The following is a 51195-nucleotide window of genomic DNA, read 5'->3' on the forward strand; positions in this document are numbered from 1 at the left end:
GACTGAACAAATCTACGTGCACAGTAAACTGATGATTATCGATGACCGCTTTGCACTGATTGGCAGCGCCAATATCAATGACCGTAGTTTGCTCGGTGACCGCGATTCTGAACTGGCAGTGTTGGTGATGGATTTGGAGTCGACACGCAAAGACTTTCTGGGCAATGGCCACCCTCAGCCAACGCGAGCCTTTGCTCATGAATTACGTAAAGGGATTTGGAACAAGTTATTTGGCATCAGTAGTGGTGTACGTCCGGCTGACGAATTGAAGGAGGCTATTGATAAACCTGGGCATCCGGATAGTTGGAGAGCCATACAGGCGGTGGCTAAACGTAACAGTGAACACTATGAGGCGGTGTTTAAGTTTATTCCGAGAAGTATTTATTCCAGTGATAGACATGGCATTTACCCTGCATCAATTTGGCCAACAATAAATACCACCATCAAAGAAGGTGAGCAACGAAACATCGATACAAAAAGAGTAAAAAAAGACCTCATGCCCTTTGAGGCGGAGTTCTGGAGGACACCGCAGTATGAGGCTATCGCCCTCCAACGTTTGAACCAAATATCCGGTTTCATCACTGCCTATCCGATCAGGTGGACAGAAGTTGAGGATAACAATATGAAGTTTCACCATGCGTTAATGACGCAGGCTACTCCTGCGGAGCCTGCAATCAGCGAGTCGCTAAGTGCCCCGCAAACGGAAAAGCAAATCGCAGCTCTGACAAAAAACAACCCGGATCTCCCTGTATGAAACTTTTAAAAAAAACCATTCTGGCCTGCTTTATAGGGGGCTTTTCTTTTGCGCTTCAAGCAAAGACACCTGCAATTCCTGATGACTGGAAGACCGAGTGCGTGGGGTATTTTCAGATTAGTCTCCCTGGGGAGATCGAAGTAGGCGTTGTGCAAAGTGATCCAGATCCGAGCAAAGGCACCCACAACCTTCAAAATCAGGTCAATCACTTCTTTGCAGATTCATTTTATACCGGCGGAATCCGCACGTCCTCAGAGCTTCCTGAAAGGAGCTTTTCAAGAATAAATAATGTGAAACCTAAAGAAATAGAAGAACTCAAGGGAATGGTAGCCGAGGACGCCCCTATAGATACCCCGGAATATAAAACTGATGACAATACACTAATTTACACCCTACAAGATAAGTCCGGAGCTACAGCTTCAACATTTATCTATCAGGCGGGGAGAATCTATTTTTTTCGTACGTCAGAAGATGAGCTACCAGTTGCCGGTGCCGCAGCCAAGGTTAAATCCAGACAAGCTAACTTCCTGCAAAATTTTCGCCCCCGCGCCCTCTACGAAGTTCCGCAGGAAAAAGGGTTTTGCATGCCCTACGGCTTTGTTAAGGACGACAGCCCCCAAAAACGAAGCATGGGCACCATCATGCGACTGAAAGATCACCCTGACGTCAGAATCCTTTTCCGGGATCAAAGTGCATCCTTTATGAAAAGTTACTCAGGAGAAGAAAATCCAACCGTTGAAAAGGAACTTCGTGCGTTTTGGGAGCGTCCCGATTGGGATGGCGTGAACTACCAAGCCCTCGGCTTTCGTAAGTTCCCCTCAGTCCAAATGGGCGGCTACAAAGGCCAATCGACTTTTGTCGAAATAACCCGATCCACACGCTCCAAAGGCCAATGCACTTGGGACGACCAATACTTCTCCAAAGCCGAGAAAAAAGAAGCGGGCTGTTTGCCGCAAACGAAGGACTACGGCTATATCGCCTATGTCAAAGGCGACCCTGATGCCAAGGAAGACACGCCCAACCTACTGCTCTACGTGATGCAAGACTCGGAAGACGCGCCTGACGGCAAGCCAACTATTGGCAAGGACGAGCTTCGCAAGATGGCCGATACCATCGCTGCATCCATCAAGCGCCGTTGAGTTCACAAGAGTGCTGCACACATCAGTCGGCCGCGCATTGGCCAGGCGCTGAAGGTTATCTCGCTCACCAGCGCGCGGCCACGGCGGGCACTTGCGGGTGCGTGGGGAAGTGCGGCAACACCTCACGGGCCAGTTCTTCAATCACGTCGTCAACGGGCCGTTCCGAGAACTGGATGCCCAGCGCGGCATGGTTGACGCCGGCCGCCTGCCACTCTTGCAAAAGGGCAATCAGGCCTTTGCGCCCGGTTCGCAGTACGTAGCCGCCACGCAATGGCGTGCGCGGGTGGTCGGGGTCGTCCACCAGGTCCAGCCATTCGTTGGTCATATGTGGCCGGAAGCCACCTCCGGGAATCCGCGCGCGCCAGGCGCGGATTTTTTCAGCCAGGCGCTGCGGCCCCAAGGGTGTATGCGTGGCATCCGGGTAAGTCAGCCAACCATCCGCCTGCTCCGCGATCCAGTCGAGTGACTGCCCCGACGAACCAGTGACGATCAGCGGAATCGAGCCCGTGACCGGTTTGGGCAGCAACTGCGCCCCGCTCACGTGCCCCAGCGGCGAGTCAATCGCCAGCGTGCCGGGCTGCATAAGCTGGCGAAGGTACGCCACCGACTGCGCAAACCGCTCGCCGCGCGCCCCATGATCAAGCCCATACGCCGGGAATTCGATGGGCCGGTCACCCGAAGCCATGCCCAGTACCAAGCGACCGCCCGACAGTTGGTCAAGGGTGGTGGCCGCTTTGGCCAGGTCGATCGGGTGGCGCAGCGATGCAATGGCGCTCCCCGTCACCAGCGCCACCTTCTGCGTGCGGGCCGCAAGAAAGGCCAGGTAAGTGAAGGGGTCGAACACCTGCCCGGCATCGCCAAACGCGGGGTCGAACAACGGCACATCGCGCACCCACACCGCCGCAAAGTCGTGGCGGTCAATCGTCGCCACCCGCTCCGTTTGCCCGGCCAGCACGCCCATGTCGCCTTCGTAAAAGCGCAACGGCAGGAAAAGACCCAGGGTCAGGCGGTCGGGCGCGAACATGCGCCGATAACCCGGATGAGCCTGGAATGCGGAAAACGATGCCCCGTTGGTGAGCGGGGCGGTAAATGACGTGTTCATCGGGTCAACCTCCTTATGCGCCGGTCGCCGGGGCTGGCAGTGTGATGCCTTTGCGCACGGCGGGCCGCTGCGCTACACGCTCATGCCAGGCGCTCAGGTGGGGGTGGCTGCTGAAATCAAAGCCGATGATGCGGGCGATATGCGTCCAGCCAAAGTGCGCAATGTCGGCAATGGAGTACTCATCCCCGGCCAGGTAGGTTTGCCGGGCAAGGTGAGCATCCAGCACCGCGAACACGTCCTGCGTCAGGCCACGGTAACGTTCGATGGCCGCCGGGAGGTGTGCCTGAGCGAATAACTCGAAATACACCCGCTGCCCGATGATGGGGCCAACGCTGGAGGCATGGAACTGCAGCCACTTGATCGCCTCCCAGCGCGCTACGGGCTCCTGAGGCAGTAACCGGCCGGTTTTTTCAGCCAGGTAGAGCAGGATGGCAGCAGATTCAAACAGCGTAATGCCGGTTTCAGTGTCGCAAATGACCGGGATGCGGCCATGGGGGTTCAAGGCCAGAAAGTCCGGGTGGCGGTGTTCCCCCTCGTCGATGCGCACATGATGCAGGCGGTAAGGCAGCGCCAGTTCTTCCAGGGCAATGGTTGCCTTGAAGCCATTGGGCGAACTGTCGGTGTAGAGGTCAATCATGGTGCGACTCCCAAACATGCGATTTGCCGGTGCCGCCCGCCAGGGCATGGCGACACGCAGTTACTTTAGGTTGACTGCACTGACTCAGTGTTCCTAAACCTGTGCCATGATGGCCATCGCAGCTGGAAATCAGAAACGATCCTTTTTGCTACCCACCTTTAGAAAAACTAAACCCATGACCCTGTCTCTCCCTCTGCAAGCCTTGCGCACTTTCGTCGAAGTCGGTCAGCGCGGCAGCATCAAGGCCGCCGCGCAAGCCTTGCATGTCACCTCCGGGGCCGTCAGCCAGCAGATTCGCTTGCTCGAAGACCGGCTCGGGATGGCGCTCTTCACGCGGCACAGGCAAGGTGTGCGCCTCACCGAAGCGGGGGCTCGCGTTCACCCCCTGTTGCTCGAAGCCTTTGCGCAAATCGACACGGCCGTGAGCACGCTGCACACCCTCAAAGACCGCCAAACCCTCACGGTCAGTACCGTCGCCACGTTTGCCGCCTCTTGGCTGGTACCGCGCCTGGGGCGTTTCAACCAGTTGCACCCGCACATTGAGGTGCGCGTTGAGGCCACGTCTAATCTGGTGGACTTACGCCACGACCGCGTCGATGTGGCGCTGCGGCACGGGCTGGGCAATTACCCCGGCCTGGACGTCACCCCCCTGATGGCCCCGGTGCTGGTGCCGGTAGCCAGCCCGGGCCTGGTTGCAGGCGGTGGCCCGCTCAAGCAGCCGCAAGACTGCCTGGCCTACCCGCTTTTGCACGATAGCGATCGCGCCGACTGGCCGCTGTGGTTCACGGCACAAGGCGCGGCCGAAGACCCGCGGGCCGAGCGCGGCACCGCCTTCGAAGATGATTACCTGTTGATCCGGGCCGCCGTTGCCGGCCAAGGGCTGGCCCTGGTGCCGCAGCAATACGCACGCGAGGAAATGGCCGCAGGGCGCTTGGTGCAGGTGCTCGACCTGCCCTGGCCAGCGCGTTTTGCCTATTACCTGGTGACCCTGCCAGACGCCCGACAACGCCCGCAAGTGCAAGCCTTTGCAGAATGGATCAAGCAAGAGGCGCAGGCGTCGGCCTGACTTGCGTTCTTGCCAGCATCAGCAACAACAGGCACACCAGCAAGGCCGCGATCAGGTTGTAGCGCATGCCCGCCACAAAGGCCGAGGCATAGTGCTCCGCTTGCGCAACGGTGCCATCGGCGGCGGCGAGCGCCGCACTGAACAGGATGCCCACCACCGCCACACCCAGCGCCGCCCCCACCTGCTGCACGGTCGAGATCACCCCGGCGGCCATGCCCGCCCGGCTTTCATCGACAAACCCCAGTACCAGGTTCAGCAACGGGGTCATGATCAAGCCTTGACCGGCACCGACCACGATCAGCACAGGGATCAACTGCGCAGGCAGCAAATGCGCACCCGCCTGTTGAACCTGTGCAATCAGCCCGCCGAGCGAAATGGCATACACCAGCGCGCCCGCGCCAATGGCCCGCGTTCCCCATCGCGCCACCAGCCGGGGAGCAGCCAGTGACGCAAGGATAAAGCCGACGCTGCAAGGCGCGAAAATGCTGCCCGCCACAAAGGGGTCGAGCCCCAGCCCGGTCTGTACGAGCAATGCAAAACACAGAAAGAACGAGCTGGAGGTGGAGTAAATCAGCAAGACCAGCACGGCACCCAGGGCAAAGCGCCGTTGTGCCAATAAACGCATGTCCACCAACGGCAGCTCACCGGCCACCCGCCGCTGCTCCTGCTGGCGATAGAACAGCGCCAGCAGCACCAGCGCGAGCGCAAGCGAAGCAAAACTCCAGAGCGGCCAACCTCGTCCCGGGCCCTCGATCAGCGGCACCAGCAGCAGTGCCAACCCGACGCTGACCAGCGCCACACCCGGCCAGTCCAGAGCCGGGCGCTGCGGCGCACGGGATTCAGGAATACAGCCAGCAGCGGCGATGGCGAACACGCCCACCGGGAGGTTGATCAGAAAGATCGTGCGCCAGCCCAGGCCGAACAGGTCCGCCTGCACCAGCCAGCCGCCCAGCACTTGGCCCGCAATGGCCGCCAGGCCCAGCGTCATGCCCAGCAAGCCAAAGGCACGGCGGCTGTCAGCCCCGGCGAAATTGACGCGAATCGAAGCGTAAACCTGGGGGAACAGCAACGCAGCCGCCAACCCCTGCAGTACCCGTGCAGCGACCAGAAAACCGGCACTGGGTGCCAGCCCGCACAGCGCCGAAGCCAGGGTGAAGGCCGCCATGCCCACCACGAACAGACGGCGCCGCCCGAACAGATCCCCCAGCCGGCCCCCGGTGATCAACAGCACGCCAAACGCCAGCTCATAGCCCGCCACAATAAAGCCAATCTGCGCGAAGCTGGCTGCCAAGCCCGCCTGCATAGCGGGAATGGCGACATTGACCACGAACAGGTCGAAGATCGTGACGAAACCCGCCACAAGCAGCACGCCCAAACCGAGCCAGGGCGGGCTATGGGCCGCTTGCTCCGGAGGGGTTGTGGAAGAGGCGCAAGAGGCGTTCATCGTGTGTATCCAAGGTTGAGTTCGATGCAGTCTCAGCTCCCTCTTAAACAATTACAATTTAACCATTTATGCTATTACTAAAAGTAACGAGATCCCGTCCGCTATCACGGCCGCGCCCATCAGCGCCGCATGACGCGGTACTGATAGGGTATTCGGCAAGAAAGCAGCACACGCCTGCGCGTGCTGCGTGCAGGGGTTAATGCAAGATTTGGCTCAGAAACAGTTGAGTACGGTCGTTCTGCGGGTTGTCGAAGAAGTCATTCGGGGCTGCCTGTTCAACGATTTCGCCCTTGTCCATAAAGATCACCCGGTCGGCCACGGTTCGCGCAAAGCCCATTTCATGGGTCACGCAGAGCATGGTCATGCCGTCTTCGGCCAGGCCGATCATGGTATCCAGCACCTCTTTGACCATTTCCGGGTCAAGCGCCGAGGTGGGCTCGTCGAACAGCATGATTTTGGGTTTCATGCACAGAGCACGGGCAATCGCCACCCGCTGCTGCTGACCGCCGGACAGTTGCCCCGGGTACTTGTAAGCCTGTTCCGGAATACGCACCCGCTCCAGGTAATGCATGGCGATTTCTTCGGCCTGACGCTTGGGCAGGTTGCGCACCCACATGGGTGCCAGCGTGCAGTTTTGCAGGATGGTCAGGTGTGGGAACAGGTTGAAGTGCTGAAACACCATGCCGACTTCACGGCGCACGGTTTCGATCTGCTTGAGGTCGTGGGTCAGCTCAACCCCGTCAACCACAATGCGCCCTTGTTGGTGTTCTTCCAAGCGGTTGAGGCAGCGAATGGTGGTCGATTTGCCCGAGCCCGATGGGCCGCACAATACGATGCGCTCGCCCGCCTGTACATTCAGGTTGATGTCCTTGAGTACATGGAACTGGCTGTACCACTTGTTGACGCCCTGCATCTGAATGATGCCGTCGGGAGTCGCTGTGTGTTGGATAGCTTCACTCATTTCACACTCCTGTTAACGCTTGTGGCCAGTGTCGAGCTTGCGTTCCAAGTGCATGGAATAGCGCGACATACCAAAACAGAACATCCAGAACACCAGGGCGGCGAACACATAGCCTTCGGTGGCCATGCCCAGCCATTTGGGGTCGGCGGCGGCTTGTTTAACGCTGTTGAGCAGGTCAAACAGGCCGATGATGATCACCAGGCTGGTGTCCTTGAACAGCGCAATAAACGTGTTGACGATGCCGGGAATCACCAGCTTCAAGGCTTGCGGCAAAATCACCAGGCCCATGCTGCGCCAATACCCCAGCCCCATTGCGGCGGCAGCTTCGTACTGGCCCTTGGGAATGGCCTGCAAACCACCGCGTACCACTTCAGCCACGTACGCGGACTGGAACAGAATCACCCCGATCAAGGCCCGCAGCAGCTTGTCGAAGTTCATGCCCTCGGGCAGGAACAGCGGCAGCATGACCGAGGACATAAACAGCACGGTGATCAGCGGCACGCCGCGCCAGAACTCGATAAACGTGACGCACACCACACGAATGGCCGGCATGTCCGAGCGCCTGCCCAGCGCCAGCAGGATGCCCAGTGGCAAGGCCCCCGCGATGCCCACCGTGGCAATCACCAAGGTCAGCATCAGGCCGCCCCACTGGCTGGTCGCCACGGTGGCCAGGCCCCAGTAGCCGCCGTGCAACAAGCTGAACGCCAGCACTGGGTACACCAGCACAAAGGCCGCCCCATGGAGTGCCTTGTGCTTGAAGCGCGAGAGAAACAAAGGTGCCGCACCTATCACCGCCAGCCACACCGTGAGGTCTACGCGCCAGCGCAGTTCCTGCGGGTAATAGCCATACATGAACTGGCCCCAGCGCTGCTGGACAAACACCCAACAGGCACCCTCTCGGGTGCAGTCAGCCCGGGTGGTGCCCACCCAGTTGGCGTCCAGAAGTGCCCACTGCAAGAGGGGCGGCACCACAAGGTAGATCAGGTAGAACGCAAACAATGTCAGCAGGGTATTCAGCCAATTGGAGAACAGATTGGCGCGCATCCAGGCCATCGGCCCGAACACGGTCCCCGGCGGCGGCATGTCCGGTTTGAACGTATGCGTAGTCATGGGCATTGGCTCATCGTTCGATCAGCGCAAGGCGCTTGTTGTACAGGTTCATCAGCAAGGAAATGCTGATGCTGATCGTCAGGTACACGCTCATGGTGATCGCAATGACTTCGATCGCCTGGCCGGTCTGGTTGAGCACCGTGCCGGCAAACAACGACACCATTTCCGGGTAACCGATACCGGCAGCCAGCGAGGAGTTTTTCGCCAGGTTCAGGTATTGGCTGGTCAGTGGCGGAATGATCACGCGCAGGGCTTGCGGGATGATCACCTTGCGCAGCACCGGCCCCGGGCGCAGGCCCAACGAACGCGCCGCTTCGGTCTGGCCATGGCTGACAGACTGAATGCCCGAACGCACGATTTCGGCAATAAACGCCGCCGTGTAAACGCTAAGCGCCAAGGTCAGCGCCAGCAGTTCGGGGATCAGCACCCAGCCACCGACAAAGTTGAAGCCGGCCAGTGTCGGCTTCTCCCAATGCACTGGCGCGCCAAACAACAGAAAGCTCAGTGCCGGAATCACGAGCAACAGCGCAAGCCCCGCCCAGAAGGTGTGAAACATCACACCGGTGGCTTCAAAGCGCTGAGTCGCCCAGTGCTTCATCAACACGATGGCCATGATTGCCATCACCAGGCTGATAGCGAACGCCTGTAACCCGTCAGCGGCCGCTGCGGCCGGCAGGTTCAGGCCACGGCTGCTGATAAAAAAAGTGTCCCACAGGTTATGGCTGTTACGCGGCCCCGGCAGGGTCAGGAACACCGCGAAGTACCAGAACAGGATTTGCAGCAACGGCGCAATATTGCGGAACACCTCCACGTACACGGTGGCCAGCTTATTGATGATCCAGTTCGGCGACAGCCGCGCCACGCCGATGATAAAACCCAGAATCGTCGCCAGCACGACCCCGATCACCGTCACCAGCAGGGTATTGAGCAAACCGATCACGAACACCCGGTAATAGCTGTCCGACTCGACATAGGGGATCAGGTGCTGAGCAATACCAAAACCGGCACTTTGCTCAAGAAAGTCAAAACCCGAGGTAATGCCTCGGTGTGCAAGGTTGGCCTGGGTGTTGCTGAACAGATACCCACCCAACGCGACTACCGCCACAATCGTGATGATCTGAAATAACCACGCACGCACTTTAGGGTCGTTGAAGCTGAGCGCCCGCTTGGGTGCGCCTGTTTGAATGTGCATGAAATGCCCCGAAAAAATGAAACAGGACGTCACCCGGCAGATGGCCCACCGGGTGACCGAACAACCCGCGATCAGCGCACGGGCGGTGCGTATTGAATGCCGCCGTTATTCCACAACGCGTTCAGGCCGCGGTCGATTTCCAGCGGGGTACTCTTGCCCAGGTTTTTCTCGAAGATTTCGCCGTAGTTGCCCACTTGCTTGACGATCTGTACGACCCAGTCCTTGCGCAGTTTGAGGTCTTTTCCGTATTCGCCGTCAGTCCCCAGCAAGCGGGCAACGTCAGGGTTTTTGGTGGTCTTGGCTTGCGCTTCAACGTTCGCGGAGGTGATGCCCGCCTCTTCAGCACTGAGCAGCGCGTAGCCCACCCAACGCACGATGGCCAGCCATTCGTCGTCGCCGTTTCGCACCACCGGGCCCAGCGGCTCCTTCGAAATGGTTTCTGGCAACACGACGAAGTCGTTCGGCGAAGCCAGTTTGCTGCGCTGTGCGTAGAGTTGGGATTTGTCAGAGGTCAACACGTCACAACGACCGGACTCCAGCGCCTTGGCGCTTTCATCGGACGTATCGAACGTTATCGGGGTGTACTTCAAGCCGTTGGCGCGAAAATAGTCGGAAACGTTCAGCTCAGTCGTCGTGCCCGCCTGAATGCAGAGGGTGGCACCGTTCAGTCCCTTGGCACTTTTAACCCCCAGCCCAGTGTTCACCAGAAAGCCGACACCATCGTAGTACGTGATGAAGCCCGGAAACTTAAGGCCCATGCCCGCATCGCGGGAACTGGTCATGGTGGTGTTGCGCGACAGGATGTCGATTTCGCCCGACTGAAGCGCCGTGAAACGCTCTTTGGCATTCAACTGGCTGAACTTGACCTGGGTCGCATCACCGAAAACCGCTGCTGCCACAGCGCGGCACACGTCTGCGTCAATCCCGATGATTTTGCCTTTGGCATCCGGAACGGAGAACCCCGGCAACCCATCGGAGACACCACATTGAATAAACCCTTTTTTCTGAATGGTATCCAGTGTGGCACCTGCCAAAGCACCGGTACTCACACTCAATGCGCACGTGAGAGAAAGTGCACCCCAAACACGTTTAGAGAGATTCATTGTTTCACCTCAAGTTGTTTGTTTATCGTTGTTGTTTTTATTGGAATATCGAATGCCTTAATGTTTCGGCGGGCACCCGAACACCTGCCAGTTTTATGCAGCCATCGGCCTCATACCTTCATTGCAAAATGAATCGGTGAATACCTGAACTCAGGCGCTATTTAACTTTAAGTAGTGGCCCGAGACCGCCGGCCCTCGGGCTTTAATTATTTCCTGAACTAAAGAAGCCCACACTAATCCTTGGGTAGTGCCCCCGGCATAAGTACCTCCGGCCACAATCTGGTTGTAGGCCGAACAATGAACAATCGACAGCCCATCCGCCGTACCCGGCCGGGCGCACTCGATCACTTGCAAGTTGCCACACTCAATCGCCCTGCAATAAGACTTCGGGAAGTGCAGGGAAATAGCCCCCAGGCAGGCCGCCAGCGTCTGTTCCTTGAACGCGGGTGTCGAATCGGGTGGAACCTGCCCGCCCGAAACAAGAATGCAGTCGCCGTCCAGGCGGCAATTCATGACACCGACGGGCAGGTCGTAATGCAGCTTGAGCCCGCGCACCCCGGTGCCCTCGTCCTCCACAGCGGGCAGCGTGAAGAACCAGCCGATGATCGCTATCGCCTGCGGCTCATCGACCCCCATGGCCGTAATCACGAAGTGCTCTCTGCTCAGTTCGCCAATGTGAGCCCGGCTCAGAAGCTGGGGCACGAACTGAACACCGGCGCGCTGCAAGAGCACCTTTAGCCCCTCCATGACCTTTAGAAACTCCAGATCGTAACCCGACACCTCGATCGCCTGACACAGCCCGGGCACGCCATACCGCGCCTGAAGTGCCTGCTGGCTGAGGTGCACAAGCGCCCTGCCCGGCTTGCCGCTGGGCCAAGGCCTGTTTTCGATGGCGCGTTGCTCGCGGATCGCGGCCTCTACACCCGGGTCGCCGGCCCGGTAAGCGCGAACAATCGGCCCACGGGCGAAGGGGGCCAACGAGGGATTATCGGCCAAGAGCTTTTCAAACAGCTCGATACCGGCGCGATTGCACTCAACGGCCAACGACTGATTGGCGGGCAGCAGGTATTCGTTATGCAGCCGCTTTGCCGTCGTCTCCGTGGCTGACAGGTGGCGCATATTGACAGGCTTGTGACTGGCTCCATCGCTTTCCTGGTCGCCTCCGTACACCGTGACCTGGTAATTCGCCAGCCGGCACATCACGGCCTGGAGCAGGCCATTGATACCTCTGCCGATGATCGACACCCGGGGCGCACCGGCGCTGACGGGCTCAGAGGGGATCACCAGAGAGCGCCCCAGTGTGCGCCTGACCAGCCCCTGCAAGGCCGCCATGCTCAGTTGAACCGAGACGGCGTAGTCCAGGTCGCCATGGCAGGCGTCGGTGGTGGCGGCTTGGGTCGTCAGCGTCGCGGGCTTGCGCCACGTGGAAGGACTGCAGCCGAGCGCGTGGGTACGCGCCGCAAACGCCTGCAGGGTCGCGGGGCCGTAGTCCAGCACCAACTGAAGACCGTCAGCCCTGGCTAAAAACTGCAACGCATCATCACTGAATACATCCGGTTTTGACACGCAAACCACACGCGCCCGCCGGTGCAGGCACTGAATAAGGCGACGATCAATACGGTACGCGGAATCAGGCTTCAGAGATAAACAGACGGCCACAGCACAGGCCCCTTGCAGGGCTTGCGCCCAGTCCATGACCCATGACACTCGACTGTCGCGACAGGCCCCGGCCAAGTCCGCCTCTCGACCTGGCCGAACCAGCACCTTGATCCGCACGTGCGGGTCCTGATCAAGCAGCAACCGGACCAGTTCCTTGCCCACATGGCCGTCCCCCAGAACCGAAATATCACCTGGCAGCCCGCCATCGGCCTGCGTCAGCCAGTGTGCGATGTACGCCGCCACATGCGGCGCATTGACCCCAGGCGTATTGACCACCCGAATGTGGTTGGACTCGCACAGGTCCAACCGCACTTTATCCAGGCTCGTTCCCCGGCGAACCAGCAAGAGGTCCCCAAACGGGTGGGAGAGACGCCATTGCGCGATCACCTCTGCATCAATGGGCTGGTCGCCGACAATGATTGTGGAGGGGCGCACAAGCCCGATCTGAATCAGCAGCGTTTGCTTGGTCAAGGCCGGAGGAAGAAACACGACGTTATGGGGGGCATCGGTTTTCCAGCCTTTCGACACCGGTGCGATATGCAAAATATTGTCAGCGGTAGCAATCAGTGACGTGGCAACGGGCGGGACGCAAGAGAGGTTCATAGCGTTGTCTCCAACAATTCTGACCTGCCAATACCCCAAAGAGAGAAACGCAACACAATTGGGGCGTTACGAACATAGGTTTGAATGTTTGACGAGAGAAGCGGCCTTACTTGAAGAACGGCACCCTTGAAGCGCCGCACCCACACTTCAAGTGAACGTGAACTTGACGATAACAGCACTCACAACCCAGAGACTATTGAACTTTCGCATCTTCAAATCCTTATTGTTCTTATTAAATACATTCTTTGGCGACACAGACAACGCTATCAGGAACTAGAAGTTAGATCTGTAGGACGCTTCCTAAATTTCTAAAATAATTTGAGTAGCGCTCTCTCCAAACACTGCGTCGACCTGCGTACGCATAAACACATGTTCAAAGCCTTGCGTTTAAAGCCCGATCATTCTCGCCCTTCGCTTAAGCTGTTATAATTTATCCGTTTATACTATTACTCAATGCCTTGAGATAAACCATGCGAACCCTGGAACGAACACGCCCCGACCTTGCCGCCTTTTTGCGGGCGCACCGCGAGCGGCTGTCGCCTGCCGACGCAGGTCTGCCCAGCGGTAACCGCCGCCGAACTCCCGGGCTTCGCCGTGAGGAGGTCGCCGCACTCGCAGGCGTCGGCCTGACCTGGTACACCTGGCTGGAACAGGGCCGTGATATCGGGGTTTCGGCCGCGTTCCTGGACAACCTGGCGCGCGTGCTGAAACTCGATGCCGCCGAGCGGCGGCACCTGTTTCTGCTGGCCCACGAACGGCCACCCGCCGAACCGGGCAAGACCTGGTGCGTGCTGCCGCCACGGGTGCGGCGCTTGATGCATGACCTGCCGCACCCGGCCTTTGTGCTCAACCTGCGCTGGGATGTACTGGGCTTCAATGCCCTCGCGGATACGCTTTTTGCCTTTGGCTCACACGCACCCGAGCGGCGCAACCTGCTCTGGCTGCTCTTCACCGACCCCACCCTGCGCGAGCGCATGGCCGCCTGGGAGGAGCAAGCACCGCTGATGCTGTCGAGCTTTCGCCGCGATTTCGCCCGCGCCACCCAACAAGCCGATATTCACGCACTGGTGGACGAGCTGGAACGCGTGTCGCCGGAGTTCAAGACCTGGTGGCGCAGGCATGACGTTCACGCGCCCTGCAACGGCGTGCGCACACTGATCATCGACGGTAAAGCCGAACCGTATGAGCACACCTCGCTCACCATCGACGAAGACCGCCACCTGCGGCTGGTGGTGTACGCCAGGCCGCCGGTTCAGCCCTTGGTATACAGCGGGGAAAGCCTGTAGATACGAGCTTGCTCGTGATACGAGTGCTTCAATACGAGTGGAGAGAGCGTGCCGGGGCGGGAGCCCCGCAGGTCAATGAACCGTGGGAGGCGTTGGGGTTACCGAACGGTGCGGGAAGATGATTCAGGAAAAATGATTGAACCACCCAATAATTCAAATACGCTGCGAAATTAACTGCATGTTCAAAGTGCGTTGCGTGTTCAATATTTTCCAGCCCCACTGTTCTCTCCAATCGAACGGACCGTAAAGGAGGCCGATGGCGAAAAATAACGCTCGAACGATTCCATTACCGGGATTGTATTGGAAGTTTTCCAAGCATCCAGATATTGAACGAAGGGTTTATTCGACGAATCCAGTAATACAACAGCATTAAAGTCATGCCCAGACTCACCCACCAAAGGCACTGTATAACCTTCTGAACTTACAATGCACGACCTGTCTCCATTCACCTCATATCTTCTAAGAACCTCCTTGCTGACTTCGCCAAGCGTACCAAATGAATAGGAAGGGCCAAGTACCTTACCAAAAATCACCTGATCAACCACCTCCGCCTCCAACCCGATGTGAGGGGAAGCCGTATTTTCGGCCCGAAGAATATTGGCATTGTTTTCTATATTGAAATGAACGCTTGCCGCCAGCAACACACAATTACCCGAATAATGCACATACGTATAATTTACAAAATCGGCAATAGCTTTAAGTTCGCCCATCTTAAGTTCCTTTGGCAAAGGAGCAGGGCGCGAATCAATATGCAGCGAATCTTTAACTCTCTGATAGTCCAACGTTTCATTTTCTAAAATTTTTCGACCCACAAATTGAGCAACCAAATCCCAACTACCACTTCTCGCCTGCTCTCCAAAAACCTTCATACCGGGCCTCTACTTAATGGGCACTTTCGACAGTGAGATAAATTCTAACTTACCGGAAATACGCAACGTCAACGGAGGCCCGTTTCAACATATTACGGAGTAGCCCTAAACATCTGAACACTGAACACCTGTAAAACCCGACAGTGCCATTGCGCATGCGGGGCCTGACGTTACACGCCTTCAACGCTGCCTTTCGCACGCCTGAAACCACCCAGGACACCCATGTACACATGCCCGCCAGCACGATACGCCCGAGGCTGAAAAAACCCATTTGCGAGCACAACACGGGAGATCACCCGCCCGTATTCCCATGGGTGTTCCCATATCACCTTTTTTCAGACGCCAGAAACCACAAACCCCCGACTTTCTCCAGGAAAATCAGGGGTTTGTGTTTACTTAATGTGGCGGTGAAGGAGAGATTCGAACTCTCGATACAATTTCTTGTATACACACTTTCCAGGCGTGCTCCTTAAGCCACTCGGACACTTCACCGTATCTCTTCAAACATGTTCTGTCTGTCGAGGCGCGCTAATGTAGTCGAAAGCTTTCGATATGACAAATGTTTTTTTCAGAATTTTCATGCGCTTACAGGATCCGCTATGGATGGCACGCGCTCCTGGCGGGTATTTCTGCCATTCTCCGGTCACCACGGGGTGTCTGCTGGTGGGGCCCACAGCCCATACGGCGGCCTTCTCTCGATAAGAGCAGGCCAATAGCCCTGACTTACCGGTCAGCCACAGTGCTTTACCTGCGCAGTAGGGCTGGGTAACGTCTGCTCCACTTCAATACAAGGAATTGCGCCATGAGTGACTTGATCTCTTATCACCTGGAAGACGGTATCGCCACCCTGACCTTGAGCAATGGCAAGGTGAACGCTATTTCTCCGGACGTGATTTCGGCGTTTAACGCGGCGCTGGATCAGGCCGAACAGGATCGTGCGGTCGTTATCATTACCGGCCAACCCGGCATTCTGTCGGGCGGCTATGACTTGAAAGTAATGACCGCCGGCCCTGAGCAAGCCATTGAACTGGTTCGTCAGGGCTCTACTCTGGCCCGCCGCCTGTTGGCGCACCCCTTCCCGGTGGTGATTGCTTGCCCCGGTCATGCCGTGGCCAAAGGGGCGTTTCTGCTGTTGTCAGTGGATTACCGTATCGGTACCGAAGGGCCATTCAGCATTGGTTTGAACGAAGTGCAAATCGGCATGACCATGCACCATGCCGGTATTGAGCTGGCCCGTGACCGGTTGCGCAAGTCGGCGTTCCACCGTTCGGTGATCAACGGTGAGATGTTTAATCCTGTCAGTGCGGTCGATGCCGGTTTTCTGGACGTCGTGGTCCCCGCAGAGGCGCTGCAAGCCACCGCGCTCGAAGCCGCCCGCCAACTGAAAAAGATCAATATGAAGGCGCACAAGAACACCAAGCTTAAAGTGCGCCAGGCACTGCTGGAGACGCTGGACAAGGCCATAGCGCTGGACCAGCACCACGCTGTGTAAAATCACCCGCTGACAGCAGTCCCGGCTGTGGCTACAACGGGGCTGCATGCACACAGCCACGTCCCCCCTCCCGATTCACCGCCGGCAATTGCCGCTGCCTTGCGGGTTAGCGCCCTGACCGAAACAAATACTTAAACATCAGCATTCCTTGGTGTTATCGGGCCAATTGCTGAACACAGTGTACAACCGTACACTGCGCGACCTTTCGTTTTCCCGAGCCAGTCAATGCTACTTTCGCTACGCATGGTCTTGTTGTGTCTGCACTTTCTCGTGGCGGGTGTTCTGGGTGTGCTGCTCGGTCTATGCCGCCCATTCAACCCGGATAACAGCCGGCTGTGCGCGCGCCTGTATGCCTGGCCTTCCCGGTGGATCCTGGGCTACACGTTGAAAGCTGAGGTCGACTCTCTGGTCGATAAGCCTCAGAGCTGTGTGATCATCGCCAACCATCAGTCCAACTATGACTTGTTTGTATTTGGCAACGTGGTGCCCCATCGCACTGTCTGCATCGGCAAAAAAAGCTTGAAATGGGTGCCGTTATTCGGCCAATTGTTCTGGCTTGGGGGCAATGTGCTGATTGATCGGGGCAATGCCAGAAAGGCCCGCCAATCCATGCTCACAACCACCCGTACTCTGCAAGAACAAGACACGTCGATCTGGGTTTTCCCGGAAGGCACGCGCAACCTTGGCAGCACGCTGCTGCCGTTCAAGAAGGGCGCGTTCCAAATGGCAATCACCGCGGGGGTCCCGATTGTGCCAGTGTGTGCCAGCACTTATATCCAGCACCTGAAACTCAACCGCCGGCACAACACTGCAATTCTCATTCGCTCTTTACCGGCCATCCCAACCGCTGGCCTGACGCTGGATGACCTGCCTGCCTTGGTAGAGCACTGCCGCGAACAGATGCGCGCCTGTATTGAGGCCATGGATCGTGAACTATCAGCCGCGTAGAACACACCCGTGCACGCGCTGGCAGAGCGTAATACGCGCGAGTCCAACCCGAATCCATGACCTGATCGACTCAAAGGGGGGATTGCAGGCTAAGCTGCATGTTCGTGCCTAACCCTTTGAAGAAGAAGCGATTAGAACTATGGGGAGAGTTGTTGCTGCCGCGGTTTATAGCGCGGGCAAGAAAGTCACCGATATCACACTGGACGAAGGCAGTGACTGGGCCGCAAAGCCCGGTCATTTTGTGTGGATAGGCCTGGAGCAACCCGACGCGCAGGAACTGGGCAACCTGCAACGCCAGTTCAATCTGCATGAGTTGGCCATTGAAGATGCGCTTGAACAACACAGTCGCCCCAAGCTCGAAACATTCGGCGATGCACTGTTTATCGTCATCTACTCACCCGTGCGCCATGACGGCCAACTGGAGTTTGTCGAAACCCATATATTTGCCGGCAATGGCTACATCATCACCAGCCGCAACGGGCATTCTGCTTCGTACAGGTCTGTACGTCAGCGCTGTGAAGCGCGGCCCCTGTTGCTGGATCACGGCGAGGATTTCGTTCTCTATGCCCTGCTCGACTTCGTGACCGAAAGCTACCAGCCGGTCAACGAGGCCATTCATGCTGAAATCGATGCCCTTGAAAAAAACATCATGGGCAAGTCGCTAAAAGAAGCCGACATTATCCACCTGCATGCCTTGCGTCGCGATGTGTTGCGATTGCGGCGCTATGTCGCGCCGATGGTGGAGATCAGTGAAGAGCTGCAACGCCTGACTTTTCCGTTTATCGACAAGAACATGCGCCCCTATTTTCGCGATGTGCAAATTCATGTCACTCGGCAGATGGAAGACCTTTCTACCCTGCGCGATATCGCCAGCCAGACAATCGAAGTAGTTGTGCTGTTGGAGTCTTCGCGGCAAAGCGCGGTGCAACGCAAATTTGCAGCCTGGGCGGCCATTCTGGCTTTTCCTACGGCTGTGGCGGGCATATACGGGATGAACTTTCAGAATATGCCAGAACTGAGCTGGCATTATGGCTACTACGGCGTGCTGGGGTTTATTGCCGTGGGCGTGACCGGCTTATGGGCCAGCTTTAAACGCTCTGGCTGGCTGTAGCTGTACGGGCGTGCGCACCTTGGCATGCACGCCCAGGGCGTTTAAACGGCGTCAGCCTGAGGCTTGTGCGCGACAAAACGCATCATCCATTCGGCAACCGTCTGACCATGATGACCTTTCTCAAGGCTGGCAATGCCTGCGTTGTAGATCTGCTCCCCCAGATGCTCCTGGCGCAGATCCAGCAAAGCTCGCGAGTAATCGTGAATAAACTCGGGGTGCCCCTGGAAGCACAGCACTTGATCATTGATGTGGTACGCCGCAAACGGGCAGAAATCGCTGGATGCAATCACGGTGGCGTTTTCCGGCAGCGCCGTCACCTGATCCTGATGACTGATCAGCAGCGTCAGTTCTTCCACAGCCGGACTCATCCAGGGTGCCTTGGCTGCCAGTTTATAGTGATGGGTACCCACGCCCCACCCCTGGGTCGCGCGCTCAGTTTTGCCGCCCAACAACAACGCCAGCAACTGATGACCAAAGCAAACGCCGATCAACTTGTCGCCCCGCTCATAGCGCGTCAGCAAATAACGCTTGAGGGTTTCGATCCACGGGTCGGTACCAAATGAGTCGGCCTTGCTGCCCGTGACCAAATAAGCATCGTAAACCTGGTCATCAGACGGGTAGTCACCGTTCATCACGTTGAAGACCGTGAACTCAGCAGCAACAGGCTGCTCAGAGAACAGGCGTTTGAACATCTGGCCGTAGCCTTGGTATTGATCAATAAACTCTGGCCGTAAAATATCGGTTTCCAGAATGCAGATGTGTAGCGACATAAAAGTACCTGGCACGATAAAGGCTAAATGAGAGTAGCTGCTCAACAGAGCCTGCCTCGAAACGGTATTTCAAGGCAAGTACTCCACGCGAGGCCGTTTTGTTGATGCGCGTTACCCAGGCTTTCGTCAGACAAATGACGCCTGAATAATGCGCCCTGACGAACGGTAGGGGGCTAAGAATCTACGCGCCTCACCAGCCAATGGCGTCTAGCTATGGCCTGACAGGGCAGGTTTAAAATGCCTAATAACTTTTTAGAAACAAATCCTGCTTTAGTGATTTGAAATGGTTCTAAGCCATGTGTCATGGGGCTCTAAGGTTAAGCCTATCGGTAGGGGGGCGCTTTAAAAGGGGCCATGCCCTCGCCGTAGGTTGCTGTCGTTCAGGAATAACAACAATAGGCAGATCGCCATGTTCAAACAATCGAAAGTACGCCAAGCAGGACTCATCCTCTTTGCCACCACCTTGCTGCTGATCCTGCCTAACTTAACCAAGGTCATTGGTTAAATGCGCAGCCATCCGCACGGGTCGCCACGTCAGGTTTTAACTATCAACGACATAGTCAGAGGCGATTTCACTCTCAGACCTCATCGGCACAGACTTGCCGCTATTGTCGAACTTCCCTTTAGCCACCCACCCGGGTGGTTTTTTTTGCCTGCAAAAAAAGGCCAGCCCGAGGGCCAGCCGTTATCCCTGTAACACTTGGTCAGTTCAGCAGGCCTCGTACCTCCTGCTTCACCCCCCACCCTTCAACAATGCCGCCCAGCGGTGCCACTACGGCTTCAAAGTCCTGCTCAAAATCACCGATGCCGCAGTAGGTGGCATACATCACTTTGCTCAATTCCAGATGGCATGCACCATCGTCGCGCACGTTGATCTGAGCGCTCAGGGACTCGCCGCAAAACTTTCCGGCAGCTCTGCGCGCCCGTTCCTCGTCAGGAAAGATGGCGTAAAACTCAATGGGATGGATACGTGAAAAGTCAAAACCGCCCTCTTTCATGCGGCGCAGCACATAGCTGCTGAGGTCTTCTTGATGGGCTGTGCTCATGAAACGTCCTCCTCGCAATGGATAGACATTCAGCGCTCCCAGTTGGCAACAGACGGCCATGAAAGGGAGTAATAAGCCTGTAGCGAACAAGATCAGAGCCCGTCGAATACTTCGCTGACTCGATTGAAGAGTAGCCTTGGTACGTCACACCTGCCAAGGGGGGATGAAATGAAATGTGAGAAAAATCAGCCTCGTTAAGGCGCTGTACAGGCTGCCTGGCACCCGGGCAGATGCGCTCCCCAGGGCCATGCCAACCCGGCTGACGGGTTACGGCTTCTCAGCACGCTCTTTAAGACCCTTCAGCGTATTGAACGGCGCATCCACCACAAACTTGTTGGCCACCCAGGAAGGAACGCTACCACCCGGTTCGGTGTGAACCTGATACGTCACTTCGGTCTCATTGGCACCCTTGGGCACGAGCGTCCAGAAACCCTCGACTTGAGCGACCCGCACATAGCCATTTTCGTCGGGAATGTAAGTGGGCTGCCCCTCAAGCTTGCGATGAATGCTGCCGTCGGCACCTTTGGTGGTAGTCACCAGCAAAACGGAGTCGCGAGGGGTGACGGGCCACGGCGTTTTGAACTGCGTGTAGGTCCAGCTTTTATCCCCCTCATGCTTGAGTAGTTTTTGCGATTGGCACTCATGAATCCAGGCGCAGGCACCCGCGACATCTTCCTGCAGACCCTGCACCCGGGCGATGGGTGCCTTGATAATCGCCGTGCCCTGATAGGCCTTGTACTGCGAGCCCGGCACATCACTCAACGACACCTTGATGCCGTCTTCATACTTGGCCACTTTCCAGTCTTCAGCGTGAGCGACGCCCGCCAACATCACACTCAAACTGCATGCTACTGCTACTCGATGCAACGAACCCATTGTCTTATTCCTTATTGTTGAAGGTCAGTTAACAGGACATGAACACACTAAGCCGCCGTCACTTGCTCCCACCAACCGATCAGATTAATGGCTTCTTCGCGGTCGCTGCCGCACACCTCGATGTCAGCCTGAAAGGCTGAGCACACAGGAGGCCGCTCAGGCCGGCCGAACAAGCCGCACAAGTAATCGACAGACAGATGCAAACAGCGTTCACCCGCGGGTTTCCCATTGGGCATGCCGGGCAGCGGCGTACTGATGGAGGGGGCTATACAACAAGCGCCACAGCCTTCACGGCAATTCATGACGTTAGCTCCTCATTCGGGGCAAAGTGCGTTAATGACAAGGAATAGTACTCGTTGGAACAGGTGTTTGAAATTGACCGTTCAGCAGAAAAGACCGTGACTGAACAGTCAGTTTTCAGCCTCGGTTTGGTGTCATCGAAAACAGAAGAGCCGCCGCTTATTGCTTGAACTCAAAGTCCAGCGCTGCGCCCTCGACCTCATTGCGCCGCGCCTCATTACGCAACTGCAGGCCCATCTCATTGCTCAGTAAACGCCCGTTCAACTGGAAGGGACTTTCTTCAGGCGTTTTTTCTTCAAACATGTTGGGCAATAACGGTTTGTGCTTGGGCATATCGATGGTGCCCAGCGGCCGCAACTGCCTGACCATTTCCGGGGGCAGGCTCAAGTCCAGCGAGACAGAGGGCAGGTGTTTCTGGGTGATCTGATGGCTCGAGGCCGATTTGGACACCGTGGCTGCACGCTTTTGTTCAGCAGCCTTCTTCGCACTGACGGAAGGCTTTACCGGGGAGCCAGGTGTGTGCGCAGGCGCAACGAGCGTAGCCTCCTGAGGCTGCGCAGCTGTCGCGTTGAACGCGCTGATCGTCGTTAACACACCCGCCAAGACAAGACCCACACAAAATTTAGCGTTCATAACTCCCACAGGGTTAACGGTTAAAGTGTAGATGCTGGCGCTTTAGCCACTTCGTGGCAAGGCTAAATGCATTGCTGTGTGCCACAACCACACAGCGCAAAAAGCATCAGTAAAGGCTCGCGGTCTCCTGGCACAGTTGGCTGGCAAGCATCCCCAGCGTCATCAATGCCCTGTCTGCTTCGCGGTTCCAGGGCGTGCCGCAGTTAAGCCGAATGCAATGATTGAACTGCTCGGTGTTACTGAAAATCAGCCCTGGGGCAATGCTGATCCCCTGCTGCAACGCCCGCACATGCAACTCTTGGGTGTTGACCCGACCTGGCAAACTGACCCACAAAATAAACCCGCCGCTGGGACGGGACATTTGCGTGCCTTCAGGGAAATACTGCTGAACCGCCAATTGAAATGCGCTCAGGTTTTTTCGGTATTCCTGCCGGATAAAACGCAGGTGGCGGTCATAGCCGCCGTTTTCAAGGTAAGCCGCCACCCCCATTTGCGTCACACTGCAGGCCGAGTGCGTAGTGAACGTCTGCAACCGCTGGATTTCCTGTTGGTACTTGCCCGCAATCATCCAGCCAATGCGCACGCCCGGCGACAAGGTTTTGGAAAAGCTTGAACAGTAGATCACCCGGTCCAGGCGGTCATAGGCCTTGAGCGCCTTGGTCCGGCCGACCTCGAACATCAGCTCGCCATAGATATCGTCCTCGACCACCTGAATATCGAAGTCGGATGCCAGGCGCAGCAACTGCTTTTGACGCTCCTCAGGCATGGTGCCGCCCAACGGGTTACTCAGGCGTGTGGTGAGCACCAATGCCTTGATCGACCATTGGTTGGCCGCCAGTTGCAACGCTTCAAGGCTCATGCCGGTGGCCGGATCACTGGGAATTTCAATCACCTTCAGGCCCAGCAGGTCTGCCAGTTGCAGCAGCCCGTAGTACGTTGGGGACTCGGCAGCAATCAAATCGCCAGGGCGCGTCAGCACCCGCAAAGACATTTGCAGCGCATCGACGCAGCCGTGGGTGATGATGACTTCCGACGGGTCAACCACCACACCGGCGTCGCGCATGCGAATGGCGACCTGGCGGCGCAAGGGCTCAAAACCCGGGCTGAACATATAGCTGAACGCCCGCGGGCTGTGGAACCGCGTGACCTTGGCCAATTGTTGATGCAGCGCCCGCACCGGCAAGTAGTCGACACTGGGCACCGCCGCTCCCAGTGGAAACACCCCTTCACGGCGCGACTCAACCAGCACTTGTTGAATGATACTGCTGCGCGTGACCAGCCCTGGCCGTTCGACCCGGGCGATATCCGGGGTGGGCGCAGTCAGTGCCGGTGTTTGGTGCACGTAATAACCGGACTGTGGCCGCGCCCGGATCAAGCCTTGATCCTCGAGGTTGGCGTAGGCCTGCAACACCGTGGCATGACTGACATTGAGCTGCGAACTCATTTTGCGCACCGACGGTACACGCTCACCCGGCTGATAGACGCCTCGGCGAATATCCTCAGCCAGTTGCTGAGCGATACGTTGGTAGAGCAAAAGGTTGGTCATGACGCAGCACTCAATGTTCAGGCATTATTTTTATGAAGAACGATACCGGAACAGTTTAGAAGTGTACGGGCACAGTTGTCACCCATCTGAGCCATACAGGGCGACTGCTGGTTTAACTGTATGGGTGCAGATGAGCACAAAAAAACCGTAGCCGCTGCCACAGGCAGCGACTGAAGACGGGCAACGGCTGTTAGCGAGAAGCGCCGAGCTGGCCTTTTTCGTCTGAAAAAACGATTTCAACGCGACGATTTTGGACACGGCCACGCTCGGTAGCATTCACGTCCACCGGGTACTGATCACCGTAGCCTTGCACCTGAATACGCTTCTCGTCGATCCCCAGATCGACCAGTACATCCGCCACTGCCTGGGCCCGCGCCAGCGACAACTTAAGGTTGTCGTCACGGGTTCCCGTGCTGTCCGTGTAGCCTTCAACCCGCACAACCCGCCCAGGGTTCAATTGCAGGAACTTCACCAGTTTGAGCACTGTACGGTTGGCGGAATTGGTCAAGTTCGCTTCGCCGGTGTCGAATAACACATCACCCAGCGTCATCACCAAGCCACGCTCCGTTTCAGTGGTGGCCAGATTGATGATTTGCTCTTCCAACCATTGACCTTGCTGCTGAACACTTAACAGTTTGGCCTCACGCAGGGCCAATTGCAGACGCTGACGTTCCAGTTCGAGTCGGGCGGCCCGCTCCTGATTAAGCACTTGTTGCGTATGCTCACGGGCGATCTCACTGTAACGCTGGCTCAAATAAGCGTAATGCAGCACATCATCACCGCTCCCCCAATACGACGACAAACGGTCGGCGCGAGCCAGAGACTCTCCGGCGCGAATCACATCCTTGGGCGCAATACGCAGCACGTTGCTGTCTTCTTTGACAGCCTGAAAGTCGGCATTGGCTTGCTGCAAGGCCGGCTCGCTGCCCGGGTGCCCGGCGCACCCGCCCAGGCTGAGCCCGGCACACACTACAACCGTTGTGAGAAATCCGTTCTTGAGGCTCATTGGGCCTCCGTCAATTGCTTGCGCAAGCGCATGATGCGGGTATTGAGCACATTCAGTTGTTCCTGGCTTTTTTGCGTAAGGACGCGAGCTTCAGCCAATCGCGCATCGAGTTCGGCCTGTTCGGCCTGTATACGGGCGTCCTTGTAAGAAGCACCAGCCATGTCTGCCTGAGCCCGGGCCAATTTGCTTTCAGCCAGTTTTAACTCGGCAAAATCATCTGCGTTCGCCCCAACCGCCCTGGCCTGCTCCAAAGCCTGCTCGGTCAAACGCAGTTGTACATTCGGCGCTGGATCGGCTGCACAACCCGCCAAAGCCAGTAAGGCCAGGGCAGCGAAAAGAGGTCGAATTGTCACTAAGCATTCCTACTGTGTTGGGGCGCTGAGCGGTGGTCACTGTTGAGCTTTCCACCGCTCCAGATTGCGTTGCAAGGCAGCCTCGGCCACGCCTGAGGTGGGCAATTCTGTCATCTTTTTGGCGAGCTGTCCGCGCAGCCAGGGCTCATTGCAGGCCGAATCATGCGAAATCGCGAGAAAAAGCCCAGGCTGATCAATAGGTTGCGAATGAGCGACCACGTCATCGGCAATGCCCAGGGTTTGCGCGGTGGCCATACCGGCGTAGCGACCCGCTATAACGTACTCCACCTGGCCGAGCTGCAACTTATGCAAGGCCTGGGTCAGGCCGGGCTGACGCTCAAGCGTCAACTGATGCGTGGCAAAAGCTTCGAACGCTTCCGTCGGGCGGGCTTTGTCCGATAGAGCCCCCTTGTAGCCCTGCAAATCGGCAGGCGTGTCATACACCAGCGCCGAGTCCTTGCGGGTCCACACGACATAATCATTGCGCACCAGCGGCGGGTGGATGTAATCCAGCGAAGTCAGCCCAGCCAGGGTCAACGGCGCATCAATCAGCATGTCCATGCGCCCGCTACGGACTTCTTCCTGAGCCTGGGAGCGCTTACCGCTGTACAGCACTTCAACGGTGATGCCCAATGCTTGCGCAGCCTGCTTCACCAGGTCGGCACTGACACCGATCAAATGGGCCGGGTCGGCCGGGTCACGCCACAAGTACGGCGGCGCATCCGGGCTGCCCGTAACAATCAGGCGCTCACACTTCCCACCGGCCTCTGACAGCATCGGCACAAAGGCAACCCCCAGCAACAGCCTGCTTATTAATTGCCGCACATCCATACTCATCCACTCCGAAACCTGTTTCAGGGCCACAAAAAAGCCCGGTCATGCAGGCCATGAAGAATCAGCGGGAACACACAGTGCTCCGCCCTTCCCCACAGCCCACGTGACCGGGCTTCTTATAAGTGAAGCAACTGGATTAAACCAGCTTCTCCAGCTCAGGTACGGCTTCGAACAAGTCCGCAACCAGACCGTAATCGGCAACCTGGAAGATCGGGGCTTCTTCGTCCTTGTTGATCGCGACGATCACTTTGGAGTCTTTCATACCGGCCAGGTGCTGAATCGCGCCGGAGATACCCACGGCGATGTACAGCTGTGGCGCAACAATTTTGCCGGTCTGGCCGACTTGCATGTCGTTCGGTACAAAACCTGCGTCAACTGCCGCGCGCGATGCGCCAACAGCAGCACCCAGCTTGTCAGCCAGTGCGTACAGGTGTTTGAAGTTGTCACCGTTCTGCATGCCACGACCGCCGGAAACGACGATTTTTGCCGCAGTCAGCTCAGGGCGGTCCGATTTGGCCAGCTCTTCGCCTACGAACGACGAGGTGCCCGCGTCGTGAACCGCCGTCACCGCTTCAACAACTGCCGAACCGCCTTGCGCGGCGACCGGGTCGAAACCGGTGGCACGCACGGTGATCACTTTGACTGGCGCTGTGGACTGTACGGTCGCAATGGCGTTACCGGCGTAGATCGGGCGCTTGAACGTGTCAGCGCTTTCCACCGAAACGATCTCGGAGATCTGGTCAACGTCCAGCTGCGCAGCAACGCGCGGCAGGATGTTTTTGCCGTTGGACGTGGCAGCCGCCAGAATGTGGCTGTAACCCTTGCCCAGCTCTGCAACCAGTGGCGCAACGTTTTCAGGCAACTGATGCGCATAAGCCGCATTGTCGGCGACCAGCACTTTGGCCACGCCAGCGATGGCACCAGCGGCTTCAGCGACAGCGCCAACGCCTTGGCCTGCGACCAGAACGTTGATGTCGCCGCCGATTTTGGCCGCTGCGGCTACGGTGTTCAGAGTGGCCGGAGCCAGCGCTTTACCGTCGTGTTCTGCGATTACCAAGATAGTCATGATCAGATTACCTTCGCTTCGTTTTTCAGTTTCTCGACCAGTTCAGCCACCGACTTGACCTTGATACCCGCGCTGCGTGCAGCCGGTGCTTCAACTTTCAAGGTTTTGTTGGTCGAAGCCGTCGAAACGCCCAACGCGTCTGGCGTCAGCACTTCCAGTGGTTTTTTCTTGGCTTTCATGATGTTTGGCAGGGACGCGTAGCGCGGCTCGTTCAAACGCAGGTCGGTGGTGACGATGGCCGGCAGTTTCAGCGATACCGTTTGCGCGCCGCCGTCGATTTCACGGGTCACCGCTACAGTGTCGCCCGCCACTTCAACCTTGGAAGCGAAGGTGCCCTGACCGTAACCGGTCAATGCAGCCAGCATCTGGCCCGTCTGGTTGTTGTCGCTGTCGATGGCCTGTTTGCCCAGGATCACCAACTGAGGCTGCTCCTTGTCGACCACAGCCTTGAGCAGCTTGGCCACGGCCAGCGAGGTCAGGTCTTCGGTGGATTCGACGAGGATGGCACGGTCAGCGCCCAGCGCCAGCGCGGTGCGCAGTTGCTCCTGAGCGGTGGTCGGGCCAATGGAGACGACGACGATTTCAGTCGCAACGCCTTTCTCTTTCAGGCGAACAGCTTCTTCCACAGCGATTTCGCAGAAAGGGTTCATCGACATCTTGACGTTGGCGAGGTCAACGCCCGAGTTGTCCGCTTTGACGCGCACTTTAACGTTGTAATCGACCACTCGTTTGACAGCTACAAGAACCTTCATGGATTCCTCGTTACTCTCCGGTGAAAAGAAAGTCGCCTAGGCGAGCCTGGCGGTTGATGCTCAACAAGGGCACCTCCAAAGATCGTTGCTTCCCATAAATAGAAAGAGACGAACGCTAAATACTTCCCTTACGACCGTCTATCCGATTTGACTACTGCGTCATTCATCGCAAGGACGTGTAAACTTCGCTCAAAAAGTGGCAGGTCCCTTCAGGCTTGTACCTGTGCCCTGTCTTTAGAGGTGCTCTTGAAACCGACAATCAGCCTACGGCGAGCGCAAAACCGCCCGTATCTTGACCGGAACACCATTTGCGGTCAATACAGCAAATCAGCCACTTCAAGGCCTTGCGTCTTTGATTTATCTGGCTTGCAGCGAATTCAAACAAACGTTTGTATTGGACCCTGTTAGTGGTGTAGATATAATGCGCGCCCATAGAGAGAGCGGCGCCTCATCCATTGCGTCCTTGGCCACCGGTCGAGGGAATAATGGATGAAACGCCAAACCTCCAATTAGAAAAATACCGTTGAGCCTTGAGTAGGAGATAGCCTGTGGAACGCGAATACATGGAATTCGACGTGGTCATCGTCGGCGCCGGCCCTGCCGGTTTGTCCGCCGCCTGCCGTTTGAAGCAGAAGGCCGCCGAAGCCGGTAAAGAAATCAGCGTCTGCGTGGTTGAAAAAGGCTCCGAAGTCGGTGCTCACATCCTGTCCGGTGCGGTGTTCGAGCCCCGTGCACTGAATGAATTATTCCCGGACTGGAAAGCACTCGGCGCACCGCTGAACACGCCGGTGACCCGAGATGACATTTATGTCCTGCGCAGTGACAGCGCGGCGACAAAAGTACCTGACCTTTTTGTGCCCAAAACCATGCACAACGAAGGCAACTATATTATCTCTCTGGGCAACTTGTGCCGCTGGCTGGCGCAGCAGGCCGAAAACCTGGGCGTAGAAATCTACCCGGGCTTTGCTGCACAGGAAGTGCTGTTCGACGACAACAATGTGGTGCGTGGAATCATTACAGGCGACTTGGGTGTCGACCGTGAAGGCCATCCGAAAGAAGGCCTGTACACCCCTGGCATGGAACTGCGCGGTAAATACACCCTGTTCGCAGAAGGCTGCCGCGGCCACCTGGGCAAGCAACTGATCGAGCGCTTCAAGCTCGACAGCGACGCCGACGTGCAGCACTACGGCATCGGTCTGAAAGAAATCTGGGAAATCGACCCGGCCAAACATCAACCGGGCCTGGTGGTTCACACCGCCGGCTGGCCGCTAGACATTATCAGCAGCGAAAACACGGGGGGTTCGTTCCTGTATCACCTGGAGAACAACCAGGTCGTGGTGGGCCTGATTGTCGACCTGTCCTACAGCAACACCTTCCTGTCACCGTTCGATGAGTTTCAGCGCCTCAAGCATCACCCGGTGCTCAAGCAATACCTTGAAGGTGGCAAGCGCATCAGCTACGGCGCACGCGCCTTGGCCAAGGGCGGCCTGAACTCGCTGCCAAAAATGGTGTTCAACGGTGGCGCGCTGATCGGTTGCGACCTCGGCACCATGAACGTGGCCAAGATCAAAGGCAGCCACACCGCGATGAAGTCCGGCATGCTCGCTGCCGATGCCGTGGCGGACGCCTTGATTGCCGACTCCGCAGGCGGAGACGCCCTCGACACCTACGTGGAAGCCTTCAAAGCCAGTTGGCTGTTCGACGAACTGTTCGCCAGCCGCAACTTCGGCCCGGCGATGCACAAGTTCGGCCCGATCTTCGGTGCTGGCTTCAACTGGATGGACCAGAACCTCTTCGGCGGCAAACTGCCGTTTACCCTACATGACACCAAACCCGATTTCGCGTGCCTGAAGCTGGCCAAAGACTGCACCAGAATTGCCTACCCGAAACCCGACGGCAAACTCAGCTTCGACAAACTAAGCTCGGTGTTCCTGTCCAGCACCAACCACGAAGAAGAGCAGCCGTGCCACCTCAAGTTGCGCGACGCCAGCATTCCGATCAACGTCAACCTGCCGTTGTACGACGAACCGGCGCAGCGCTACTGCCCGGCGGGCGTGTATGAAGTGATCACGCAGGAAACCGGCGAGAAACGCTTCCAGATCAACGCGCAGAACTGCGTGCACTGCAAAACCTGCGACATCAAAGACCCGTCGCAAAACATCACCTGGGTGACCCCGGAAGGTGCCGGCGGCCCGACTTACCCGAACATGTAAGTCAAAACGTGAACACCGTGCTTTTGATCTAAGGGCCCCCTTAAACCACGCTGGCCGAGCGCAGGTTTTGCGCAGTGGGTAACCCGGCAGGACGCCGGGTTAGCCGCGACACGGCCAAGGATGGCCGATCGCGGAGGCCCACGGCGTAAGGCCGCAACCTTATGTGGCCGTGATCGCAGCAATGGATAGAATTGCTGAACGACAGCGCGGCGTCATTGAGCTTTTAAAGATCAAAAGATCGCGAGCAAGCTCGCTCCTACAAAAATAGGGGGGTTAACACGCCGCGTTTTCATGCCCCGGGCTGCGTTCAAAGTAGCGTTTGTATTCGCGACTGAACTGCGAAGCACTCTGGTAGCCCACCCGTTCAGCTACTTGCGCCACCCCCAGTCGCTCACTCAATAACAACTGCTGAGCCCGTAACAGGCGCAACCGCTTGAGATACTGCACCGGCGACAGCAGCGTGCTGCGCTTGAAATGCTCATGGAAGGTGGACGCGCTCATGTTGGCGCAACGCGCCAGCGTTTCTACATTCAACGGCTCGGCAAAGTGCGCGTGCAAGTGGTTGAGCGAAGCCGCCACTCGGGCAAATTGGCCTTGCTGCTCGACCAGCGCCCGCAATACGCTTGCCTGCGGCCCCCGCAAGGCAGCAAACAAGACTTCGCGCAAGCGTGCCTTGCCCAATATTCGACATGCCAGCGGGTCATGCAAGCAGCGCAGTAACCGCTCGACCGCCTGGCGCATGTCGTCATCCAGCACGGCCGAGGTCATCGACTCCGGTGTTTGCGCCACCGAGCTGCACGCCGGGTCCAGGCCCATCGCCAGCACCAGTTCGCCCAGCACAGCCCGGTCAATGCTGATCGCCACGCCCAACAGCGGCACCTCTTCGCAGGCGAAGGTTTCACACTCAAAGGGCACGGACAAGGCTTGTACCAAGTAATGCCCCGCGCCGTACTCCAGGGTACGCGGCCCCAAATACGCCAGCTTGCTGCCTTGGGCAATGACCATCAGGCTGGGCTCGTAAATTTGCGGCATACGGGCCACTTGATTACACGCCGACACCACGCGCACTTCGGGCAACAAGGTCGGCACAAAACCGGTTTTTGACGCCAGCGGCCGAATCAACGAAACCAGCGTGGCGTTTTCGTCACGATGACGGGTCAATAACATGAAAACATCTTCACAAGAGGAATAGACAGGTACATCTTCTCAGAAATGAAGGCTAGAGCGACAGCAGGCCCGAGACTTCGGACGAATAGGCATAACAGGCGGAGGAATTGTCATAGTCCCGCAACCTGTACCGGCGCAAAATTGCACCCTGTTCACCGTTAACGCTCCACGAGGCTCACCATGTCCAGCACCACCTATAACGCTATCGGCTATGCCGCCCAAACTGCCAGCGCACCGTTGGCTCCAATGCAATTCAACCGTCGCGCCCCGCGCCCGGATGACGTGGCTATCGAAGTACTGTATTGCGGTGTTTGCCACTCGGACATTCACCAGGCGCGTAACGAGTGGGGGTTTGCCGTTTACCCGGTGATGCCCGGCCACGAAATCGTCGGCAAAGTCACCGCCATTGGCGACAAGGTTACCAAGCACAAGGTCGGCGACCTGGTGGGTGTCGGCTGCATGGTCGACTCCTGCCGCGAGTGTTCGGCCTGTAAAGAAGACCTGGAGCAATACTGCCTCGAAGGTTCAACCATGACCTACTGCACGCCAGACCGGGTCGATGGCACCAACACCATGGGCGGTTACTCCGACAGCATCGTGGTCAGCGAACACTTCGTGCTGAGCATCCCGGACAACCTCGACCCGGCCAGCGCCGCGCCCCTGCTATGCGCCGGCATCACCACTTACTCTCCGCTGCAACACTACGGTGTTGAGCCCGGCGACAAAGTCGGCATTTTGGGCATGGGCGGCCTGGGCCATATGGGCATCAAGTTTGCCAAGGCCATGGGGGCAGAAGTCACGTTGTTCACCCGCTCGGCCGCCAAGGCCGAAGAGGCGTTCAAGCAAGGTGCTGACCACGTGATCGTGTCCACTGACCCTGAGCAGATGAAAGCCGCCGCAGACCGCTTCGACTTCCTGCTGGACACCATTCCGGTCCCGCACGACCTGAACCCCTACCTCGAAACCCTGCGCTATGACGGCGTTCACATTCTGGTAGGCCTGATCGAACCGGTTGACCCGGCCTTGAACGCCTTCAACCTGGTGTTCAAACGCCGCGTGCTGGCGGGCTCGCTGATTGGCGGCATTGCTGAAACCCAGGAAATGCTCGACTTCAGCGCAGCCAACGGCATTACCTGCGATATCGAAATGCTCGACATCAAACACATCAACGAAGCCTTTGAGCGCGTGGTCAAAGGCGATGTGAAATACCGCTTTGTCATCGACATGAAGACGTTGAAGCGTTAAGAGCAGCCGCAAGCTTGAAGCTTACAACTGGCTGCCCGCTGCTGCGCGGTAGCCCAGTTCTGCCGAGATCTGTTGTGCCGCTTGGGTAATGACCGGGATCAACCCGGTCATTTTCTCCAACGACATATAAGGCACCGTACTGGCAATACTGATCGCGGCCACGATGTGCCGGCTCGCATCACGAATGGGGGCCGCCACGCAGCGGATAGACGGTTCGTTATCCTCCAGGTCAAACGCATACCCCCCCGCCACATAGTCGCGCATCCGGGCTTCAAATACCTCCCAGGTCACTTCCTCATGGTCAGGCCATAACGGGTTTTTGCCGTCTGCCGGGTGACAAACCTCATACAAGCGCTGCCACTCTGCCACTGATGCATCCAACAACATGGCCTTGCCAATACCGGTACGCGCCAACGGCATGCGATGGCCTACCCGCGAACGCATTTCCGGGCCGTTACGTCCCGGCGTCTTGTGCAGGTACAGCACTTCACCGCCCTCTCGAATCGCCAAATGAATGGTGTCACCGGTCAGCACCGAAAGCTGGTCAAGGTAAGGCTGCGCCAAGGTCACCAGCGGCAACTCTTCGCGCGCCTGAAACCCCAGTTCAATCAACTTGGGCCCCAGCAAGTAGCCGACTTTGGGCAACACCCGCAGGTAACGCTCATCCACCAGGCAACTGGCCAGGCGATGGGTGGTGCTGCGCGTGGTGCCAATGACCCGGGCAATGTCTTTAAGGTCACGGGCACCGTTGGCCACCGCGTGCACCACTGCCAGCCCGCGTAACAGCGTTTGCGTGCCGGTGGGTGGGGTTTTCGTGGAGTCGTCCTGCATAACCAGCCTTTGCATTGTGGGAGGAGAACCGGGCGGCATTATGGTCGCCCGGCTGGCCGAGTTCTACAGTTCGATCCGTTCCACCTTCCCGACCAGCAGGATGTAGGACAGCGCGCCGAGCAACGCCAGCACCGAAATGTAGGTGATCGCCGGCGCAAATGAGTCACCGCTGGCCAGGAAGCCAATCACAATGGGCGTGGCGATGGCAGACAGGTTGCCGATAAAGTTGAACACGCCGCCTGTCAGCCCCAGCAACCGCGCAGGGGCCAGTGTCGATACCAGTGACCAGGTAATCGAAGCCAGACCGTTGCCGAAGAATGCCAGTGCCAGGAACGCAATGACCAGCGGCGTCGAGTCCACAAAGTTCGCCCCGATGATGGAGGTCGAAATCAGCAAGCCGCCAATGATCGGTAACTTGCGTGCAAAACCGACAGAGTAACCGCGACGGATCAACCAGTCAGAGAAGAACCCCGAGCAGAGCACACCGACGAACGCGGCCAGAAACGGCAGCGAGGCCAGCAACCCGGACTTGATAAAGTCCATGCCCCGGTATTTCACCAGGTACGTCGGGAACCACGTCAGGAAGAACCACAGCGTGGAGTTCAGGCAAAACTGCCCCAAGTAAATGCCCCACAGCTTGCGCTGGGACAAGACAATCCCCAAGTCCATCCAACTGAACGGCGCTTTGTCTTTGGCCGCCTGGTTCTGAATATCCACCAGCCCGCCGCCTTCGCTGATCAGGTCGATTTCAGCCTGGTTGGTGCCCTTGAAATCACGCGGTTCGCGGTACACCGCGTACCAGATCCCGGCCCAGATAATGCCCACCGCACCGGTGCAGATAAACACCATGTGCCAGCCCCAGTGATGCTGTAACCAGGCCAGAACCGGCGTCAGAAATGCCAGCCCGACAAATTGCCCGGAGGTGTAGAAACCGATGGCGGTGGCCCGCTCACGCTCGGGAAACCAGGTGGTCACCACGCGGCTGTTGATCGGATACGCCGGGGCTTCCAGCGCGCCCACAGCCATGCGCAGTACAAACAGCGCAATAAAGCTGGCGGCAAAACCCAGCATAACGGTAGCGACCGACCACAGCAGCAAGGCAACGCTGTAAAGAATGCGCGGAGGCACACGGTCAACCAGCCAGCCACCGGGAATTTGCATGGCAGCGTAAGTCCAGCCGAACGCCGAGAAAATCAGCCCGACATGGATGGGATCGATGCCCAGGTCACTGGTCAACGCGGGGGCGGCGATCGACAGGTTACTGCGGTCCAGATAGTTGATCACAACGGTGATAAACAGCAGGACCATGATGAAAAAACGTTTACGACTGGGCGCCACCAAGGGCGCCTGAGCGGCAGTGTTTACTGATGACATGGGAACATGCCTCTTTTTTATGGTTATTGAGGACGTTAAATCCGTAGTCGTTGCCGAAGGCGACGCCCGATCAGCGAAGCTGATCGCAAGTCCTGAGGTCCCGTTTCAAGAGGCAGGTCCCGCTACCTGAACTTACGACGACTTCGTCGCCGGCCGCCGCTTTCGGCAGTTACTACGTGCGAGGGGGACTTACCACTCGGCAAAGCTACCGTCAGCGTGACGCCAGATCGGGTTGCGCCAGCGGTGACCGACCACGGCACGTTCGCGCACGTACTCTTCGTTGATTTCAATCCCCAAGCCCGGGCCATTCGGGATTTTGACGAAACCTTTGTCGTAATCGAAAACAGCCGGGTCTTTGACGTAATCCAGCAAGTCGTTGCTTTCGTTGTAATGGATGCCCAGGCTTTGCTCCTGGATAAAGGCGTTGTAGCAAACCGCATCCAGTTGCAGGCACGCCGCCAGTGCAATCGGACCCAGCGGGCAATGCAGCGCCAGCGCAACGTCATAGGCCTCAGCCATGTTGGCGATCTTGCGGGTTTCGGTGATGCCGCCGGCGTGGGACGCATCGGGCTGGATGATGTCGACATACCCTTCGCTGAGCACGCGTTTGAAGTCCCAACGTGAGAACAGGCGCTCACCCAGTGCAATCGGGGTACTGGTCAGCGGTGCCAGTTCCTTGAGGGCTTCGTAGTTTTCACTCAACACCGGCTCTTCAATAAACATCAGCTTGTACGGGTCCAGCTCTTTCATCAGCACTTTGGCCATGGGCTTGTGCACACGGCCGTGGAAGTCCACACCGATACCCACGTTCGGGCCAACGGCATCGCGCACAGCCGCCACGTTAGCCAGTGCCAAATCGACTTTTTCAAAACTGTCGACGAACTGCAGCTCTTCGGTACCGTTCATTTTGACCGCGGTAAAACCCCGGCTTACCGCTTCCATGGCCGCTTTGGCCGTGTCGGCCGGGCGGTCGCCGCCGATCCAGGAGTACACGCGAATCTTGTCGCGCACTTGCCCGCCCAGCAGGTCGCTGACCGAAACCCCCAGCGCTTTGCCCTTGATGTCCCACAACGCCTGGTCGATACCGGCCAACGCGCTCATGTGCACCGCGCCGCCCCGGTAGAAACCGCCACGGTACAGCACGGTCCAGATGTCTTCGATGTTGCGCGGGTCTTTGCCGATCAGGTAATCGGACAATTCCTCAACGGCAGCCGCCACGGTGTGAGCGCGGCCTTCTACCACAGGCTCGCCCCAGCCGGTCACGCCCTCGTCCGTCTCAACTTTAAGGAAGAGCCAGCGTGGTGGAACCAGGTACGTTGTGAGTTTGGTAATTTTCATCGTGTTTTCTCTCTTGTTCGATGGGGCGCCGCAGCGCCGGTCAGTCGACTTAGCGCCGGGCGTTCCACGCCTGTACATAGGCCTTGGCACGAATGGCCACGTCTTGAGGGCTCATACCGGGTTTGAACAACCCCGAACCCAAGCCGAAACCGGACACGCCGGCATCCATAAACACCTGCATGTTGTCCGGGGTGATCCCGCCCACCGGGATCAATAAAGTGCCCGCCGGCAATACCGCCAGCCAGGCCTTGACCACCGCCGGGCCCATTTGCTCGGCCGGGAACATTTTCAGCACATCAGCCCCTTCGGCCAGCGCGGAAAACGCTTCGGTCGGCGTGGCCACACCCGGCGACAGGTACAAGCCTGCCGCCTTGGCGGCGCGCAGCACGTTGGGATCGCTGTGGGGCATCACAATGACCTGACCGCCGGCGGCCTTGACCAGGTTCACTTGCTCAGGCGTCAACACCGTGCCCGCACCGACCAGGCAGTCGGCAGGCAGCGCGTCGCGCAAAATACGGATACTTTCGTAAGGTTGCGGCGAGTTCAGGGGCACTTCGAGGGTACGAAAACCCGCGTCATACAACACTGTACCGATGGCCAAAGCCTCTTGCGGATGCAAGCCGCGAAGAATCGCGATCAGTCCGTTTTGTGCCAATGCTTGCTTGAGCATGTCAGCTTTCCCTTTGAGTGTATTGAAGTAACCCGGCGGCATGAGCCAGGTGCCATAAACCCTGCTCAGTGGCCTGTTCTGCCAGGCGCACATGCGCGAACCCACAGAGCGTCAGCGCTCGCTGATAGCGGTCGCAGAGCTGGGCGTTGCCGATAAGGATGATGGTGGGCAAGGGCTGATCACCGCGCCGATCGCGCAACAGGGCACCCAATGCCGACAGTTCGTGACCAATCAGCAGGCCTGACACATAGTCAGGCTGCTGTACGGCATTCAGTTGCCCGGTGAGGCTCAGGGTGCGCGCACTGAACAGTGTCGACAGCAGCCCTGCCCGACCGTCAGGCGACAGGGCCACCCCCACGCCGTGCTCGAACGCCGCAGCGTCGAACTGTGCAGTTGCTTGTTGCGTACGGGCCAGAATGGTGTGTTCAGACACAGCGGCATAGACCTCGCCGGTCATGAACGTATCGAAATGCACCAGCGTGGCATCCTGAACTTGCACCCATTTAGAGTGGCTGCCAGGTAAACCGATCAAGCAATCATTGAGGTCCAGATGGCGGTGCAGCACGCCCAGCACCTGGGTTTCTTCACCGCGCATGACATTGGGCAATGTGGAATGCTGAATCACGCCCGGCACGATATGCACGTCTACGCCCTGAATGCTGCGCACCGTTTGCAGGGCCGAACTCAAGGCATCGAGGCTGGCCGGGGTCTGGCGATAAGGCGCTTCGCGCCAACCCTGAGCGCTGCCCACCATGCCACAGGCAATCACGGCAATGCCGGGGTGTGCCGCCAGCCAGTCACCGCAGGCCTCATCGAACGCCAGTTCAAAACCATCAGCACACACCTGCCCCGCGATTTCACGCGGCGTGCTCGGCAACCGCATGATGCCGCACGCCAACGAGCGCACGCTCAGCACACGCCCAGAAGGGCCGAGTAAATAAGCCCGAAGGGACGTAGTTCCCCAATCGAGCGCGATCAATTGCGCCTGCATGGCTTCACCTGTTCTGTTTTTGATAGTGAATGCTGTAAGTCAGTGCGGGCGACTATAAACCTGAGGCGAGATAAATCTCAATATATAAATACGCAACCCATATATAGGGATTTAAGTCGGAAAATATCATTCTGTAGGCGTGAGTTGGCTTCACGGATGTTCGCAGTCAAAAACGCGTGAGCACGCTCAGGCAGGCCGGCGCTTCAGGGGGTTTCAGTCGGGCTCGGGGCCGATGGGGAAGAATTGGCCGCTGCTCCACACGCCCAGCCAGGGCTGGCCATCGATGGGGCGGGAGACGGCCAGGTCGATCAGTTGGTAGAACACGTTGCGGTGAATCAGCGCTTCGAGGTTGCGGCGAACCCCCAGGTAAGGGGCTGGGGCCTGGGTTACAGGGTCGATCTCAACGCGCAAGGGGTGTTCGCTGCCCGCCATGATCACCTCATCCACGTTCGTGGTGAAGCACAGCACTTGCTGTTCACCCTGCCCTTCGACTGACAGCGTTACTGCAACAAACGGCGCATCATCGACGACGATGCCGACCTTTTCCACCGGCGTGATCAGAAAATAATCATCACCGTCGCGGCGGAGGATGGTTGAAAACAGTTTGACCATCGGTTTGCGACCAATCGGGGTACCCATATAGAACCAGGTACCGTCACGGGCGATGCGCATATCGATATCACCGCAGAACGGCGTATCCCACAGGTGAACCGGCGGCAGGCCTTTGTCGGCTTTGGGGATTTGCGCCAACAGGTTACTGACGTCAACCGGCTCACTCATGCTGCTCTCCTTGAATCATTGATCACTCAAACCTATCAAGCTGCGCGCGTACTTCGCCAACGGCGGGCCGATCAGGTCCGCAGGCTTATTGTCATGGAACGTCAGCAAACCACCGCGGCTGCGGATAGTCGCGGTATCGATCAAATACTGGGTACTGGTCTCGATCAGCATGACCTGGATCACACCACTGTCGATGCCCAGGCGACTGATCTCTTCCTGATCGAGCCATTCATCGCTGTTACCAATGCGGTCATCGGCTTTGGCAAACCGCGTGTACAGCACGTAGTGCGCACCAAAACCACGGGCATCGCTCATGGCCTGATCAAGCCCCACCGGCGCTTTGGCGCGGCGCACCATCGGGAAATACTCGACAAAACCGTTGAAGGCCTCTTCGGCCACCACATTGGGACGCACGTAAGGATCGCCAATCGGTGCAAACGGCCCTTGGGCAATGTAAATAAAGGAGTCAGGCTGGATGCGCAGCGAGTTGCTGCGCCGCGTGCTGCTGTGATCCAGCAGCCCGGCATCGCTCAGTTGATAGCGCGCGCCCTCGCCCAGATCACTGACGGTCATGCAGCCGCCCAACACCAGAACGCCCAGCATGATTAACAGACTACGCATACCGCCCCCCATAACCGGCGACAGAAAGCCGACGAATAACCGCGTAATGCAGTTTGCGCGCCAAGTCGACGGACACCTTACCCGCCGATCACTTTCATGACCGTCGCCCCCCCCGAGAAGGCGACTTCCTGCTTGTCGCCCAAGGCTTTCATCAGCATGCCTTGCAGCGCAGGCAACGCTTCGTGGCGGGGTTTATTCAGCAGATCGCCCACATAATGGCGGTTGCTGGAGGACAAGCAACCGTGCAACCAACCCGTGGAAGACAGGCGCAAGCGCGAACAGGTTCGGCAAAATGGCACGCTTTCGTTGGCAATCACGCCAAAATACCCACGGCCGGGAATCTCATAGCGCACAGCGGTGGCGTCAATCGGCGCATCGGCTTGCAGGTACTCATAACGCTCGCCAATCAGAGCCAACAATTGTTGCAGGCTGACAAATTGCTGCAGGAAGGCGTTGCCGTCATTGGCCAGATGGCCCATGCGCATCAACTCGATAAAGCGCAACTCAAAGCCTCGCTCCAGGCAGTAGTCCAGCAAGGGCATGACCTGATCCAGGTTCTGCCCGCGCAACGGCACCATATTGACCTTAACCTTTATGCCCGCCGCGCTGGCGAGATCCAGACCGGCCAACACCGTGGGCAAATCGCCGCTACGGGCAATGGCACGAAATGCTTCAGGGTTCAGGGTATCGAGGGAGACGTTGAGGCGACGAATGCCCGCCTCGAGCAGCAAGGGCAGCTTGCGCGTGAGCAACTGGCCATTGGTCGTCAGGCTGATATCACTCAAACCCAGTTGGCCGACTGCTCGCATAAAGGTTTCAAGCTTGGGGCTGACCAGCGGTTCGCCGCCGGTGATGCGCAAGCGTTCGATGCCGGCGGCTTCAATCAGGTAGGCCACACCACGCACCATCGCTTCGGCCGACAACTCGTCCTGCGCCGCGACCAGCCGTTTGCCGTTCGGCACGCAATAGGTGCAGGCGTAATTACAAGCTGAGGTCAGACTGATACGCAAATTACGAAAACGTCTGCCTTGGCGGTCAACAATCATGGGCGACTCCGGTGTGAGGGGCAAAGAGCCAGACAGGATTCGATTGGGTCATCCTGCCCTGGCGTGGCTCACGCCTGAAATATAGGCCTCATAGCCTGGTGCCACAACCGCACCCGCCTGTCGTTATTCAGCGGGCGGGGTGTCAGTGTCACGTTTGCGCTTGTTCCCCATGCGCACACCAATGTCCATCAGAAACTGGAAAAAACCTTCCTGATCTTCCAGTACGTTGCTCCAAAACGGTGAGTGGTACAGCGCAACAGCGCCGTGCACCAAGGCCCAGGCGGCGCAGTAATGGAAGTACGGCGGCACGTCTTCGAGCTTGCCTTCACTGATACGCCCCTTGATCAACAAGGTCAGGCGCTCAAAGTTGGAAGCGCGAATCCGGTGCAACTCTTCAACCATTTCCGGGACTTGATTGCCCTTGACGACTTTTTCTTCAAGTCGATCAAACAGCCGGTAGCGCTGGGGATCACGCATGCGAAATTCAAAATAGGCACGGGACAGCGCCTCTTTATCCTTATCAACATCGGCGGAATGCAGCAGCTCATTCAAGTCACGCTCGTAGTCGAGCATCAGGCGCAGGTAAATTTCGGCCTTGGATTTGAAGTGCTTATAGATCGTCCCTTTGCCAATACCCACGGCATCAGCAATCATCTCGACGGTGACGCTGTCTTCACCTTGATCGAGAAACAGCTTGAGCGCGGTATCGAGAATTTCTTGCTCACGGCGACGAAACTCACGGACCTTACGGGGTTCTTTATGCATAAGAAAAGGTCTGTAGGGGTCAAAATAGAAGCGCAGTATTATGCATCAGTCACGCCAAATTGCACGGATCATCCTGATTATCGATGAGCGCCGTTTAATTTCAGCGCACTGCATGAGCACTCAAACGAATAACTGACATTCCAAATCTGTTTAAAAAACGAACAGCCTTGACTGGACGTTCGACAAACCTGGCCAATACTCAAGAAATCGGCACAACACCTCCCCCAAGTGCTGCGCCGGTGACGGCAACAATGGACTGTCGCCCTTTGTTTTACTCCTAATGGTCTTAACCCGGGTTCCCCAGAGTCCGGGTTTTTTTTGCCCAGTGGTTTCGTAGCCGTTGCCGAAGCGACGTTCGCCGGTAAAGCCGACGCAAGCCAGGCAATGGCGATGTAATCGATGCCTTAATGCCTTCACTTGCGTGACCGCTTCGCACTTGAACGTCGTCTGCGGCGACGACTACAGAGTCATCTAACCCGCGCCAGCGTGAACAGGCGCTTGAAATTGTCTGTGGTCTGCTCGGCCAACCGTTCGTAAGGCACACCGCGCAACATGGCCAGATATTCCGCCACTTCGCGCACGTATTGCGGCAGGTTCGGCTTGCCACGGTAAGGAATCGGGGCCAGGTAGGGAGAATCCGTCTCGACCAACAGGCGATCGGCGGGCACTTGCCGGGCCACGTCGCGCAACGCATCGGCATTACGAAACGTCACGATGCCCGACAACGAGATGTAATAGCCCATGTCCAGCGCCGCCTTGGCCATATCCCAATCTTCGGTGAAGCAGTGCAGTACGCCCGCATTGGGTAGCGCCGCATCGCGCAGCAACGCCAACGTATCGGCGCGCGCGCCTCGCGTGTGGATCACCACAGGCTTGCCGGTTTGCTCGGCAGCTTGCAGGTGCACCCGAAACGACAGTTGTTGCAACTCGGCTGCTTCTGGCTCGTAGTGATAATCCAGGCCGGTTTCGCCAATCGCCACCACGTGCGGGTGATTCAGCTCGGTCAGCAGCCAGTCCAGCGCAGGTGCCGCCCCCGGTTGAACGTCAAGCGGGTGCACCCCCACCGAACAATCCACATCGGCGTAACGCGCTGTCAGGCCTTTGACATCGGCGGCGTTGTCGGCGCTTACGCCAATACACAAAAAATGCCCGACACCGCGCAAACGCGCAGCCTCAAGGGCCGCATCCAGCGAACCGTCGTGAGCACTCAGGTCCAGACGGTCGAGGTGGCAATGGGAGTCAACCAACATACAAAAATCACCTGCTTAACAATATCAGTCCAATCAGCGCGGGCCGGGCAGGCTTGCCCATTGCACCAGAAGCGCTTCGAGCAAGAGCACACGGTTGAGGTTGGCCTTGCCCAAGACCTTCTGACGCTGGGCCAAAATCCAGTCCTGAATGCTCATGACCTTGCTCTGCGGGGTTTTCTGCGCCAGGTACTGCAGCACTTTGCGCATGTCTTCAAGCCCCAGCCCGGCGTCATCCTGCGTCAACTGATAACGCAGGATCAGGTTCGACCAGTCGCAAAACCAGTCGAACAACAGCAGCAGCGGGATCGCGTTCCAGCTCTCTGCCAACTGCGTTGCTGAAACCTCACGCTTGAGCAGCTTTTTAACGCCCTCCACCACCGCCGCTCGCTGCTCGCGTACGCCCTGAGTGTGCAGTTTGACCGCGACCAGTGGCGAACCGGCGGCCAGGGTCAACAGTTCTGCACGCTCACTGGCACCGCACTCCGGCAAGGCCTTCGCCAGCCACTCAAGGCTCAGTGCCTCGCTCGGCAACGGGCAGGCTTGCTGCACACAACGGCTGCGAATGGTCGGCAATAAACGGCTCGATTGATGGCTGACCAGCAACAAAATGGTGTTGCCGGACGGCTCCTCAAGGCTTTTAAGCAAGGCGTTGGCCGCGTTGATGTTCATGGCCTCGACCGGCTCGACCAATACCACTTTACGCCCACCCAACTGCGCGGTTTGTACCACGAAGCTGACCAGCTCGCGCACCTGGTCGACCTTGATGGCCTTGTCCGCCTCTTCAGGCTCAAGGATGTAATTGTCCGGGTGACTGCCCGCCGCCAGCAACATGCAGGACTTACACACCCCGCACGCCTCAAGCCCCGCTGGCTGCTTGCACAGCAAACTGGCCATCAGGCGCTCAGCCAGCGCGCGCTTGCCTATGCCGGCGGGGCCATGCAGCAAGTAAGCATGCGCATGGTGGGTACGACCGGCCATTTGCTGCCACAGGCTGTCTTGCCACGGATAAACCTCAGCCACGGTAAAGGCTCAACAATTCGGGCAGCAATGCATCCAACTGCCCCTGCACCTGCTCCAGGGTTAGCGCCGCATCAACCAGGCGATAACGCTCGGGGGCCGCTTGGGCACGGGCCAAGTAGGTGCTGCGCACAGCGTCGAAGAAGGTTCGGCCTTCCTGCTCGAAACGGTCCAGACGGCCACGGGCACTGGCGCGTGCCATGCCCACTTCAATGGGCAAATCAAACACCAGCGTCAGGTCAGGGCGCAACGCGCCTTGCACAAACGATTCCAGGGTAGCGATCCGCGCCTGAGACAACCCACGGCCACCGCCCTGATAGGCGTAAGTGGCATCTGTAAAGCGATCGCACAGCACAACGGCACCTCGGCTCAGCGCCGGGCGAATCACCCCGGCCAAATGCTGTGCACGCGCAGCAAACACCAAGAGCAGCTCGGTGTCGGCACACATGGCCTCATCGCTGGGTGCCAGCAGCAATTCACGTATACGCTCGGCCAGCGGCGTGCCACCCGGCTCGCGGGTCAACACCACATCAATGCCCGCGGCACGCAGGCGCTCGGCCAGGTATTCACGGTTCGTGCTTTTGCCCGCGCCTTCGGGGCCTTCCAGAGTAATAAACAAGCCAGTCACAGGCAGCAATCCTTAATCAGTGTCATTGCGGGCCTTGCGGCAACGCCGGGGACGGTGCCGGGTCAGCAGCAGGTGCTGGCGCGGGACTCGAGCGGTAGTCGGCGCGGCGCTTGAGCTGGAATTGACGCACGGCAGCGTTGTGCGCATCCAGATCATCGGAAAACGTGTGGCTGCCGTCCCCCTTCGCCACAAAATACAAGCTAGTTCCGCTCACCGGATGCAGCGCGGCATGAATGGCTTCACGCCCGACCATCGCAATAGGTGTGGGTGGCAGCCCAGGGATGGTGTAGGTGTTGTAGGGCGTGGGCGCGCGCAAATGGGCCCGGGTCAATTTGCCGGTGTACTGTTCACCCAGGCCATAAATGACTGTCGGATCCGTTTGCAGCGGCATACCGATTTTCATGCGTCGTACAAAAACGCCAGCAATTTCCCCACGCTCCTGAGGCACACCGGTTTCTTTCTCAACCAGAGAGGCCATGATCAGCGCTTGATACGGGGTGGCATAGGGCAGATCTGGCGCGCGTTCTTCCCACTCTTGTGCCAGTACTTTCGCCAGGCGATTGTAGGCCTTGTCCAGTAACTGGGCATCGGTCATACCGCGCACAAAACGGTAGGTATCGGGAAAGAAACGGCCTTCGGGAAACTCGCCCGCATGGCCAAGTTTAGCCATGACTTCACTGTCGCTGAGGCCGTCGAGGGTCTGTTCGATTTTTTCGTGGCGGGCCAGCGCACTGCGCACCTGACGGAAGTTCCAGCCTTCAACCAGGGTCAGGCTGTATTGCACCACTTCGCCCCGCTGCCACAGGCCGATCAGTGATTGGGCGGTCATGCCGGGCGTCATGCGGTATTCGCCGCTGTGCAGGGGCTCGCCGTCGAGGTTGAATCGCCAGTACAGGCGCAGCCAGAAGGCATCATCGAGCGTGCCATCCGCTTCCAGGCGATTGAATGTGCCCGTCGGCGTGGCCCCTGGCGGCACATCGAGCAAGCGCTCTTGCGTCAGGTTAAGCGGTTGCTCCAGCGCTGAGTTGACTTTCCAGGCTCCAGCAGCCAACGCCAAGCCAGCCAGCACCAGGCAGGCCTCCAGCAGCACCAAGAATTTACGTTTCACGAATCAGACATCCAATAAGGTGCGAGCAATGCCTTGCAGTTTACGGGTGAGCGGCCCTACCGGCCAGCTTCGCTCGGTAAATGCACACACGGGCCAGATGCCGTACACGCTGTTACAGAGGAACAGTTCGTCTGCCTGCTGCAACTGCGCCAGGCTGATATCCGTGACCTGACAGGCAATGCCCAGGCGCTCGGCCTCGGCTATCAACGCTGCGCGCATCACACCCGCCACACCACAGCGGCTCAGGTCAGCGGTGCTCAACGCCCCGTCCTTGACCACGAACAGGTTGCTGAACACCCCTTCAATCACTCGGCCCGACATGTCGCGCATCAAGCCCTCGGCGTAAGCCGGGTCTTGCCATTCTGAGCGCGCGATCACTTGCTCCAGTCGATTGAGGTGCTTAAGCCCGGCCAGCAAGGGCTGCTCGGCCAAACGCGTGGCACAGTCAAACAGCCGAACCCCCTGCACGGCGTTAGCCTCTGGGTAGACAACTGGCGGACTGGCCTGAAGAATTCTTCGAGGCTGAGCCTCGGAGGATGGTGCATACCCGCGCTGGCTATCGCCTCGCGTGAGGATGAGCTTGAGCACGCCCTCACCCATCGCTTGCGCATAAGCCAGCAGTTCGCCGCGGATCAACGACTGATCCGCAACGATCGCCAGCCGGGAACAACCAGCTGCCAGACGCCGCAGGTGCAACTCCAGCAGCAACGGCTGGCCGGCCTTGACGGCGATGGTCTCGAACAAACCATCGCCATAGGCCAGCCCACGGTCTTTAAGCGACGACAGGGCGTGCGCCGGCTGACCGTCGACCCAGCTTTGCATCACTCGGCAAACCGGCGGAAAACCAGCGAACCATTCGTGCCACCAAAACCGAACGAGTTGGACAGCACCACATCAATCGGCATTTCTCGCGCCGTGTGGGGCACAAAGTCCAGGTCGCACCCTTCGTCGGGCTCGTCGAGGTTGGTGGTCGGCGGAGCAATCTGGCTGTTGATCGCCAGCACACTGAAGATCGCCTCAACTGCGCCCGCCGCACCCAACAAGTGGCCGGTCATGGATTTGGTCGAGCTCACCGCCAGTTTGTAAGCGTGATCGCCAAACACCGACTTGATCGCGGACACTTCAGCCAGGTCGCCCGCCGGCGTCGAGGTGCCATGAGCATTGATGTACTGCACCTGATCCGGGTTGATCTTCGCATCGCGCAAGGCGTTGGTGATGCAACGGGCAGCCCCGGCACCGTCTGACGGCGGCGAAGTCATGTGGTAAGCATCGCCACTCATGCCAAAACCGATCAACTCAGCGTAGATCGTTGCACCACGCGCTTTGGCGTGTTCAAGCTCTTCAAGCACCAGCGCACCGGCACCATCGGACAGTACGAAACCGTCTCGGCCTTTGTCCCACGGACGGCTGGCACGGGTCGGGTCGTCATTGCGGGTCGACAGTGCGCGAGAAGCGCCAAAGCCGCCCATGCCCAAGCCGCATGCGGCCATTTCCGCACCGCCGGCAATCATCACGTCGGCTTCGCCGTAGGCAATGTTGCGCGCGGCCATGCCAATGCAGTGAGTCCCCGTGGTACAGGCGGTGGCAATGGCGTAGTTGGGGCCCTGCGTACCCAAGTGGATAGACAGAAACCCGGAAATCATATTGATGATCGAGCCCGGCACAAAGAACGGAGAGATCCGTCGAGGCCCTTGCTCGTGCAGGGTACGGCTGGTTTCTTCGATATTGGTCAACCCGCCAATACCCGACCCCATCGCCACACCGATGCGTTCACGGTTGGCATCCGTGACTTCCAGCCCGGCATTGCGAACCGCCTGAAAACCAGCCGCCAGGCCGTACTGAATAAACAGATCAAGCTTGCGGGCCTCTTTGACGGAGAGGTAATCCTCAACATTGAAGCCCTGTACCGAGCCGCCAAAACGGGTGGAATAGGCAGAAAGATCCGTGTGTTCGATCAGACCAATACCACTTCGGCCTGCCAGAATGCCTTGCCAGGTGCTGGGTACATCGGCACCCAGTGGCGACAACATCCCCATACCGGTGACTACGACGCGTCTACGCGACACAGCACTCTCCTTTTTCTATTGACGACACTTTGCATCACACCTAAAGAAAAAACCGCACGCCAGAGCGGCAGTGCGGTTTTTCCAGGACAGCGAGCAACGATTACAAACTATTACGCCTGGTGGGCAGTAACGTAATCGATAGCGGCTTGTACAGTAGTGATCTTTTCAGCTTCTTCGTCAGGAATCTCAGTCTCGAATTCCTCTTCCAGAGCCATCACAAGCTCAACGGTGTCAAGGGAGTCGGCACCCAGGTCTTCTACGAAGGAAGCAGTGTTTACTACTTCTTCTTCTTTAACGCCCAGTTGCTCGGCAACGATTTTCTTGACGCGTTCTTCGATGGTGCTCATACCTTGTTTTCACTCCTAATGGACAAATTCAGGCAGCTGGCCAGTGAGCAAGTGTATCGAAAGACTTTTCAGCTTTTCAACTGAAAGCTTTGCACTCACCCCCCAACAACCCTCTGCCTATAAATAGATTGCAGCTTTATAACGGATTTTAGACAGCTCGTATGACATTTTTTTGAAGCAATCCGTCACATTTACATGTACATCCCGCCGTTGACCGGGATTGTAGCCCCCGTCACGTAGGCTGCACCGTCTGATGCCAGGAAAGCGACCACGCTCGCGATCTCTTGAGCCTGGCCCAAACGGCCCAGCGGAATCTGTGCCTGCAAGGCTTCACGCTGCGCCTCTGGCAACTCACGGGTCATATCAGTGTCAATAAACCCCGGCGCTACCGAGTTCACAGTGATCGAGCGCGAACCCACTTCACGTGCCAATGCGCGGCTGAAACCTTCAAGGCCGGCCTTGGCGGCGGCATAGTTTACTTGGCCTGCGTTGCCCATGGCACCCACAACAGAGCCAATACTGATAATTCGTCCCCAACGCGCCTTGGTCATGCCACGCAAAACACCCTTGGAGAGGCGGAACAGACTGTTCAGGTTGGTATCGACGACATCATGCCATTCGTCATCTTTCATGCGCATCATCAGATTATCGCGGGTGATACCGGCATTATTGACCAAAATGGCCGGTGCCCCGAATTGCTCCTGAATGCTCGCCAACACCGCAGCAACCGATTCGTCGCGGGTGACATTGAGTTCCATGCCAGTGCCCTGAATACCGTTTTCTTTCAGGGTGGCAGCAATACGCTCGGCACCTGAAGCCGACGTAGCGGTGCCGATGACAATGGCACCCTGACGACCCAACTCCAATGCGATCGCCTGGCCAATACCACGGCTGGCACCTGTTACCAGTGCAACTTTACCTTGCAAGCTCATGCTGGTTTTTCCTTGTTCAGACCAGTGCCAAACGCGCAGCGGCGAAGGCATCCGGGGTATTCAAATTGTGAGTGCTGACGCCTTCGGCGCAGCGCTTGCTGATGCCCACCAGGACTTTACCCGGGCCGCACTCAACTAGATCAACCGGCCCCTTTGCAGCCAGGGCTTGAACCGATTCAACCCAGCGCACAGGTTTGTATAGCTGCTCAAGCAGGTCGCGCTTAAGCGTTGGCAGATCAACTGCAACCGAAGCGCTAACGTTTTGCACCAGCTCGATAGTCGGCATTTTCCAGTCAATCGCTTCGATGGACGCGGCAAAACGCTCAGCCGCCGGGCGCATCAGCTCGCAGTGCGAAGGCACGCTGACGGGCAAAGGCAAGGCACGCTTGGCACCCTTGGCCTTGCACAGCTCCATCGCACGCTCGACCGCCGCTTTGGTGCCTGCGATAACCACCTGGCCCGGCGAGTTGAAGTTAACCGCGCTGACCACCTCACCTTGCGCCGCCTCGGCACAGGCTGCCAGCACATCCGCATCGTCCAGACCCAAAATGGCCGCCATCGCACCTTGCCCGGCCGGAACCGCGTCTTGCATCAACTGACCGCGACGCTCAACCAGCTTGACGGCTTGCGCCAGGGTCAGGCATTCAGCAGCCACCAAGGCGCTGTACTCGCCCAGGCTATGACCGGCGACAAAGTCAGGGCGCTTGCCACCCTGCGCCAACCACAGACGCCATAAGGCAATCGAGGCCGTCAGAATGGCAGGCTGAGTGATATCGGTCTGGTTCAGCTTTTCAACAGGCCCTTCCTGGGTCATTGCCCACAGGTCGTAGCCCAGAGCCGCAGAGGCTTCTTTGAACGTTTCCAGAACCAGCGGGTGCTCCGCGCCCAACTCGGCCAACATGCCGAGGGACTGCGAGCCCTGCCCTGGAAAAACGAATGCGAGGGATGTAGACATGTAACAAGCCCCTAATGATCTTGTCGCCAGTGAATTAACGTCCCGCAAAAGCGAACGCAAGAAACTGAACAGTTGGATGGCTAATTTGACCGAGCGGTCACATTACACACTCGACCGGTAAAACGCCTACGGTAACAACCCTTCAAGACGCCCATATAAACGCTTTGGCAGGTCTTCATGGATTTCAATCAGCGCACGCTCAATAGCGCTTTGAAAGCCCTGAGCACCTGCCGAACCGTGACTTTTAATCACAATGCCCTGCAACCCGAGAAAACTTGCACCATTATGCCGAGCCGGAGCCAGATCAGCCTGCAAGCGCCGCATCAAAGGCAACGCCAATGCACCAATACAACGACTGAGCAGGTTGCGCTTGAACTGCGCGTCAATGCGCCCCGAGATCATCGTCGCCAACCCCTCGCTGGACTTGAGCAAGATATTGCCGACAAACCCATCACATACCACCACATCAGCCTCGCCGCGGTAGACACCATCCCCCTCGACAAAACCGATGTAATTGAGCCCTGGAGCCGCTTGCAGCAATGCGGCCGCGTACTTGACCTGCTGATTACCCTTGACGTCCTCGGTACCAATGTTGAGCAACGCAACCCTGGGCCTCGACACGCCCAGCGCCTGCGCCGCCACCGACCCCATCACAGCGAACTGGAACAACTGCTCAGCCGTGCAATCGACATTCGCCCCAAGATCCAGCAACTGACAGTAACCGGCCTGGGTTGGAATCGCCGCAACCATCGCCGGGCGATCAATCCCTGGCAAAGTTTTGAGCACGTGCCGGGACAAGGCCATCAACGCACCCGTGTTACCGGAACTGACACACGCCTGAACCTTGCCATCACGCAACAACTCAAGCGCCACCCGCATGGAGGAGTCAGGCTTGCCGCGCAAGGCATGCGAGGGCCGCTCATTCATGGAGATAACTTCTGAGGCCGGGGTAATCGTCAGGCGCGAGCGATCCACCACCGGGTACCCGGCAATGAGACGTTCAAGTTCGGAGGGTTGACCAACAAGGGTCAGGTGAAGCGAGGGTGTAGCAGACAGGCAAGCAATACAAGCCTGAACAATGCTGCGGGGACCGAAGTCCCCGCCCATTGCGTCGATCGCGATGACCTGGACAGACAAGTGATTACTCGTCAGCGCCCTTGTCGATCACTTTACGACCACGGTATACGCCTTCTGGCGATACGTGGTGACGCAGGTGAATTTCACCGGTGGTTTTTTCTACAGACAGAGTGCTAGCCGAAAGAGCGTCGTGCGAACGACGCATGTCACGGGCAGAGCGGGATTTTTTGTTCTGCTGAACAGCCATAATTGATTAACTCCTAAACGTTTGGGTCACGCTTTAACTGCGCCAATACACTGAACGGGTTGGACCGCTTTACCTCGTCCTCGCTCGGTTCGGGCTCATCGGCGCCCGCCGGCTGCTGGCATTCTTCCGGATGATGAGCAGGCACGATGGGCAAGGCGAGCAGAAGCTCTTCCTCGACCAATGCTTGCAGATCCAAAGGATCTTCGCCCAGTTCCAGCACGTCATAACCTTTCGGTAACGACTGGGTATTCGCACCCTCCTTCACCACCGCGTAACTGCATTCGCTGTGGATCGGCAGGGTGACCAGCTCAAGACAACGCTGACAAACCATTTTGACTTCGACGTCCAGAGAGCTGTGGATAACCACGGCTTTTCGTTCGTCTCGTTCGAAAACGAATTTGGCCTTCACCGTCCCGTCGTTGTCGGAAAGCGGGTCGCAGAGTCTCTCCAAATCAGCCAGCAGCAGCTCTTCCTCGACCAGGGCCTGCAGATCCAAAGGATCTTCGCCCAGTTCCAGCACGTCATAGCCTTTCGGCAACGACTGGGTATTCGCACCCTCCTTCACCACGGCGTATGTACATTCGCTGTGGACCGGTAGGGTGACCAGCTCAAGACAACGCTGGCAAACCATCTTGACTTCGACGTCCAGCTCGCTGTGGATTACCACCACGTGCTGTTCATCTCGTTCAAAATCGAACTTCGCCTGCACCGTACCGACATTGTCGGAAAGCGGGTCGCAGAGTCTTTCCAAATCAGCGAGTTGCAGCGAACCGTTAAGGGTTACGCCACGATCGGCTAATTTGCGCGGGTCAACGTGAGGTGGAATCGGGTCATTCAACATAGGCGCAGCATTCTAGGGATGCCCCCCG

The 51195-nt window shown here is 57.8% G+C and carries 51 protein-coding genes and 1 tRNA gene; 9 read left to right on the plus strand and 43 right to left on the minus strand.

Annotated elements, in window-relative coordinates:
- Positions 1 to 754 (plus strand): phospholipase D-like domain-containing protein (locus tag Q1W15_RS15170; protein ID WP_300729940.1); only part of this gene is annotated, 754 nt, incomplete at its 5' end.
- Positions 751 to 1893 carry a T6SS immunity protein Tli4 family protein gene (locus tag Q1W15_RS15175; RefSeq protein ID WP_300729942.1) on the plus strand — a complete coding sequence of 381 codons (1143 nt, stop codon included), beginning with the start codon at positions 751 to 753 and terminating at the stop codon, positions 1891 to 1893. The genes Q1W15_RS15170 and Q1W15_RS15175, both read left to right, overlap by 4 nt.
- Before the next feature lie 64 nt (positions 1894 to 1957).
- On the opposite strand, the gene Q1W15_RS15180 is transcribed toward Q1W15_RS15175, so the two are convergent.
- Together Q1W15_RS15180 and Q1W15_RS15185 are read right to left on the minus strand one after the other, a co-directional pair.
- Positions 1958 to 2995, minus strand: a complete 1038-nt coding sequence (locus Q1W15_RS15180) for an LLM class oxidoreductase (RefSeq protein ID WP_300729944.1) — start codon at positions 2993 to 2995, stop codon at positions 1958 to 1960.
- Between the two features lie 13 nt (positions 2996 to 3008).
- Positions 3009 to 3632 carry a glutathione S-transferase family protein gene (locus Q1W15_RS15185; protein WP_300729946.1) on the minus strand — a complete coding sequence of 208 codons (624 nt, stop codon included), beginning with the start codon at positions 3630 to 3632 and terminating at the stop codon, positions 3009 to 3011.
- A gap of 175 nt (positions 3633 to 3807) precedes the next feature.
- Here Q1W15_RS15185 and gcvA point away from each other — a divergent pair, with 175 nt between their 5' ends.
- On the plus strand, positions 3808 to 4698 hold the full coding sequence (gcvA, locus tag Q1W15_RS15190) for a transcriptional regulator GcvA (protein WP_300729948.1): 891 nt from the start codon (positions 3808 to 3810) through the stop codon (positions 4696 to 4698).
- Here gcvA and Q1W15_RS15195 read toward each other — a convergent pair.
- The 6 genes from Q1W15_RS15195 to Q1W15_RS15220 all read right to left on the minus strand — a co-directional run bounded on the left by Q1W15_RS15195 (position 4670) and on the right by Q1W15_RS15220 (position 12770).
- Complete coding sequence (locus Q1W15_RS15195; RefSeq protein ID WP_300729950.1) at positions 4670 to 6142, minus strand: MFS transporter; 1473 nt, start codon at positions 6140 to 6142, stop codon at positions 4670 to 4672. The two genes, gcvA and Q1W15_RS15195, sit on opposite strands and share 29 nt — an antisense overlap.
- 196 nt (positions 6143 to 6338) lie before the next feature.
- The gene (locus Q1W15_RS15200) at positions 6339 to 7103 is read right to left on the minus strand and encodes an amino acid ABC transporter ATP-binding protein (RefSeq protein ID WP_300729953.1); all 765 of its coding nucleotides are present in this window, start codon (positions 7101 to 7103) and stop codon (positions 6339 to 6341) included.
- Positions 7104 to 7115: 12 nt separating this feature from the next.
- Positions 7116 to 8213 carry an amino acid ABC transporter permease gene (locus Q1W15_RS15205; protein WP_300729956.1) on the minus strand — a complete coding sequence of 366 codons (1098 nt, stop codon included), beginning with the start codon at positions 8211 to 8213 and terminating at the stop codon, positions 7116 to 7118.
- Positions 8214 to 8223: 10 nt separating this feature from the next.
- The gene (locus Q1W15_RS15210) at positions 8224 to 9405 is read right to left on the minus strand and encodes an amino acid ABC transporter permease (protein WP_300729958.1); all 1182 of its coding nucleotides are present in this window, start codon (positions 9403 to 9405) and stop codon (positions 8224 to 8226) included.
- A 71-nt stretch (positions 9406 to 9476) separates the two neighbouring features.
- Positions 9477 to 10508, minus strand: a complete 1032-nt coding sequence (locus tag Q1W15_RS15215) for an amino acid ABC transporter substrate-binding protein (protein WP_300729960.1) — start codon at positions 10506 to 10508, stop codon at positions 9477 to 9479.
- A 150-nt stretch (positions 10509 to 10658) separates the two neighbouring features.
- Positions 10659 to 12770 (minus strand): FAD-dependent oxidoreductase, encoded by a 2112-nt coding sequence (locus tag Q1W15_RS15220; RefSeq protein ID WP_300729962.1) that lies wholly within the window; start codon positions 12768 to 12770, stop codon positions 10659 to 10661.
- A 470-nt stretch (positions 12771 to 13240) separates the two neighbouring features.
- Here Q1W15_RS15220 and Q1W15_RS15225 point away from each other — a divergent pair, with 470 nt between their 5' ends.
- Positions 13241 to 14056, plus strand: coding sequence for a helix-turn-helix transcriptional regulator (locus Q1W15_RS15225; protein WP_300729964.1), 816 nt, complete (start codon positions 13241 to 13243; stop codon positions 14054 to 14056).
- A 200-nt stretch (positions 14057 to 14256) separates the two neighbouring features.
- On the opposite strand, the gene Q1W15_RS15230 is transcribed toward Q1W15_RS15225, so the two are convergent.
- Both Q1W15_RS15230 and Q1W15_RS15235 read right to left on the minus strand, forming a co-directional pair.
- Positions 14257 to 14925: a T3SS effector cysteine hydrolase SpvD family protein gene (locus Q1W15_RS15230; RefSeq protein ID WP_300729966.1), complete on the minus strand. Its 669-nt coding sequence runs from the start codon at positions 14923 to 14925 to the stop codon at positions 14257 to 14259.
- 402 nt (positions 14926 to 15327) lie between these two features.
- Positions 15328 to 15417 (minus strand) — tRNA-Ser (locus Q1W15_RS15235).
- Positions 15418 to 15727: 310 nt separating this feature from the next.
- On the opposite strand from Q1W15_RS15235, the gene Q1W15_RS15240 reads away from it, so the two are divergent.
- From Q1W15_RS15240 to Q1W15_RS15250, 3 genes are all read left to right on the plus strand, one after another.
- Entirely contained in the window at positions 15728 to 16417 is a 690-nt protein-coding gene (locus Q1W15_RS15240) for a crotonase/enoyl-CoA hydratase family protein (protein ID WP_300729968.1), read from the plus strand.
- 225 nt (positions 16418 to 16642) lie between these two features.
- A complete protein-coding gene (locus Q1W15_RS15245; RefSeq protein WP_300729970.1) occupies positions 16643 to 17365 on the plus strand; it encodes a 1-acyl-sn-glycerol-3-phosphate acyltransferase in 723 nt (240 codons plus the stop codon).
- Between the two features lie 139 nt (positions 17366 to 17504).
- On the plus strand, positions 17505 to 18476 hold the full coding sequence (locus Q1W15_RS15250) for a magnesium and cobalt transport protein CorA (protein ID WP_300729974.1): 972 nt from the start codon (positions 17505 to 17507) through the stop codon (positions 18474 to 18476).
- Positions 18477 to 18517: 41 nt separating this feature from the next.
- Here Q1W15_RS15250 and Q1W15_RS15255 read toward each other — a convergent pair whose 3' ends face one another.
- The 11 genes from Q1W15_RS15255 to Q1W15_RS15305 form a co-directional block, all read right to left on the minus strand.
- Positions 18518 to 19246 (minus strand): amidotransferase, encoded by a 729-nt coding sequence (locus Q1W15_RS15255; RefSeq protein ID WP_300729975.1) that lies wholly within the window; start codon positions 19244 to 19246, stop codon positions 18518 to 18520.
- Between the two features lie 704 nt (positions 19247 to 19950).
- A complete protein-coding gene (locus Q1W15_RS15260; RefSeq protein WP_300729977.1) occupies positions 19951 to 20292 on the minus strand; it encodes a ribonuclease E inhibitor RraB in 342 nt (113 codons plus the stop codon).
- A gap of 267 nt (positions 20293 to 20559) precedes the next feature.
- Positions 20560 to 21168, minus strand: a complete 609-nt coding sequence (locus tag Q1W15_RS15265) for an START domain-containing protein (protein WP_300729980.1) — start codon at positions 21166 to 21168, stop codon at positions 20560 to 20562.
- 47 nt (positions 21169 to 21215) lie between these two features.
- Positions 21216 to 21470 (minus strand): YkgJ family cysteine cluster protein, encoded by a 255-nt coding sequence (locus tag Q1W15_RS15270; protein ID WP_300729982.1) that lies wholly within the window; start codon positions 21468 to 21470, stop codon positions 21216 to 21218.
- A 157-nt stretch (positions 21471 to 21627) separates the two neighbouring features.
- On the minus strand, positions 21628 to 22101 hold the full coding sequence (locus tag Q1W15_RS15275) for a translation initiation factor 2 (RefSeq protein ID WP_300729984.1): 474 nt from the start codon (positions 22099 to 22101) through the stop codon (positions 21628 to 21630).
- Positions 22102 to 22207: 106 nt separating this feature from the next.
- Positions 22208 to 23647: a PLP-dependent aminotransferase family protein gene (locus Q1W15_RS15280; RefSeq protein ID WP_300729986.1), complete on the minus strand. Its 1440-nt coding sequence runs from the start codon at positions 23645 to 23647 to the stop codon at positions 22208 to 22210.
- A 190-nt stretch (positions 23648 to 23837) separates the two neighbouring features.
- On the minus strand, positions 23838 to 24653 hold the full coding sequence (locus tag Q1W15_RS15285; protein WP_300729988.1) for an OmpA family protein: 816 nt from the start codon (positions 24651 to 24653) through the stop codon (positions 23838 to 23840).
- Positions 24650 to 25006 carry a DUF4398 domain-containing protein gene (locus tag Q1W15_RS15290; protein WP_300729990.1) on the minus strand — a complete coding sequence of 119 codons (357 nt, stop codon included), beginning with the start codon at positions 25004 to 25006 and terminating at the stop codon, positions 24650 to 24652. Before Q1W15_RS15290 ends, Q1W15_RS15285 begins: the two co-directional genes overlap by 4 nt.
- 36 nt (positions 25007 to 25042) lie before the next feature.
- Positions 25043 to 25837, minus strand: a complete 795-nt coding sequence (locus tag Q1W15_RS15295) for an ABC transporter substrate-binding protein (protein WP_300730044.1) — start codon at positions 25835 to 25837, stop codon at positions 25043 to 25045.
- 139 nt (positions 25838 to 25976) lie between these two features.
- Positions 25977 to 26906: an FAD-binding protein gene (locus Q1W15_RS15300; protein ID WP_300729991.1), complete on the minus strand. Its 930-nt coding sequence runs from the start codon at positions 26904 to 26906 to the stop codon at positions 25977 to 25979.
- 2 nt (positions 26907 to 26908) lie between these two features.
- Positions 26909 to 27658 carry an electron transfer flavoprotein subunit beta/FixA family protein gene (locus Q1W15_RS15305; RefSeq protein ID WP_300729993.1) on the minus strand — a complete coding sequence of 250 codons (750 nt, stop codon included), beginning with the start codon at positions 27656 to 27658 and terminating at the stop codon, positions 26909 to 26911.
- Between the two features lie 548 nt (positions 27659 to 28206).
- Here Q1W15_RS15305 and Q1W15_RS15310 point away from each other — a divergent pair.
- A complete protein-coding gene (locus Q1W15_RS15310; protein WP_300729996.1) occupies positions 28207 to 29871 on the plus strand; it encodes an electron transfer flavoprotein-ubiquinone oxidoreductase in 1665 nt (554 codons plus the stop codon).
- A gap of 273 nt (positions 29872 to 30144) precedes the next feature.
- Here Q1W15_RS15310 and Q1W15_RS15315 read toward each other — a convergent pair whose 3' ends face one another.
- Complete coding sequence (locus tag Q1W15_RS15315) at positions 30145 to 31038, minus strand: AraC family transcriptional regulator (protein ID WP_300729998.1); 894 nt, start codon at positions 31036 to 31038, stop codon at positions 30145 to 30147.
- A 180-nt stretch (positions 31039 to 31218) separates the two neighbouring features.
- Here Q1W15_RS15315 and Q1W15_RS15320 point away from each other — a divergent pair, with 180 nt between their 5' ends.
- Positions 31219 to 32283 (plus strand): NAD(P)-dependent alcohol dehydrogenase, encoded by a 1065-nt coding sequence (locus Q1W15_RS15320; RefSeq protein WP_300730000.1) that lies wholly within the window; start codon positions 31219 to 31221, stop codon positions 32281 to 32283.
- Between the two features lie 21 nt (positions 32284 to 32304).
- On the opposite strand, the gene Q1W15_RS15325 is transcribed toward Q1W15_RS15320, so the two are convergent.
- From Q1W15_RS15325 to Q1W15_RS15425, 21 genes are all read right to left on the minus strand, one after another.
- Positions 32305 to 33114 (minus strand): IclR family transcriptional regulator, encoded by an 810-nt coding sequence (locus Q1W15_RS15325; RefSeq protein WP_300730002.1) that lies wholly within the window; start codon positions 33112 to 33114, stop codon positions 32305 to 32307.
- A 63-nt stretch (positions 33115 to 33177) separates the two neighbouring features.
- Positions 33178 to 34488 carry an MFS transporter gene (locus Q1W15_RS15330; protein WP_300730004.1) on the minus strand — a complete coding sequence of 437 codons (1311 nt, stop codon included), beginning with the start codon at positions 34486 to 34488 and terminating at the stop codon, positions 33178 to 33180.
- A gap of 189 nt (positions 34489 to 34677) precedes the next feature.
- The gene (gene dgoD / locus Q1W15_RS15335; RefSeq protein WP_300730007.1) at positions 34678 to 35826 is read right to left on the minus strand and encodes a galactonate dehydratase; all 1149 of its coding nucleotides are present in this window, start codon (positions 35824 to 35826) and stop codon (positions 34678 to 34680) included.
- Positions 35827 to 35875: 49 nt separating this feature from the next.
- Complete coding sequence (locus Q1W15_RS15340) at positions 35876 to 36496, minus strand: 2-dehydro-3-deoxy-6-phosphogalactonate aldolase (RefSeq protein WP_300730009.1); 621 nt, start codon at positions 36494 to 36496, stop codon at positions 35876 to 35878.
- A gap of 1 nt (position 36497) precedes the next feature.
- Positions 36498 to 37487 carry a 2-dehydro-3-deoxygalactonokinase gene (locus Q1W15_RS15345; protein ID WP_300730011.1) on the minus strand — a complete coding sequence of 330 codons (990 nt, stop codon included), beginning with the start codon at positions 37485 to 37487 and terminating at the stop codon, positions 36498 to 36500.
- Positions 37488 to 37700: 213 nt separating this feature from the next.
- Positions 37701 to 38267, minus strand: coding sequence for a DUF1285 domain-containing protein (locus Q1W15_RS15350; RefSeq protein ID WP_300730013.1), 567 nt, complete (start codon positions 38265 to 38267; stop codon positions 37701 to 37703).
- A gap of 15 nt (positions 38268 to 38282) precedes the next feature.
- The gene (locus Q1W15_RS15355) at positions 38283 to 38888 is read right to left on the minus strand and encodes a DUF4823 domain-containing protein (RefSeq protein WP_300730015.1); all 606 of its coding nucleotides are present in this window, start codon (positions 38886 to 38888) and stop codon (positions 38283 to 38285) included.
- Positions 38889 to 38965: 77 nt separating this feature from the next.
- Positions 38966 to 39934: a GTP 3',8-cyclase MoaA gene (locus Q1W15_RS15360; RefSeq protein WP_300730017.1), complete on the minus strand. Its 969-nt coding sequence runs from the start codon at positions 39932 to 39934 to the stop codon at positions 38966 to 38968.
- A gap of 123 nt (positions 39935 to 40057) precedes the next feature.
- On the minus strand, positions 40058 to 40699 hold the full coding sequence (locus Q1W15_RS15365; protein WP_300730020.1) for a TetR/AcrR family transcriptional regulator: 642 nt from the start codon (positions 40697 to 40699) through the stop codon (positions 40058 to 40060).
- 467 nt (positions 40700 to 41166) lie between these two features.
- Positions 41167 to 41949 carry a TatD family hydrolase gene (locus Q1W15_RS15370; protein WP_300730022.1) on the minus strand — a complete coding sequence of 261 codons (783 nt, stop codon included), beginning with the start codon at positions 41947 to 41949 and terminating at the stop codon, positions 41167 to 41169.
- 33 nt (positions 41950 to 41982) lie between these two features.
- Positions 41983 to 42969 (minus strand): DNA polymerase III subunit delta', encoded by a 987-nt coding sequence (locus Q1W15_RS15375; RefSeq protein WP_300730024.1) that lies wholly within the window; start codon positions 42967 to 42969, stop codon positions 41983 to 41985.
- Positions 42962 to 43594 carry a dTMP kinase gene (tmk, locus tag Q1W15_RS15380; protein WP_300730025.1) on the minus strand — a complete coding sequence of 211 codons (633 nt, stop codon included), beginning with the start codon at positions 43592 to 43594 and terminating at the stop codon, positions 42962 to 42964. Before tmk ends, Q1W15_RS15375 begins: the two co-directional genes overlap by 8 nt.
- A 22-nt stretch (positions 43595 to 43616) precedes the next feature.
- A complete protein-coding gene (gene mltG, locus Q1W15_RS15385; protein ID WP_300730026.1) occupies positions 43617 to 44702 on the minus strand; it encodes an endolytic transglycosylase MltG in 1086 nt (361 codons plus the stop codon).
- A 3-nt stretch (positions 44703 to 44705) separates the two neighbouring features.
- A complete protein-coding gene (gene pabC / locus Q1W15_RS15390; RefSeq protein ID WP_300730027.1) occupies positions 44706 to 45524 on the minus strand; it encodes an aminodeoxychorismate lyase in 819 nt (272 codons plus the stop codon).
- Positions 45524 to 46768 carry a beta-ketoacyl-ACP synthase II gene (gene fabF, locus Q1W15_RS15395; RefSeq protein WP_300730028.1) on the minus strand — a complete coding sequence of 415 codons (1245 nt, stop codon included), beginning with the start codon at positions 46766 to 46768 and terminating at the stop codon, positions 45524 to 45526. Before fabF ends, pabC begins: the two co-directional genes overlap by 1 nt.
- Positions 46769 to 46878: 110 nt before the next feature.
- The gene (acpP, locus tag Q1W15_RS15400; protein WP_007987170.1) at positions 46879 to 47115 is read right to left on the minus strand and encodes an acyl carrier protein; all 237 of its coding nucleotides are present in this window, start codon (positions 47113 to 47115) and stop codon (positions 46879 to 46881) included.
- 191 nt (positions 47116 to 47306) lie between these two features.
- A complete protein-coding gene (gene fabG / locus Q1W15_RS15405) occupies positions 47307 to 48047 on the minus strand; it encodes a 3-oxoacyl-ACP reductase FabG (RefSeq protein ID WP_300730035.1) in 741 nt (246 codons plus the stop codon).
- Positions 48048 to 48063: 16 nt separating this feature from the next.
- Positions 48064 to 49002, minus strand: a complete 939-nt coding sequence (fabD, locus tag Q1W15_RS15410; protein ID WP_300730036.1) for an ACP S-malonyltransferase — start codon at positions 49000 to 49002, stop codon at positions 48064 to 48066.
- A gap of 126 nt (positions 49003 to 49128) precedes the next feature.
- Positions 49129 to 50139 (minus strand): phosphate acyltransferase PlsX, encoded by a 1011-nt coding sequence (gene plsX, locus Q1W15_RS15415; protein WP_300730037.1) that lies wholly within the window; start codon positions 50137 to 50139, stop codon positions 49129 to 49131.
- A gap of 4 nt (positions 50140 to 50143) precedes the next feature.
- Complete coding sequence (rpmF, locus tag Q1W15_RS15420; protein ID WP_003442519.1) at positions 50144 to 50326, minus strand: 50S ribosomal protein L32; 183 nt, start codon at positions 50324 to 50326, stop codon at positions 50144 to 50146.
- Between the two features lie 13 nt (positions 50327 to 50339).
- Positions 50340 to 51167 (minus strand): YceD family protein, encoded by an 828-nt coding sequence (locus Q1W15_RS15425; protein WP_300730042.1) that lies wholly within the window; start codon positions 51165 to 51167, stop codon positions 50340 to 50342.
- Between the last annotated feature and the right edge of the window lie 28 nt (positions 51168 to 51195).

This window comes from Pseudomonas sp. (assembly GCF_030150285.1).
Taxonomy (GTDB): domain Bacteria; phylum Pseudomonadota; class Gammaproteobacteria; order Pseudomonadales; family Pseudomonadaceae; genus Aquipseudomonas.

Excerpts from the sequence above, each read along its gene's own strand:
- Q1W15_RS15280 (WP_300729986.1), bottom strand. The coding sequence starts at position 23,647 with ATGACCAACCTTTTGCTCTACCAACGTATCGCTCAGCAACTGGCTGAG.
- fabD (WP_300730036.1), bottom strand. The coding sequence starts at position 49,002 with ATGTCTACATCCCTCGCATTCGTTTTTCCAGGGCAGGGCTCGCAGTCC.
- Q1W15_RS15300 (WP_300729991.1), bottom strand. The coding sequence starts at position 26,906 with ATGACTATCTTGGTAATCGCAGAACACGACGGTAAAGCGCTGGCTCCG.
- Q1W15_RS15225 (WP_300729964.1), top strand. The coding sequence starts at position 13,241 with ATGCGAACCCTGGAACGAACACGCCCCGACCTTGCCGCCTTTTTGCGG.
- dgoD (WP_300730007.1), bottom strand. The coding sequence starts at position 35,826 with ATGAAAATTACCAAACTCACAACGTACCTGGTTCCACCACGCTGGCTC.
- Q1W15_RS15255 (WP_300729975.1), bottom strand. The coding sequence starts at position 19,246 with ATGTCGCTACACATCTGCATTCTGGAAACCGATATTTTACGGCCAGAG.
- Q1W15_RS15315 (WP_300729998.1), bottom strand. The coding sequence starts at position 31,038 with ATGTTATTGACCCGTCATCGTGACGAAAACGCCACGCTGGTTTCGTTG.
- Q1W15_RS15210 (WP_300729958.1), bottom strand. The coding sequence starts at position 9,405 with ATGCACATTCAAACAGGCGCACCCAAGCGGGCGCTCAGCTTCAACGAC.
- gcvA (WP_300729948.1), top strand. The coding sequence starts at position 3,808 with ATGACCCTGTCTCTCCCTCTGCAAGCCTTGCGCACTTTCGTCGAAGTC.
- Q1W15_RS15175 (WP_300729942.1), top strand. The coding sequence starts at position 751 with ATGAAACTTTTAAAAAAAACCATTCTGGCCTGCTTTATAGGGGGCTTT.
- pabC (WP_300730027.1), bottom strand. The coding sequence starts at position 45,524 with ATGCAAAGCTGGGTCGACGGTCAGCCGGCGCACGCCCTGTCGTCGCTT.
- Q1W15_RS15240 (WP_300729968.1), top strand. The coding sequence starts at position 15,728 with ATGAGTGACTTGATCTCTTATCACCTGGAAGACGGTATCGCCACCCTG.
- Q1W15_RS15320 (WP_300730000.1), top strand. The coding sequence starts at position 31,219 with ATGTCCAGCACCACCTATAACGCTATCGGCTATGCCGCCCAAACTGCC.
- acpP (WP_007987170.1), bottom strand. The coding sequence starts at position 47,115 with ATGAGCACCATCGAAGAACGCGTCAAGAAAATCGTTGCCGAGCAACTG.
- Q1W15_RS15230 (WP_300729966.1), bottom strand. The coding sequence starts at position 14,925 with ATGAAGGTTTTTGGAGAGCAGGCGAGAAGTGGTAGTTGGGATTTGGTT.
- Q1W15_RS15370 (WP_300730022.1), bottom strand. The coding sequence starts at position 41,949 with ATGTTGGTTGACTCCCATTGCCACCTCGACCGTCTGGACCTGAGTGCT.
- fabG (WP_300730035.1), bottom strand. The coding sequence starts at position 48,047 with ATGAGCTTGCAAGGTAAAGTTGCACTGGTAACAGGTGCCAGCCGTGGT.
- Q1W15_RS15205 (WP_300729956.1), bottom strand. The coding sequence starts at position 8,213 with ATGACTACGCATACGTTCAAACCGGACATGCCGCCGCCGGGGACCGTG.
- Q1W15_RS15215 (WP_300729960.1), bottom strand. The coding sequence starts at position 10,508 with ATGAATCTCTCTAAACGTGTTTGGGGTGCACTTTCTCTCACGTGCGCA.
- Q1W15_RS15270 (WP_300729982.1), bottom strand. The coding sequence starts at position 21,470 with ATGAATTGCCGTGAAGGCTGTGGCGCTTGTTGTATAGCCCCCTCCATC.
- Q1W15_RS15340 (WP_300730009.1), bottom strand. The coding sequence starts at position 36,496 with ATGCTCAAGCAAGCATTGGCACAAAACGGACTGATCGCGATTCTTCGC.
- Q1W15_RS15250 (WP_300729974.1), top strand. The coding sequence starts at position 17,505 with ATGGGGAGAGTTGTTGCTGCCGCGGTTTATAGCGCGGGCAAGAAAGTC.
- Q1W15_RS15275 (WP_300729984.1), bottom strand. The coding sequence starts at position 22,101 with ATGAACGCTAAATTTTGTGTGGGTCTTGTCTTGGCGGGTGTGTTAACG.
- Q1W15_RS15325 (WP_300730002.1), bottom strand. The coding sequence starts at position 33,114 with ATGCAGGACGACTCCACGAAAACCCCACCCACCGGCACGCAAACGCTG.
- Q1W15_RS15180 (WP_300729944.1), bottom strand. The coding sequence starts at position 2,995 with ATGAACACGTCATTTACCGCCCCGCTCACCAACGGGGCATCGTTTTCC.
- Q1W15_RS15260 (WP_300729977.1), bottom strand. The coding sequence starts at position 20,292 with ATGAGCACAGCCCATCAAGAAGACCTCAGCAGCTATGTGCTGCGCCGC.
- Q1W15_RS15345 (WP_300730011.1), bottom strand. The coding sequence starts at position 37,487 with ATGCAGGCGCAATTGATCGCGCTCGATTGGGGAACTACGTCCCTTCGG.
- Q1W15_RS15305 (WP_300729993.1), bottom strand. The coding sequence starts at position 27,658 with ATGAAGGTTCTTGTAGCTGTCAAACGAGTGGTCGATTACAACGTTAAA.
- Q1W15_RS15265 (WP_300729980.1), bottom strand. The coding sequence starts at position 21,168 with ATGGGTTCGTTGCATCGAGTAGCAGTAGCATGCAGTTTGAGTGTGATG.
- Q1W15_RS15330 (WP_300730004.1), bottom strand. The coding sequence starts at position 34,488 with ATGTCATCAGTAAACACTGCCGCTCAGGCGCCCTTGGTGGCGCCCAGT.
- Q1W15_RS15285 (WP_300729988.1), bottom strand. The coding sequence starts at position 24,653 with ATGAGCCTCAAGAACGGATTTCTCACAACGGTTGTAGTGTGTGCCGGG.
- Q1W15_RS15200 (WP_300729953.1), bottom strand. The coding sequence starts at position 7,103 with ATGAGTGAAGCTATCCAACACACAGCGACTCCCGACGGCATCATTCAG.
- Q1W15_RS15185 (WP_300729946.1), bottom strand. The coding sequence starts at position 3,632 with ATGATTGACCTCTACACCGACAGTTCGCCCAATGGCTTCAAGGCAACC.
- Q1W15_RS15245 (WP_300729970.1), top strand. The coding sequence starts at position 16,643 with ATGCTACTTTCGCTACGCATGGTCTTGTTGTGTCTGCACTTTCTCGTG.
- Q1W15_RS15360 (WP_300730017.1), bottom strand. The coding sequence starts at position 39,934 with ATGATTGTTGACCGCCAAGGCAGACGTTTTCGTAATTTGCGTATCAGT.
- rpmF (WP_003442519.1), bottom strand. The coding sequence starts at position 50,326 with ATGGCTGTTCAGCAGAACAAAAAATCCCGCTCTGCCCGTGACATGCGT.
- Q1W15_RS15425 (WP_300730042.1), bottom strand. The coding sequence starts at position 51,167 with ATGTTGAATGACCCGATTCCACCTCACGTTGACCCGCGCAAATTAGCC.
- Q1W15_RS15220 (WP_300729962.1), bottom strand. The coding sequence starts at position 12,770 with ATGAACCTCTCTTGCGTCCCGCCCGTTGCCACGTCACTGATTGCTACC.
- Q1W15_RS15295 (WP_300730044.1), bottom strand. The coding sequence starts at position 25,837 with ATGGATGTGCGGCAATTAATAAGCAGGCTGTTGCTGGGGGTTGCCTTT.
- Q1W15_RS15355 (WP_300730015.1), bottom strand. The coding sequence starts at position 38,888 with ATGCGTAGTCTGTTAATCATGCTGGGCGTTCTGGTGTTGGGCGGCTGC.
- Q1W15_RS15365 (WP_300730020.1), bottom strand. The coding sequence starts at position 40,699 with ATGCATAAAGAACCCCGTAAGGTCCGTGAGTTTCGTCGCCGTGAGCAA.
- Q1W15_RS15195 (WP_300729950.1), bottom strand. The coding sequence starts at position 6,142 with ATGAACGCCTCTTGCGCCTCTTCCACAACCCCTCCGGAGCAAGCGGCC.
- Q1W15_RS15350 (WP_300730013.1), bottom strand. The coding sequence starts at position 38,267 with ATGAGTGAGCCGGTTGACGTCAGTAACCTGTTGGCGCAAATCCCCAAA.